At 30.6% G+C, this 44,603-nt stretch carries 38 protein-coding genes (1 of these 38 cut by a window edge); 9 read left to right on the forward strand and 29 right to left on the reverse strand.

The annotated features are described in order from the left end of the window. The 10 genes from ilvB to B3N22_RS20035 form a co-directional block, all read right to left on the reverse strand. A protein-coding gene (gene ilvB, locus B3N22_RS19990) for a biosynthetic-type acetolactate synthase large subunit (protein ID WP_238903443.1) crosses the window boundary here: on the reverse strand, nucleotides 1-196 show its start. The gene continues 1,475 nt to the left of window position 1, outside the view; 196 of the gene's 1,671 nt are visible here — the first part of the coding sequence; it begins with the start codon at nucleotides 194-196; its stop codon lies off the left edge, out of view. Nucleotides 197-215: 19 nt separating this feature from the next. Next, the gene (gene ilvD / locus B3N22_RS19995; RefSeq protein WP_286909902.1) at nucleotides 216-1,874 is read right to left on the reverse strand and encodes a dihydroxy-acid dehydratase; all 1,659 of its coding nucleotides are present in this window, start codon (nucleotides 1,872-1,874) and stop codon (nucleotides 216-218) included. 5 nt (nucleotides 1,875-1,879) lie between these two features. Beyond that, complete coding sequence (gene leuB / locus B3N22_RS20000; protein WP_238903448.1) at nucleotides 1,880-2,962, reverse strand: 3-isopropylmalate dehydrogenase; 1,083 nt, start codon at nucleotides 2,960-2,962, stop codon at nucleotides 1,880-1,882. Nucleotides 2,963-3,063: 101 nt separating this feature from the next. Continuing rightward, on the reverse strand, nucleotides 3,064-4,656 hold the full coding sequence (gene cimA, locus B3N22_RS20005; protein ID WP_181601593.1) for a citramalate synthase: 1,593 nt from the start codon (nucleotides 4,654-4,656) through the stop codon (nucleotides 3,064-3,066). Between the two features lie 35 nt (nucleotides 4,657-4,691). After that, entirely contained in the window at nucleotides 4,692-5,207 is a 516-nt protein-coding gene (ilvN, locus tag B3N22_RS20010) for an acetolactate synthase small subunit (RefSeq protein WP_073021422.1), read from the reverse strand. A gap of 700 nt (nucleotides 5,208-5,907) precedes the next feature. Then, complete coding sequence (gene glmM / locus B3N22_RS20015; RefSeq protein WP_286909912.1) at nucleotides 5,908-7,257, reverse strand: phosphoglucosamine mutase; 1,350 nt, start codon at nucleotides 7,255-7,257, stop codon at nucleotides 5,908-5,910. 148 nt (nucleotides 7,258-7,405) lie between these two features. Further along, nucleotides 7,406-8,239 (reverse strand): AIM24 family protein, encoded by an 834-nt coding sequence (locus tag B3N22_RS20020; RefSeq protein ID WP_073021418.1) that lies wholly within the window; start codon nucleotides 8,237-8,239, stop codon nucleotides 7,406-7,408. Between the two features lie 10 nt (nucleotides 8,240-8,249). After that, nucleotides 8,250-10,019 (reverse strand): M3 family oligoendopeptidase, encoded by a 1,770-nt coding sequence (locus B3N22_RS20025; protein ID WP_286909915.1) that lies wholly within the window; start codon nucleotides 10,017-10,019, stop codon nucleotides 8,250-8,252. An 85-nt stretch (nucleotides 10,020-10,104) separates the two neighbouring features. Beyond that, nucleotides 10,105-11,331: an ABC transporter permease subunit gene (locus B3N22_RS20030; RefSeq protein ID WP_286909919.1), complete on the reverse strand. Its 1,227-nt coding sequence runs from the start codon at nucleotides 11,329-11,331 to the stop codon at nucleotides 10,105-10,107. Next, nucleotides 11,331-12,242: an ABC transporter ATP-binding protein gene (locus B3N22_RS20035; RefSeq protein WP_073021411.1), complete on the reverse strand. Its 912-nt coding sequence runs from the start codon at nucleotides 12,240-12,242 to the stop codon at nucleotides 11,331-11,333. Before B3N22_RS20035 ends, B3N22_RS20030 begins: the two co-directional genes overlap by 1 nt. Before the next feature lie 314 nt (nucleotides 12,243-12,556). Here B3N22_RS20035 and B3N22_RS20040 point away from each other — a divergent pair, with 314 nt between their 5' ends. Beyond that, nucleotides 12,557-12,910 carry a YmaF family protein gene (locus tag B3N22_RS20040; protein WP_286909981.1) on the forward strand — a complete coding sequence of 118 codons (354 nt, stop codon included), beginning with the start codon at nucleotides 12,557-12,559 and terminating at the stop codon, nucleotides 12,908-12,910. Between the two features lie 51 nt (nucleotides 12,911-12,961). Here B3N22_RS20040 and buk read toward each other — a convergent pair whose 3' ends face one another. The 5 genes from buk to cdaA form a co-directional block, all read right to left on the reverse strand. Then, a complete protein-coding gene (gene buk, locus B3N22_RS20045; RefSeq protein ID WP_286909922.1) occupies nucleotides 12,962-14,032 on the reverse strand; it encodes a butyrate kinase in 1,071 nt (356 codons plus the stop codon). A gap of 19 nt (nucleotides 14,033-14,051) precedes the next feature. Beyond that, nucleotides 14,052-14,957 carry a phosphate butyryltransferase gene (gene ptb / locus B3N22_RS20050; protein ID WP_073021406.1) on the reverse strand — a complete coding sequence of 302 codons (906 nt, stop codon included), beginning with the start codon at nucleotides 14,955-14,957 and terminating at the stop codon, nucleotides 14,052-14,054. 228 nt (nucleotides 14,958-15,185) lie between these two features. Then, nucleotides 15,186-16,784: an NAD(P)/FAD-dependent oxidoreductase gene (locus B3N22_RS20055; RefSeq protein WP_286909926.1), complete on the reverse strand. Its 1,599-nt coding sequence runs from the start codon at nucleotides 16,782-16,784 to the stop codon at nucleotides 15,186-15,188. Between the two features lie 16 nt (nucleotides 16,785-16,800). Next, entirely contained in the window at nucleotides 16,801-18,018 is a 1,218-nt protein-coding gene (locus B3N22_RS20060) for a CdaR family protein (RefSeq protein WP_286909928.1), read from the reverse strand. Further along, nucleotides 17,985-18,842 carry a diadenylate cyclase CdaA gene (gene cdaA / locus B3N22_RS20065; RefSeq protein WP_021800212.1) on the reverse strand — a complete coding sequence of 286 codons (858 nt, stop codon included), beginning with the start codon at nucleotides 18,840-18,842 and terminating at the stop codon, nucleotides 17,985-17,987. Before cdaA ends, B3N22_RS20060 begins: the two co-directional genes overlap by 34 nt. A gap of 158 nt (nucleotides 18,843-19,000) precedes the next feature. Here cdaA and B3N22_RS20070 point away from each other — a divergent pair, with 158 nt between their 5' ends. After that, nucleotides 19,001-19,912, forward strand: a complete 912-nt coding sequence (locus B3N22_RS20070) for a hypothetical protein (RefSeq protein WP_286909931.1) — start codon at nucleotides 19,001-19,003, stop codon at nucleotides 19,910-19,912. A 71-nt stretch (nucleotides 19,913-19,983) separates the two neighbouring features. Beyond that, nucleotides 19,984-20,595, forward strand: a complete 612-nt coding sequence (locus B3N22_RS20075; protein ID WP_286909933.1) for a cell wall hydrolase — start codon at nucleotides 19,984-19,986, stop codon at nucleotides 20,593-20,595. A gap of 22 nt (nucleotides 20,596-20,617) precedes the next feature. On the opposite strand, the gene B3N22_RS20080 is transcribed toward B3N22_RS20075, so the two are convergent. The 6 genes from B3N22_RS20080 to ptsP all read right to left on the reverse strand — a co-directional run bounded on the left by B3N22_RS20080 (nucleotide 20,618) and on the right by ptsP (nucleotide 27,639). Further along, nucleotides 20,618-21,475 (reverse strand): NAD(P)/FAD-dependent oxidoreductase, encoded by an 858-nt coding sequence (locus tag B3N22_RS20080; protein ID WP_286909935.1) that lies wholly within the window; start codon nucleotides 21,473-21,475, stop codon nucleotides 20,618-20,620. Nucleotides 21,476-21,493: 18 nt separating this feature from the next. Continuing rightward, entirely contained in the window at nucleotides 21,494-21,805 is a 312-nt protein-coding gene (gene trxA / locus B3N22_RS20085; RefSeq protein ID WP_286909941.1) for a thioredoxin, read from the reverse strand. Between the two features lie 83 nt (nucleotides 21,806-21,888). Next, nucleotides 21,889-23,067 (reverse strand): beta-aspartyl-peptidase, encoded by a 1,179-nt coding sequence (iadA, locus tag B3N22_RS20090; RefSeq protein ID WP_286909943.1) that lies wholly within the window; start codon nucleotides 23,065-23,067, stop codon nucleotides 21,889-21,891. Between the two features lie 17 nt (nucleotides 23,068-23,084). Beyond that, nucleotides 23,085-24,308, reverse strand: a complete 1,224-nt coding sequence (locus B3N22_RS20095) for a tetratricopeptide repeat protein (protein ID WP_286909944.1) — start codon at nucleotides 24,306-24,308, stop codon at nucleotides 23,085-23,087. 165 nt (nucleotides 24,309-24,473) lie between these two features. Then, nucleotides 24,474-25,769: a homoserine dehydrogenase gene (locus B3N22_RS20100; protein WP_286909946.1), complete on the reverse strand. Its 1,296-nt coding sequence runs from the start codon at nucleotides 25,767-25,769 to the stop codon at nucleotides 24,474-24,476. A gap of 253 nt (nucleotides 25,770-26,022) precedes the next feature. Continuing rightward, nucleotides 26,023-27,639 (reverse strand): phosphoenolpyruvate--protein phosphotransferase, encoded by a 1,617-nt coding sequence (gene ptsP, locus B3N22_RS20105; protein ID WP_238903468.1) that lies wholly within the window; start codon nucleotides 27,637-27,639, stop codon nucleotides 26,023-26,025. Between the two features lie 368 nt (nucleotides 27,640-28,007). Here ptsP and B3N22_RS20110 point away from each other — a divergent pair, with 368 nt between their 5' ends. Further along, the gene (locus tag B3N22_RS20110; protein ID WP_286909949.1) at nucleotides 28,008-30,011 is read left to right on the forward strand and encodes a sigma 54-interacting transcriptional regulator; all 2,004 of its coding nucleotides are present in this window, start codon (nucleotides 28,008-28,010) and stop codon (nucleotides 30,009-30,011) included. 49 nt (nucleotides 30,012-30,060) lie between these two features. On the opposite strand, the gene B3N22_RS20115 is transcribed toward B3N22_RS20110, so the two are convergent. After that, nucleotides 30,061-30,645, reverse strand: coding sequence for a DUF1836 domain-containing protein (locus tag B3N22_RS20115; protein ID WP_073021380.1), 585 nt, complete (start codon nucleotides 30,643-30,645; stop codon nucleotides 30,061-30,063). A 218-nt stretch (nucleotides 30,646-30,863) separates the two neighbouring features. On the opposite strand from B3N22_RS20115, the gene trhA reads away from it, so the two are divergent. The 3 genes from trhA (at nucleotide 30,864) to B3N22_RS20130 (ending at nucleotide 34,174) form a co-directional block, all read left to right on the forward strand. After that, a complete protein-coding gene (gene trhA / locus B3N22_RS20120; protein WP_286909951.1) occupies nucleotides 30,864-31,511 on the forward strand; it encodes a PAQR family membrane homeostasis protein TrhA in 648 nt (215 codons plus the stop codon). A gap of 162 nt (nucleotides 31,512-31,673) precedes the next feature. Continuing rightward, entirely contained in the window at nucleotides 31,674-32,933 is a 1,260-nt protein-coding gene (locus B3N22_RS20125) for a hypothetical protein (protein WP_286909954.1), read from the forward strand. A gap of 29 nt (nucleotides 32,934-32,962) precedes the next feature. Continuing rightward, a complete protein-coding gene (locus B3N22_RS20130) occupies nucleotides 32,963-34,174 on the forward strand; it encodes an alanyl-tRNA editing protein (RefSeq protein ID WP_286909958.1) in 1,212 nt (403 codons plus the stop codon). Between the two features lie 19 nt (nucleotides 34,175-34,193). Here B3N22_RS20130 and B3N22_RS20135 read toward each other — a convergent pair whose 3' ends face one another. From B3N22_RS20135 to B3N22_RS20150, 4 genes are all read right to left on the reverse strand, one after another. Next, complete coding sequence (locus B3N22_RS20135; RefSeq protein WP_286909959.1) at nucleotides 34,194-35,234, reverse strand: ribonucleotide-diphosphate reductase subunit beta; 1,041 nt, start codon at nucleotides 35,232-35,234, stop codon at nucleotides 34,194-34,196. Nucleotides 35,235-35,243: 9 nt separating this feature from the next. Next, on the reverse strand, nucleotides 35,244-37,469 hold the full coding sequence (locus B3N22_RS20140; protein ID WP_286909960.1) for a ribonucleoside-diphosphate reductase subunit alpha: 2,226 nt from the start codon (nucleotides 37,467-37,469) through the stop codon (nucleotides 35,244-35,246). A 264-nt stretch (nucleotides 37,470-37,733) separates the two neighbouring features. After that, entirely contained in the window at nucleotides 37,734-39,590 is a 1,857-nt protein-coding gene (locus B3N22_RS20145) for a sensor histidine kinase (protein WP_286909962.1), read from the reverse strand. Next, complete coding sequence (locus tag B3N22_RS20150) at nucleotides 39,568-40,275, reverse strand: response regulator transcription factor (protein WP_286909965.1); 708 nt, start codon at nucleotides 40,273-40,275, stop codon at nucleotides 39,568-39,570. The genes B3N22_RS20145 and B3N22_RS20150 overlap by 23 nt, the downstream gene beginning before the upstream one ends. Before the next feature lie 229 nt (nucleotides 40,276-40,504). Between B3N22_RS20150 and B3N22_RS20155 the strand changes: the two genes are divergently transcribed. After that, complete coding sequence (locus tag B3N22_RS20155; protein ID WP_286909968.1) at nucleotides 40,505-41,362, forward strand: YitT family protein; 858 nt, start codon at nucleotides 40,505-40,507, stop codon at nucleotides 41,360-41,362. Between the two features lie 48 nt (nucleotides 41,363-41,410). On the opposite strand, the gene B3N22_RS20160 is transcribed toward B3N22_RS20155, so the two are convergent. Together B3N22_RS20160 and B3N22_RS20165 are read right to left on the reverse strand one after the other, a co-directional pair. Continuing rightward, nucleotides 41,411-41,968: a Fe-S-containing hydro-lyase gene (locus tag B3N22_RS20160; RefSeq protein WP_286909970.1), complete on the reverse strand. Its 558-nt coding sequence runs from the start codon at nucleotides 41,966-41,968 to the stop codon at nucleotides 41,411-41,413. Between the two features lie 13 nt (nucleotides 41,969-41,981). After that, entirely contained in the window at nucleotides 41,982-42,824 is an 843-nt protein-coding gene (locus B3N22_RS20165) for a fumarate hydratase (protein WP_286909972.1), read from the reverse strand. Nucleotides 42,825-42,929: 105 nt separating this feature from the next. On the opposite strand from B3N22_RS20165, the gene B3N22_RS20170 reads away from it, so the two are divergent. Beyond that, nucleotides 42,930-43,727, forward strand: coding sequence for a hypothetical protein (locus B3N22_RS20170; RefSeq protein WP_286909975.1), 798 nt, complete (start codon nucleotides 42,930-42,932; stop codon nucleotides 43,725-43,727). Between the two features lie 51 nt (nucleotides 43,728-43,778). Here the strand turns inward: B3N22_RS20170 and cwlD are convergent, their stop codons facing one another. Next, nucleotides 43,779-44,447, reverse strand: coding sequence for an N-acetylmuramoyl-L-alanine amidase CwlD (cwlD, locus tag B3N22_RS20175; protein ID WP_286909977.1), 669 nt, complete (start codon nucleotides 44,445-44,447; stop codon nucleotides 43,779-43,781). Nucleotides 44,448-44,603: the final 156 nt, after the last annotated feature.

Below are 44,603 nucleotides of genomic sequence, written 5' to 3' on the forward strand. Positions count from 1 at the left end.
CTGTACTTCTTGCATATCCATCTGCAGCGTGAGACGCACCTTGTTCATGGCAAGTCAACACGTGTCTTATATCATCCCTGTATTTATATAAAGCATCGTATATATTTAATACTGCTCCTCCAGGATAACCAAATATAGTATCTACTCCCTGCTCTATTAGACATTGTATTAGTATCTCTGAACCATTTAATAACATTTAGCCCCCTCCTTATAAATTATTTAAATACAGCTCCTTTGCTGGCAGAACTTACAAGTTTGGCGTATCTTCCAAGATATCCATCTGTCACTTTAGGTGGTGGGCATATCCACCTGCTTCTTCTCTCAGCTAATTCCTCTTCTGTAACATTAACCTCTAATTTACCTTCTTGTATATTTATAGAGATTATATCTCCTTCTTGAACTAAAGCTATTATTCCACCTTCAGCGGCTTCTGGCGATACGTGACCTATAGCTGCACCTCTAGTAGCACCTGAGAATCTTCCATCTGTAATCAGTGCAACAGAAGAGTCTAATCCCATACCTGCTATTGCTGAGGTTGGAGATAACATTTCTCTCATACCAGGGCCACCCTTAGGACCTTCGTATCTTATTATAATTACATCCCCACTTTTAATTTTACCTTTCCATATAGCTGCTATTGCATCTTCTTCTGAATCAAATACTCTAGCTGGGCCTTCATGAACCATCATCTCTGGAAGTACAGCTGACTTTTTAACAACAGCTCCTTCTAAAGCAAGATTTCCTTTTAACACCTGAATTCCACCAGTTTGGCTATATGGTTTATCAATAGGTTTAACAACATCATAATCTCTAACTACTACATTTTTAATATTTTCCCCAACTGTTTTCGTAGTAGCAGTAATTCCATCTAAATACAATAAATTCTTTTTGGATAATTCATTCATAACTGCTTGTATTCCACCTGCAAAATATAAATCTTCTATGTGATTATCTCCTGCTGGTGCAAGCTTACATAGATTAGGTGTTTTAGAACTTATCTCATTTATCATATCTAAATTAAGTTCTAATTTAGCCTCGTTAGCTATAGCTGTTAAATGAAGTACTGAATTGGTTGAACAACCTAGTGCCATATCTACAGTTAACGCATTTTTCAAAGTGTTATCTGTAACTATATCTCTTGGTTTTATATCTTTTTTCACTAAGTCAAGTATTGCCATTCCAGCATTTTTAGCTAATCTTATTCTATCTGAATAAACTGCTGGGATTGTTCCATTTCCAGGAAGACCTAATCCTAGAACTTCAGTTAAACAATTCATAGAGTTAGCTGTAAACATACCTGAACATGAACCACATGTAGGACATGCACTTGATTCCATATCACATAAGTCTTCTTCACTCATCTTGTTTGCATTATAAGCTCCAACTGCTTCAAACATAGTAGAAAGAGAAACTGCTTTTCCCTTAAACTTTCCTGCAAGCATTGGCCCACCTGATATAATAACCGATGGGATATTTAATCTAAGTGCTGCCATTATCATACCTGGAACTATCTTATCGCAGTTAGGTACTAAAACTAATCCATCAAATTGATGTGCTCTTGCCATACATTCTATTGAATCAGCTATAAGCTCTCTGGTGCATAATGAATATCTCATTCCTTCATGCCCCATAGCTATACCATCACATACTCCTATAGTTGGAAATACTACTGGGGTGCCTCCTGCAAGCAATACTCCACTTTTAGCACCATTTACTATTTTATCTAAGTTAACATGACCTGGAATAATATCGTTTTGTGAACTTACTATTCCTATCATAGGTCTTTTCATCTCTTCATCTGAAAATCCTGCTGCTCTTAAAAGTGATCTATGAGGAGCCTTATCAGCTCCAAGTTTTATCTTATCGCTTCTCATATTAATTACTTCCCTTCTTTTATATAATTAACTACAAGTTCCCCCATTTCCTTAGTACCTATAAGCTTCATCCCTTCACTCATTATATCTCCAGTTCTATAACCTTCTTCTAGAACCTTCTCTACAGCTTTTTCTATAAGTTCAGCTTCCTCTACTAAACCAAAAGTAAACTTTAGCATCATAGCTGAAGAAAGAATTGTTGCTAATGGATTTGCAACTCCTTTTCCTGCTATATCAGGAGCTGAACCATGAATAGGTTCATACATACCAAAAGAGTTTTCCCCTAAACTAGCTGATGGTAACATTCCTATTGAGCCTGTAATCATTGACGCTTCATCTGATAATATATCTCCAAATATATTTGAAGTTAAAATAACATCAAAACCTCTTGGATTTCTAACTAATTGCATTGAGGCATTATCCACATACATATGTTCTAAAGTTACTTCTGGATAGTCCTTATGAACTTCCTCAACTACTCTTCTCCATAATCTTGAACTTTCAAGTATGTTAGCCTTATCTACAGAAGTCACTTTCTTGTTTCTTTTCATAGCAGTTTCAAAAGCTATTTTTGCTATTCTCTTTACTTCAGAAGTTGAATACTTTTCAGTATCTGTTGCTATTTCCTCTTCCCCTTCTTTCCATAAAGCTCTTTCTCCAAAATAAATTCCTCCTGTAAGTTCTCTAATAACACAGATGTCTATTCCATCTCCTATTATTGAGTCTTTAAGCGGAGATGCATCTCTTAAGGATGAATAAAGCACTGCTGGTCTTAAGTTACAATAAAGATTTAATCCTCCTCTTAGTCCAAGTAAAGCTTGCTCTGGTCTTATTTTAGCTGTTGGATCATCCCATTTAGGACCTCCTACTGCGCCTAAAAGTACTGCATCACTATTCTTACACACTTCTAAAGTTTCCTCTGGAAGAGGTGTTCCTTTTTCATCAATAGCAATACCACCTGCTAATACATACTCATAGTTGAACTTATGAGAGTATTTACCACCTACTACATTTAAAACTTTTACTGTTTCTTCAATAACTTCTGGTCCTATTCCATCTCCTGGTATAACTGCAACTTTATATTCCATAATTAGCCCCCTAATATTTAAAAATATTTTTTATTTATTTAACTAAATTATTTATAATTTTTCCATAAACTCTAGGAATGATTCCCCTCAGCATCACTCCCTTAAAAATACATCCTTACTTTTCTTTCAATATCTTTTATTAACTTATATTCAATAGAATCTACAAGAGCTATCCAGCTTGCTTCAATAATATCTTTAGACACCCCAACAGTAGTCCAATGTTCTAACCCATCAGTAGATTCAATTAATACTCTAACAGATGCTTCTGTAGCTGACCCTGCATCTAAAACCCTAACCTTATAATCTATAAGCCTAACATCCTTAAGCTGTGGATAGAAAATTTCCAAGGCTTTTCTTAAGGCTTTATCTAGTGCGTTAACTGGTCCATCCCCTTCTGCTACAGTCATTTCTTGTTTTCCTTCTACATTTATATTGATTAATGCTGTAGATGTAAAATCTCCTTTTAAAGATGGATGTTCCCCAATTACTTTAAAATTGTTAAGTTTGAAGAAAGGCTTGTACTTTCCTATAACTTTTCTTATTACCAATTCTACAGTTCCTTCGGCTCCTTCAAATTGATATCCTTGATGTTCAAGTTCCTTAAGCTTATCTATGATAGTTTGTACTTCCTTACTGTCTTTAGACATATTAGGAAATATCTTTTGAACCTCTTTAAGAATTGTACTTTTTCCACTAACCTCAGAAACTAAAAATCTTCTTGAATTCCCTACAGCCTCTGGATTTATGTGTTCATAAGACTTAGACATTTTAATTACTGCATCTATATGCATGCCACCTTTATGAGCAAAAGCTGAGTTTCCTACGTAAGGTGCATAGTCTTTAAGTGTAATATTGGATATTTCTGAAATTATTAGTGCTGCAGTTTTAAGCTTATTAAGTGCCCCGTCCTCTAAAACCTTCATCCCCATTTTTAGTTCTAAAGTTGGTATTATAGCACTTAGATTTGCATTACCACATCTTTCACCTATTCCTATAAATGTGCCTTGTATATGATTTGCCCCAGCACTTGCACTCATTATAGAATTAGCTACTGCCATCCCCATATCATCATGACAGTGTATTCCAATACTTCCTCCAACAAGTTCTCTAACTTCTAAAGTTATCTTTTCAACCTCTGTTGGAAGGGTTCCTCCATTAGTATCACAAAGTACTATTACATCTGCCCCAGCTTCCTTTGCAACCTTTAAGGTTTCTAGTGAATATTGCTTATTGCTTTTATATCCGTCGAAAAAATGCTCCCCATCAAATATTACTTCTTTTCCATTCTTTTTTAAGAATTCTATAGACTCTTTTATAAGTTTTAGATTTTCTTCTAAACTTGTCTTTAATATATCTATAACATGAAAATCTGAACTTTTCCCAAATATAGTTACAGTTTCCGTATTAGCTTCTAAAAGATCTTTTAGATTTTTATCTTCCTCAACTTTAACCCCTAACCTTCTAGTACTACCAAAAGCTACTATCTTGGTGTTTTTAAGATTAAGTTCATTAACTCTCTTAAAAAACTCCATATCCTTAGGATTTGAACCTGGATTTCCAGCTTCAACATAATGTACTCCTAAATCATCTAATGCTTTAGCTATTTTTAACTTATCCTCTACTGAAAATGAAATTCCTTGCCCCTGTGCCCCATCTCTCAGGGTTGAATCTAGAATAAATACTTCATTGCTCATTGCTAAATCACTCCTAATAACAAACTTTCCCCAAATTAAGTTTCAAAATATTCAGAATGAGAGCTTATATCTTTTTCTCCTCTTTCTAGCGCTGTAAGACCAGTTCTAACTATTTCTTTTATACCATAGTCATCCATTAGTTTAATAAGTGCTGCTACTTTACTTTCATCCCCAGTTAGTTCAATAGTTAAAGTCTCCATGGAAATGTCTATAACCTTACATCTAAAAATCTTAACTATCTCATTTATAGCTGCTCTTTGATTAACATCTGCATTTACCTTTATGAGAACCAATTCTCTATAAACAGAAGAATCTGGATCTAATTCTATAACTTTTTTTACATCTTCAAGCTTAGCTAATTGATTTTTAACTTGCTCTACGATATCACTGTCCCCATTCATAGTTATAGTCATTCTAGATAACTCTGGATTTTCGGTTCTTCCTACGGTTAAACTATCAATGTTATATCCTCTTCTAGAAAATAGCCCCGCAACCCTACTAAGTACACCAGAATAATTCTTTACAACTACTGATAAAACATGTTTATCCATAGTAATCCCCCTTTTTTTGTGTAAATAAAACCCACCTTAATGATATAATCATTATAGGTGGGAATATAATCATTCTATATACCGCCTTTAGTATAATATCACTCGGTTCTAACAAACCCTTGCTTTTAACGGGGCTTACCGGAGATCGCTTACTCACTAATTAATGAAATTAGTTTTCTGGACTCTGCTCTGGAGTGATATCTGTCTAGTAAAAGTATCGGTTTTCACCAACCACCGACTCTCTGAAACTTTAAATTCCAAACAAAAGTCTCCTTCTTAGCATTTTTTTAACTACTAAATATTAAGTTAATAAATCCTTATTTTTAATTTATTGTACTCTCTGATACGAATTTAGTCAACACATTCTTTATTTTTTATTTGTTTAATAAAATTAACTCACTTTTCTTAATAAATCAATATCTAAAATGCACAATTTTCTTACTAATCTGACTAATTCCTTGTGAATTATTTGTCTAAACCTTTAATTTATGTTCGTAAAAACCTCTGTTTTTCGTGTCTATTTTTGTCGATTTTCTTTTGTTCTTATCGTTTTCTCTGTACTTATCTATTCTACCCTTAACCCCATGAGGTTATGATAATTCTAGTTATTATGTTATAATATATATGACTTGATTTCATGTTTCAAGTCCCCCAATGTTAAAAGGCTGAGTTAATTTCTTAACTCAGCCTTTTAACGTTTCTAACTATTAGCTTTTTGCTCTATTAGAGCTCCTAGTTCTTTAGCCATCTTATCTATCTCTTCTTGATTTTCTCCTTCTAACATAACTCTTACTAGAGGTTCTGTTCCTGAAGGTCTTATTAGAACTCTTCCACATCCATGAAGAGATTTTTCTATTTTTTCTATTTCATTTTTAATTTCAGTATCTTTTTCATGAATATCTTTTTTATCATTTGGAACCTTAGCATTAACTAATACTTGAGGTAACTCCTTCATTATCTTAGCTAATTCACTTAAGCTCTTTTTACTTCTTTTTATTGTTGAAGCTATTTGAAGTGCAGTTACTAATCCATCTCCAGTAGTATTGTAATCAAGGAATATTACATGTCCAGATTGTTCTCCACCCAATACATGGCCACTCTTAAGCATTTCTTCTAATACATATCTATCTCCAACCTTAGTTATAGAAGTTTTTATGCCTTCTTTTTCGCAAGCAATCATAAGTCCTAAGTTACTCATAACCGTTACAACTAAAGTGTCGTCTTTTAATCTTCCAAGTTCTTTAAGATGTTTTGCGCATATAGTCATTATGAAATCTCCATTAACAAGATTTCCTTTTTCATCTACAGCTAAACATCTATCTGCATCTCCGTCAAAAGCGAATCCAACATCACAGCCTTTCCTTACCACATAGTCCATAAGTTCTTCTGTATGAGTTGATCCACAGTTTTCATTTATATTAGTTCCATCTGGAGTATTATTTATAACATAAACATCTGCTCCTAATTCTCTAAAGCATTTTACAGCAGCTTCATAAGCAGCTCCGTTTGCACAGTCTAACGCTACCTTTAATCCTTTTAAATCTACAGATATTGTATCTTTTGCAAAATCTATATAATGTTCTAAAGCAGCAATTTCATGAATTTTTCTTCCTAGGTTTTCTCCTGTTGGTGATGGTACATCTTCAAAATTATTTTCTATAACTCTTTGAATTTCATCTTCCAATTCATCTGAAAGTTTTAATCCTTTATCATCAAAAAATTTAATTCCATTATATTCAACTGGATTATGGGAAGCAGATATCATTACACCAGCATCAGCCCCATATTTTCTTGTTAAATAGGCAACTGCTGGGGTAGGAATTACATCTAAACATACAGCTTCTGCACCTACCGAAAGTATTCCTGCAACTAATGCAGATTCTAACATATCTCCTGATATTCTAGTATCTTTTGCAACTAATATCTTAGGTTTATGAGTTCCTTCTGTTAATACATAAGCTCCCGCTCTTCCTAAGTTATAAGCTAAAGTTGCTGTAAGCTCAGTATTTGCTATTCCTCTAACACCATCTGTTCCAAACATTCTATCCATAAAAATTTACCTCACTCTTTCATTAAGTAATTCAATCCACTTATTATTATACAAAATAAAAGGGAATCGTCAATGCAAACACTTTTCTTTTTTAAGTTTTTAAGGACTTTAATGAAGTTCTTCGAACTTCTACAGGATATAGGTGCAACTATACTTCAGTATTGCTATTTCCCTGAGGATTGCTTTGATTTTGAAGTGGCTCCATTGCCAATTTATCATAAACAGATTTAGTGGGAATAAGCCATACTTGCCCAGTGCCTCTATATACGTTCAAAAACCCTTCACCAGATGTTACTGAACCTACTATAGATTTAGCTGCTTTTTCTACTGTAAAATCTATATTTCCGCTTCTAAGCATAACAAAATTACCATCAACCTTAAGTGTATCATCTATCAATGTACACTTAAAGACTTCTTTTTCTGGTACAGGAATCTCTAGTACTACAATTCCACTTCCTGAAAGTTTAGTTTGAAAATATCCTTCATTTCCAAGAGCCATTGAACTTAAACTCTTAACTCTAGAAACCCCTACTTCTACATTACTTTCACACGCAAAAAAAAGTCCATCATCAACTATTATCTCTTCATCTTCAAGCTCTAATAGTGCAAAATGTCCAAAGGAGGGCTCTAAAAACATTTCCCCTGTTCCTTTGTACATTGGCTTAAACATGGTTTCTCCTGTGACCTTACTAGCAAAAAATTTCTTACCAAGGCCTAATACTCCCCCTACATTAGAGTGTATTTCTATATCACCCTTCATATAGCTTAATACACCAGATTCAAGAGTTACTGCACTACTATCTAAAAGTATCCTTACTTGTTTAAGCTTAATCCCAGAATCTTTCATAAACTTAAATTTTATAGCATCTTCTATCCTATTTCCTCCTTCTAGAGCATCATACTCAAGAACTTGAAAAACAGAATCACCTGCCATATCACTAAGCATAGTAAGCTTGTTAGTAATATTTAATGAAGATCTCATAATACACCTCTTAACTTAATTTAATAAATTCCTCAATATCTTCTTCAATAGTTTTAAGGGAAGCTCTCCAAAAATCTACATTTCTTATATCAATGTTCATTACCTTAGTAACATCTGCTAACTTATTTTTTCCTGTAATTGATAAAAGTTCTTCATAAACTTTTGGGAAGTCTTTTCCACTTTTTAGATACTCTGCATAAAGACCTTTTGAGAATAATAATCCAAATGCATAAGGGAAATTATAAAAATTACTGTTTGCATAATAATAATGAGGTTTCCAAGTCCACATATAAGGATGTAAATATTCTGGATCTAATCCATCACCATATGCCTCTCTTTGAGCGTTCACCATAATTTCTTTTATTTCTTCAGCTGATAATGCTCCATTTTTTCTTCTCTCAAACAATTCACTTTCAAATAAAAATCTTGAATATATATCAACAATTACTTGTGTGCAACCACTTATTTCTGTTTCTAATATAGATAGAGCTTCTTCTTTGCTTCCAGCTTTTATACCAGCTTTCATCACTATTGTTTCACAAAAAGTTGAAGCTGTCTCCGCTATAGGCATAGGATAATCTGCATTAAGTACCGCTTCATTTTTAAGACATTCTCCATGAAAACCGTGACCTAATTCATGGGCCATTGTAACAACGTCATTAAAGGAGTTCCCATAATTTAATAAGAATCTGCTTTCTCCTAGAAAATGAAGATTTTCGCAAAAAGCTCCTCCAACCTTACCTTCTTTAGGCATAACATCTATCCAGTTCTTATCAAAAGCCATTTTAGCAAAATTAGCTAAATTATCACTAAATGTTCTAAAATTATCTTCAACAAACTTCTTTCCCTTTTCATAAGAAAACTCCATATCAGCATCTGAAATTGGTGCATAAAGTTCATAGAAAGGAAGTCCGTTTTTATATCCTAATAGTTCTGCTTTTTTTCTTAAATACTTTCTGAAAATAGGTAGAGACTCCTTCATAGCTCCAAGCATAGCATTTAAAGACTCTTCATCCATCCTTGAATTAATTAAAGACATTTCTAAAGGGGATTTATATCCTCTTAAATCACTTATAGTTAGAACTTCCCCCTTAATTGCATTTAAGGCCGCAGCTACCCCATCTTCTATCTTTTTATAAGCTTCAATCTCAGCTTCATAAGCTACTTTTCTAACTTCTTTATCTTTATCATGAGCCATGTTTAAAACGACTGTAAGTGGCACTTCCTTCTTTTCACCTTTAATATTTAACTCAACTTTGTGATTTGATATTAAAGAATCTTTAAGCTTTAACCAAGCATTAGAACCTGTATTTTGCATTTTCGCTATAACTTTCTCTTCTTTTTCACTTAAAATGTACTTATTTAGCTCAACTTTTTCTTTTAAGAAAAATTCATATTCTTTCAGGAAAGGAGATTTTTCTAGAAGCTCATCTATATTAGATATTCCTCCTATCCATTTCTCTATCTTTGCATCTGACTCTGCCATATTACTTACATTTTGATTAAGTATATCTGAAGCCTTTAGAGCCTCAGTGTTTTTAGTATTAACACTTAAAGAAAGCTCTATAAATGATCCTAACTTGAAAAAGAAATTTTTCAAAGAACTTGTTTTGTTTATATATTCATGCAGTTTATCTATTACATTATCATAACTTGTAGTTGTATTATTAACCCATGAGTTATAGTCTTCTATTAATGTATTTGTTTTTTGAAGATCACCTTTAAATTCATTACTTTCAAAAGATGAATATAGCTCTTCTAAACTCCAATTTAAACTCATATTTTATTCCTCCTAAATTTCTATAATTATAATTTTTATTATATCATAATTTTATCCAATTTATAGAGGAATAAAACCTTACTTATTATATTAATATATCTCTCTTTGTAAATGTTACGTGAGAAATGATGTAGAAAACAATCGTACTTATCAAAAGTAAACCTATACTAAAACCTATAGTTATATTAGGATTATTATATTGTAATGCAATACGCCCACTTAATATTTGACCAGCATCACCATAAGTAGTGAATAGGTAATGGGAAATCTTCTTCATAGGGGATAATATTTCTGTAAGTATTTGAATAAGTACAGTTATCGATGTTGTTACTGCCATTGATATCATACTAGTTTTAACTAAAGATGATACTAAAAACACAAATGCACAACATGCTATTATAAATAGTGCCTGCATAAGAAATGTTCTTATCGTAAAATTCCAAAGTGGTATTTGTTCACCTGTTCCAGCTACTTGAACTAAAGGATGCACGCCATCCTGAAGCTGACTCATATCAAATTCATATCTAGCCCCAAACATAGTTGGCACTCCTGAATATCCAAATCCTCTTAACAATCCAACTAGTAAAAAGGCAACAGTCTCAATAGATAGTATTAAAGTTACACAACTTATTACTACAGCTATAAACTTTGATAATAAAACTTTACCTCTAGATACTGGTTGAATAAGTAAAAACTTCATAGTTGCCGGAGTAAATTCTCCCGATACCATATCACTCATAAATAAAGCTATCCCTACAGCTAAAAATATCATCCCCAAAGCCGACATAACTGTATCCATAAAATTAAAGCCTGTTAGATCCCATGAGTTTATTGGTTTTAAATTGTTGTCCTTATAATAGTTAAGTTTATCTAAATCTGATTGTATGCTTGCTTTATATCTATTTGGAAGGGTTTCATCCTTTAGCTGATGTTTTAAATCATCTATCTGAATATTTAACTCATCTTTCCAGTTATCTTTAATTGTTCCATCATCTATTTGCTTCTTTAATGTATCAATAGTAGTTTTATTCTTTTCTATTTGCTCTTTCATTTGCAATTTCCTTGTTTCTGATGAAACATCTGAACTGGAATTTGAATCTAAATTCTTAAGATCTTCTTCCATCCACTTATTGTTTTCCTCTAGTTGACTCACTCTACCTTCTGGGGAATTTATTTGATTCATTCTTTTTTCATTAATATAGCTACCAACAAAAAGCATGGCTACAAAGGCTACAAATAGTATTGATATTACATATGTCTTTCCTCTACTGAATATTTTTTTTAATTCATTCCTTATTAACGTAAATAGCATTATCTTACTCCTCCTTCAACAAGTTCCATATATCTTTGTTCTAACCCTTTATGTCTCTTATAAACTTCTACTATCTCTATATCTTCCTTAACTAATTGTTGTACAAGTTTAGGAGAATATCCTTTTGGTATCGAAACTACAACTTGATCATCAAATACGTTAACACTATTTACAAATTTTAAATCTTTCATTAGATTCATAGCCTTATCATCTGCAGTTGTAACTACAACCAATGTTTCTTTTTCTGTTGCTAATCCATCTTCATTTATTTTTTCTACAGACTTTATCTCTCCTCCATTTATAAAAGCTACTCTATCACATAAGTGTTGTACCTCACTTAATATATGTGAAGAAACAAAAACAGACATACCTCTTTCTTTAGCCGCTTTTTTAACTATTTCTCTAAAATCTAATATTCCTGATGGGTCTAATCCATTGGTGGGTTCATCTAAGATCATAAGTTTAGGATTACCAAGCAAAGCAGCTCCAAGTCCTAATCTTTGTTTCATTCCTAAAGAATATTTCTTAACTTTATCTTCTATTCTAGTTCCCAAACCTATTAGGTCTATTATTTCTTCAACGTCTTTTTTAGGTATTTTTCTTATTCTAGCTATCTGCATTAAGTTTTCTCTTCCTGATAAATATCCATATAGCTCTGGATTTTCAACTACAGCTCCTAGGTTAGCTAAAGCCTTTTCTCTTTCTTTTTGTATATCATGTCCTGTTATCATTATATGCCCTTCATTTGGCGCTATAAGACCTACAAGCATTCTTATAGTAGTTGTTTTACCTGCTCCATTTGGTCCTAGAAACCCAAATATCTCTCCTTCTTCTACCTCAAAAGAAATATCTTTTATTATTTCTCTTTTTCCTAATCTTTTTTTAAGATTCTTTACTTCTAAAACTTTCATATTTTCCTCCCTGTATATAAAATCTAATAAAATTAATAGTTCATTAATAATGTTACCCTTAATTTCTTTCAATATAGTTATTAATATCTTAACTTTTTCTTATTTGCTTATTAATAAATACTTACAACATCTTTATTGCCTATATCTTTCAACATATTGTGACATGATTCATATAATATATTACTGAACAATGGAGGTGTGCCATGATTAATAATACAATTTCAGATTTTATGAATTCTTTAGACGATTTTTCTGATTTACAAGATAGTAATTGTGATTGCAGAAGAAAGAAATGTAAACCTAAGTGCTTTAAGATATGCGAATGTGATTGTGAAGATAAATGCGAAGATAAATGTGAGAGACAAAGACATGTTCATGAGTTTTTGGGAAGTACTAGACTAGCTACCTATGTTGGTGGTGTTCATAACCATCGCTTTGCAGGGGTTACTAGTCAAGCTATTCCTTATGGAAATTCACATGTTCATAAGATTTCTGTTAATACAGACTATTTTTCTGATCACTTTCATGGTATCTGTGTAGTTACCGGTCCAGCTATAGATGTAGGTGGAGGAAAACATGTACATCTAGTTCAAGGATTTACAACTGTATCAGAAGGCCATAAGCATAGTTTTATATTTACTACTCTAATAGAAAACCCTATACAATAAAAATTTAAAAGAGGTTTTCTGCATTTTTGCAGAAAACCTCCTCATTTTATATTATTTATATTCTTTTGCTTTTTCTTCGTTATCTAATACTCTTATAGTCCCTTGAGCTAAGGCTAAAAGTTCATCTTCTCCTGGATAAACTATTATTGGAGCTATCCAACCTGCTTTTTTAGTTACATCCCTAACTATATCCTTACTATACGCTATTCCTCCAGTTAGAATAATAGCATCCACTTTTCCATCAAGTACAACTGCATATTCACCTATTGCTTTACAAACTTGATATGCAAAAGCATTATATATAGCTGTAGATTTTTCGTCACCAGCTTTAACAGCATCCTCTACTACTCTAGCATCATTAGTATCTAGATATGCTACATACCCACCATTACCTACTATTTTCTTATAAAGTTCTGCTTGTGTATACTTTCCACTAAAGCATAGTTTTATTAAGTCTCCAGCTGGAGTAGACCCAGCTCTTTCTGGAGAGAATGGACCTTCTCCATCTAATGCATTATTTACATCTATAATTCTACCAGCTTTATGAGCACCTACAGATACTCCTCCGCCCATATGAACTACTACTAAGTTAACATCTTCGTAAGCTTTTCCTTGCTCTTTTGCATATCTTTTAGCTACAGCTTTTTGATTTAAAGCATGGAATATTGATTTTCTTGGCAGTTCTGGAACTCCTGAAAATCTTGCTACGTCCTCTAATTCATCAACGACAACTGGATCAACTATAAATGCTCTTACCCCAACTTCTTTTGCTATTTCATTAGCTAATATAGCTCCTAGGTTAGAAGCATGTTGTCCATATTTAGCTAGCTTTAAATCTTCAAGTAAAGTTTCATTTACTTCATAAGTACCACCTGGAATAGGTTTAAGCATTCCACCTCTACCTACTATAGCACTTAAAGTTTCTATATCAAAATTATTTTCTTTTAATGCTTCAAGTATTATTCCTTTTCTAAAATCTTTTTGAGCATATATAGATTCGTATTTACCTATTTCTTCTGCAGAATGTCTTAGTGTTTTCTCAAAAACTTCCTTTTCGTCTTCATAAACACCTATTTTAGTTGAAGTAGAACCAGGATTTATTATTAGTAATTTATAAGCCATGATAGCATCTCCCTTATAATTATTTACTTTCTGCTACTAATGCAGCTAAAGCTATTGAATTAACTTTAGTTTCAACAGAGTCTGCTCTAGAAGTTAATATAACTGGTGATGAAGTTCCTACTAAACAGCCCCCATTTCTTGAGTGAGATAGATATGTTAAGCATTTATACATAACATTTGCTGTTTCTATATCTGGAAGCAAGAATACATCTGCTTTTCCTGCTACTGGACTATTTATATTCTTATGCTGAGCCGCTTCCTCTGAAAGTGCATTATCAAGTGCTAAAGGACCATCAACTATACATCCCTTAATTTGTCCTCTTTCACTCATTTTTGATAACATAGCCGCATCAACAGTTGCTTTCATATCAGTATTAACTACTTCAACTGCACATATTGGTGCAACCTTAGGTACTTCTATGCCACATGCATGAGCCACCTTAACCGAATTGTTTATTATATCAACTTTTGCTTTTAAATCTGGGTAAGTATTAAATGCTGCATCTGTTAAAAATAAAAGTCTATCAAACTTATCTATATCAAAAACAGCTACATGAGACATCAATTTACCCGTTCTTAATCCAACCTCTTTATTTAAAACACTTCTTAAAAAAGTTGCTGTATCTACTAATCCTTTCATAAGCATATCTGCTCTACCTGTAGAAACTAACTGAACTGCAAATAAAGCTGCTTTTTTTGCATCTGCTTCGTGGATAATTTCAAATTTAGTTAAGTCCATATCTAACGTTTTAGCTATTTTCTCAATCTTTCCCTTATCTCCAACTAATATAGCATCTGCAATTCCTTGCTCTTTAGCAACTTTTATAGCTTCAAGTACTGGTTCATCTTGAGCTACAGCTACAGCTACTTTTTTTCTGCTTACACTTTGTAATTTTGATAATAATTCATCAAAGTTTTTGCTCATGTATTACACCTCTTTTATAAATTTATTAATATTTCAATGTTTAATTAGCATTTTTTAGAATATTATTAATTATAATCCATATTTATTGTTAATTTTATAACAATAAAGGGTAAAATTTTTTCCTATCTCTATTCTATCAGAAAAAAATACTAAAGCTCCTTTTTTCAGAATATTTAAATTAATCTTTTTTAACTAGGCAATTAATTTTTACTAATTGCCTAGTTAATATTAAATTGGCTTAAACTCTTTAATTATATTCTCAGCGGCTTTTATTCCATCTACAGCTGCTGATACTATTCCACCAGCAAAACCCGCACCTTCTCCTGTTGGATATAGTCCTTCTACAGATACACTTTCAAGTTTTTCATTTCTTTTCATCCTAACAGGTGCTGATGTTCTAGTTTCAATGCCTGTCATTACAGCATCTTTATCCCCAAAACCTTTTATCTTTCTATCAAAAGCCGTTAATCCTTCTTTCAATCCATCAATAACATACCTTGGTAGACATTTACTCATATCAGTTAACTCATAACCAGGCATATAACTCGGTTTAACATTTCCAATAAGTTTTGATCTTTCTCCTCTTAAGAAATCTCCCACTAATTGTACTGGCGCTATGTAATCCCCACCACCAGCTTCGTAAGCTAGTTGTTCATATTTTCTTTGAAATTCTATTCCTGATAAAGGCGATTTTGTCTCAAAGTCTTCAGGTCCTACTGTCACAACAATAGCCGAATTTGCATTTTCTTCACTTCTAGAATTATAACTCATACCATTAGTAACTAATCTATTTTCCTCAGAAGCTGTTGCAACAACTAACCCTCCTGGGCACATGCAGAAAGAATATATACCTCTCCCTGTTTTCTCACCCTTATGAGTTAGTCTGTATTCAGCTGCCTTTAACTTTGGATGTCCAGCATATTTACCATATTGATTCCTATCTATAAGCTCTTGAGGATGCTCAACTCTTACCCCTATTGCAAAAGGTTTTTGCTCCATGTCAACACCTATTTTATGAAGCATTTCGTAAGTATCTCTTGAGCTATGTCCTATTGCAAGTATCAATCTTTCACAAGGTATAATATCCTCATTTACTTTTATAGCTTTAACTTTTCCATTTTCTATTATTATATCTTTAAGTAATGAGTTAAAATGAACTTCTCCACCCAACTCTATAATTTCATTTCTTATTTTCTCAACAACCTTCTTTAATACATCTGTCCCTACATGAGGTTTAGCCTTATATAAAATTTCCTCTGAAGCTCCACCTTTAACCAAAGCTTGCAATACATAATCACATCTGTAGTCTTTTATTCTTGTAGTTAATTTTCCGTCTGAGAATGTTCCTGCTCCACCCTCTCCAAATTGAACATTAGATTCTTTGTTTAATATTCCCTTTTCCCAAAATAGTTCCACAGTTTTACTTCTCTTATTAACTTCTTCTCCACGTTCAAAAATAATAGGCTTATATCCATTTCTAGCTAATAAAAGTGCTCCAAACAAACCAGCTGGTCCCATTCCTATAACTACAGGTCTATTTTTTAGCTTTTTATCCCCAATACTCAAATTATCGCTATAGTCCATATCCTCTAGCTTTACATCTTTATCTTTAAGCTTGTTTACAATTGACATCTCATTTTCTATTTCTACATCTATACAATAATTAAATTTTATTAAATCTTTTTTTCTAGCATCAATTGATTCTTTTACTATTTTTATTTCTGGTACATCACTTAAAGGTATATTTAATTTTCTAGCCACCTTTTTTTTCAGTAATGAAGTATCCTCTTCTATATTTAAGCTTAAATTATTTATCCTAATTGACATATTTCCTCCTCTAAAACTACTGTTCTTTTTTTGTTATAGTAGCTTTAACTTTATCATTAGATGTTATAGTTATATTTTCTATTGAATTATCAAAAGTTATTTTAGGTGAAATATCATAACTTCCTTCTATTAAAGAAGTTAAATCAACCTCTCCTTTAAACATATTAACATTTACTTTATTTACACTGCTCTCATTACCTTTTACAGTTACCTTAACCTCTGTTTTACTTAAAGCCGAATTAAGATTATCTCCTAATCCTTTAGTAATTAGAGGAACCGAAAAATCCTTAGAAATTATTTTCTCTACTTCCACATTTACAGATATAGTATCATCTACACTCTGTATACCTTCTGGTAGACTTAGCTTTACGCTAATATCTGTTGTGGTAGTTATTTTAGATAAATCTATGGCTTCAGTATATACTTCAGATATTTTATCAGTTATGTCTTTATCTCCTTTTAACTCTATATATGTTTTAGAAGGAGTTATAGCTTTTATTGCCAAGTCACTTCTTAGTTGCCCAGAAGTTTTAACACTTACTTTAGCTGGCTTTAACTGTCTTACTGGAACAGTTATATCAACTGTGGATGGTTGAATAGTTACATTTTCGACTACTTTATTCTCATCATCTACAGCTTTTAGCTGTACCGTAGAGAGTAAATCAGAATCTAAACTTTTAAACTCTCCTTTAGCTACAACATTTTGAACTGAATTAACATATTCCGCTGGTCCAGATATATTTACCTTGTTATAAGACAAGGTGGTCTCCCCTAAATAATATCCATTTTTCGCTGTTAATGTTAACTCCTGCTTTATTGATACACTTCTAGTCTGAAGCTCATCAATCACTATATTTACTTTTAAATTACTACTTTTTTTAATATTTATATTATCTGGATAATCTACTATCTCTACAGGCACGCTATTTTCACCCTTTTTAAGTACATAATCTCCTAAATCGACGGTTACTTTAAACTGATCTCTCTTTATAGAATAAAGCTCAGATCTAGGGCCCTCCAGCTTCAAGTCTACATAAACGTTTTGATTTGGCGATAAAGTTAAACCTGAATTATTAAGTGCCGTTTCATTTATCAGTTCAACAGGTACCTTATCTAAACTATAGGTGGTAACAGGATTTTCTACATTCGATATGTAAAGCCATAATCCGAAGGAAAGTACTAAACAAATTAGTTGTATTATTATTTGTCGTTTTTTACTACTTTTCTGATCCATACTTTCACCCTTTCTCCTGCTGTTTTAACTCGCTTACTCTGTTTATTTTCTATAACCTTAACTAAAATAGTTCTTAATTTTTCTTTATCATAATTTCTAGTTAATCTTCCATTAATAGCTAAGGATATGGTACCAGTCTCTTCCGATACTATTATTATTATTGCATCACAAATTTCAGATAATCCTATTGCTGCTCTATGTCTTGTTCCTAATTTCTTATTGATATCATTATTTGAGGTTAGCGGTAAAACACATCCAGATGCAACTATCCTACTATTTTTAATAATTGTAGCACCATCATGTAGAGGCGTGTTAACTACAAAGATATTCTCAAGCATAGCTGATGAAACCAATCCATCTATTCTAGTTCCACTGGCCATAAAATCTCCTAAGCCTGTACTTTGTTCAATTACAATCAAAGCTCCTGTTTTAGTTTTTGCTAATGCATCTACTGCAATAACTACTTCATTTATAGTTTTATTTATTTCTTCTTTATCTTGTACTGTATGAATATCATCAAAAGCACTTCTTCCCAAATGCTCTAAAGCTCTTCTTATTTCAGGTTGAAATATTATTACTATTGTTAATACTCCAATAGTAATAGTTTTATTCAAAATAACATATAACATATTCAATCTAAGTACATAGCTAATAGGAATAAGCACAACTATAAATAGTATTCCTTTTAAAAGCTGTTCTGCTCTAGTATCTTTAATAAGCATATAAGATTTATAGAATATATACGCTACTACTAGAATATCTAAAACGGACCAAACTGATATATTTTTAATTGTATTAATAGTTAAATTTATGAACTCGTTCAAACTCTTCACCTCCAGCTAACCCTTATGTATATCTTAAATTATACACCAATTTTTACATTCTTAGTATCATTCCTGTCACAAATTTGTATAAAGTAATCATTAAATCAATAGGATTAACATAATATTAAATATACTTATTATAGAAATGGGGGATTTAAATGAAAATTAAAAATAATCTTCATTATATTATTCTTATAATTGTTTTGTTTATGCTTGTAACTTATATAGGATTTGATTATTTTTCTAAATCTAAAAACACTACATTGATACCATCTACAATTTCATCAATTAACAACTCCTATAATGATTTAGATGGAGTTAATTATGACTTTGATAATATCGTTGAAATATGTAAAGAAAACTTAAATGCGATTAGTTCTTTAAAAGCTAAGGATAGCGACTATTCAGAACTACTTAACAATTATAATTATTACTTTACTAGTTTTATGTCACTAAAAGATAACAAAAATCCTACTTCTAATTATATTATCGTACTAAATTCATTATTAGAAACCCTTGAAGACATTAAAAGTTATTACTCAAACGATGATACTTCTTCTACTATAAAAAACTTTCAATCTTTTTATAAATACAATAGAACTTTTTTACTTAAAGAGCTTGATGCTGCTAAAAAATCTCTTAATGCTGAGATTACTAATTCTATAACAACCGATTACTCTAATTCCATGAATAAATTTTATTCAACCTTATCAGCAATATGTCAGAACTTAACACCAGCTCTCCAAAGATGTTATGATAACAAATCAACTGTAGATAATATACTTAATGATGTTTATATAAAACAGGCTGATATCAAAACATTAAAGGAAGAAATAACAAAAGTATCTATACCTCCAGAACATTATTCAAGTTTTGAAGGGCTACAAGAGTTAGTAAAATTATGTGACATATATTTAGAATCCATGAGAGAGGTATTGGTTGAAGAATCTTCTTCTCCTTCTTATGATAAAGAGCTTAAAGCCATATATGAAAATCCATTTTCAAAATATGATGACTTGACTATAAGACTTTCCGAATACAGAGAAAGTAATTCTCCTATAATCAAATAAATTTTATGTATTAATATCTTTTTTTGGGTTAAACTACCTTAGAACAGGGTTTATCCAAAAGGAGGAGAAATATGAAGAAATTCTATTTATTTTTATTCTTCTTTTTAACCTTTTTCTTTTTTTTAGGTGGTTACAGGGCATATTCTGTAGAGAAAATAGTCCCTAAGGATTTGACCAACAATATAAGTCTTATGGATATTGACAGCATAAATGGGGAGAGAAGATTATTAACCATTAATAAAAATGAGACTAAAGATTTATACAAGGAAAAAGAAGAAGTTGTTGAAGTTTTTTCTTACAACAACAAAACTCTGTATATTACAGAAGACGACTTAAATTTAATGGCTAAAATTGTTCATGCGGAATCAAAAGGGGAACCTCAGCAGGGTAAAATTGCAGTTGCATCTGTAATTTTAAACAGGGTAACTGACCCTAAATTTCCGGACACTATAAGAGAAGTCATAATGCAAAAAAATGCATTCTCTTGTGTTATAAATGGAGAGATTAATGTAACTCCTAATGAGGCATCATACGCTGCTGTTTACGATGCTATTAAAGGAGTGGATCCAACAAACGAAGCCTTGTTCTTCTACAATCCATCCATAGCTACTTGTAGTTGGATGAAGAATGTAGAAAAGAAAAAAGTAACTAATATCGGACATCATGTTTTCTTCTGTACTTAAAAAGGTCGCTTATAGCGACCTTTTACAATTTACTTACATATGAAACTGCATTGAGTGCAGCTATCAAACCTTCTCCAGCTGCTTTTATATACTGGTGTGGTCTTCCTACACAGTCACCTGCTGCAAAACATCCCTTTAAGTTTGTAGCCATATTCCTATCAACTTTAATATGTCCTTCTTCAACTTCTAATCCAGGAACTAATTGATCTGGAGATATAGCATCTCTTAAAAAGAATATTCCATCGGTTATAATTTCTCTATTTTTAAGTTTAAGTTTCTCTACTTTACCTTCGCCTACAACCTGCTCAGGAGTATCAAATACAACTTCTACTTTTTCACTTAATGCATAAACTCCTTTATACATAGGTATATAATAAACTTTTGAAGCCAGCTCACTTACATAATTAGCTTCTTCTTCACTTTCAGTATTATACCCAACTATGGTAACAACTTTTCCTTTATACAAAGGAGCATCACAGGTCGCACAATATCCAACACCCTTGCCTAATAGATTTTCTTCTCCTTCAATGGGCTTCGTATATTCCACACCTGTAGCTAAAATTACAGAACTAGCTTCATAAATCTTATCATTAACCATTAGTGCATAATAATCTCCCATAGCATATATGTTATTGACTCTTTCATAATTAATACTTATGTGCATTTCTTTAATATGCTTTTCAAAAGAATCCTTAAGTTCTGTACCTTTTATGCCTGGAAGTCCTAAATAGTTATTTATTTTAGGAGCTTTAGTAAGCTTTGTACTAAACTCCTTATTCCCAAATATTATAAAATTTTTATTTCTAATTTTGGCATTTATAGCAGCTGAAAGCCCTGCAGGACCAGTTCCAACAATAGCTATATCATATCTCTCACTCATAATATATCTCCCAACATATTAAATGTGTTTTTTAAGTTCGGCTGCAAGAACCTCTTTAGGTTTAAAACCAGTTATAGAGTTAACTAATTCTCCACTTTTAAATACCTTTAGAGTTGGTATTGTTGATACTCCATACTCGTTAGCTAAAGCCGGATTCTTATCAACATCTAGTTTCACGAACTTTACAGCATCCATATCTTGAGAAAGAGAGTCTAATACAGGAGCTAGCATCTTACATGGACCACACCAAGTCGCCCAAAAATCAACTACCACAACTCCATCGTGTTCTTTAACCTCTTCATTAAAATTATTTACATCTACTTGTAACATATTTATACCTCCTCATACCCCCTTAGGGTATTATATGGTATTAATTATAGATTTAGTTTTTCTATTTGTCAACAAAATATATGTCAGCTCTTTTCAAAGGTTCCTTTGATTAATACCTCTTTATTTTTCATTAATATCTTTCCTTTGGCTATAACAGTATCTATGTCTAAATTATCTTTATCTAAAAGAAGAATATCTGCATCCTTACCTTTTTCTATAAGCCCTTTATTCTCCAACTTTAAAATATGTGCTACATTAGAAGTAACTACTTGAAGCACATCCTCTAGCGGTAGTTTTTCTATTAATACAGCATCTTTAAATTCCCTATATAATGATTCTGGTAAACATATACCTACACCTATTATTTGATTTTTTTCATCAAATACTGGTAAACTACCATTACCATCAGAAGAGAAACTTATTTGTTTTAAAGGAACTCCCTCACTTAACATTCTTTTAAGTCCATTACTTGCCTTTACCTCATCTTGTTCTAGGTGTTCAGGATCAGAGGCTGTAGTTAAATCTACATATCCACCATCCTTAGCATATTTTATAGCATCTATAAAAAGTTTCTCATTTCTATTAACATGAGTTGGAAGTAATTGCTCTAAAGGTATTTCACCCTCTTCTTTTACTCTGAAAAGATAGTTCATCTTATTATTTCCATTACCCAAGTGTATATTTACAATTCCTGCTTTACCAGATAAAAGTCCGCCTACTCTAGTATCTGCAACTACCCTTATAAATTCACTATACGTAGCTTGAGAACTTCTACTATCACTTATAGCAACTTCTCCAACTCCTATAACCTTTTGAAGAAGAATTATATCATTCTTAATACTATCTGTAGCTGTAATAACAGGTATATCATAAGATCCTGTATAACAATATGTTGTTATACCTTCTTCCTCTAAAGCATAAGCCTTAGCTAGAAGTGCTTTTAAGTTTCTAGTGATTCCATCCGTTCCTATACATCCAACTACAGTGGTGGTTCCAGCTTTTATAAATTCACTTAAAGATATTTCTGGAGTTCTGCTTTTAAATCCATCTTCCCCACCAGCTCCCATTATATGTACATGAGAGTCAATAAATCCTGGAACAGCTATAAATCCCTCTCCATCTATAACATCAATTTCTAAAAAATCCTTTGGAATTTTAATGCTATCATAAATCCCTTCAATTTTGTCATTGGCAAGTACTATAACTTTCCTACCTTCATATTTTGGTGCATATAGCTCTACATTCTTTATGATTTTTATCATTGATGTACCTCCTAAAACTATTGTCCTAATATTTCCTTAATATTAGAGTTATTATACATGGAGTTACTGTATGTATCTTTAATAATTTGAGCATATTTTTTACTTTCTTCCTTATTTATATCTTTGTTTATCATCGCTAATTTATACGTTACCTCAGCCCTATACTCACCATCTGCAAATTCATTTAAGTAATACTTATATTGCTCTATTGCTTTATCATACTCCTCCATCTTTTCATAACAAGAAGCTATCATATAAGCAACATGGGGTCTTAAATAATTTCCCTCACTTATACTGTACGCTTTCTCATATTCTTTTATAGCATTCCCAAAATCTTTAGATTTAAATAATGTATTTCCCTTATCATAAAAATGTTTTACTCCCTCTAAATCTAACAATTCTTTAGATTGACTATATAACTTCTTTTGATTTGTATCTAAGGTGTTCTTATCTACATCTTTGATAAATTCACCAATTTTTTCGTAATCCTTGCTAGATATATAACTCTTTAAATCATCCCAATTCTTAACAGTCAATTCCTTTTTAACTAATTCATCAATTTTTGCATCATTTTCTTTTTGTTCAGCACTTTCATTAATAGTTATATCACTGCTTGTATTATCTTTTCCTTTAATCATTGAACTTATAGGCTTTATTAATACGACTATCGCTAATACAACTACTAACGAAGCTCCTATAACTATTTTTTGCTTTTGAGTAACCTTTGGTTTTTCTTCTGGGAAATCAGCTATTTGCTTTTTTAATTCTTTTAGCTCTTCATTATTTCTATCTTTTTCTGCTACTTTTATTAAATGAAATTTAGCTTTATTTTGTTCACCTAGTTTAAGGTAACATTTAGCTATTAATATGTTTACATTTATAAAATTAAAGTCACTTTCTCTACATTCTTCTAAAATCTCTAAAGCTTCTTTGATTTTTGTTTTATTAAATAAGGAATTTGCTTGAACATACATCTCTAATTTATTAGAATCTTCCTCTAAAGAAATTAAATATTTTTTAGCAGTTTCATCGTCATTAAAATCCTTACATATCTTCCATGTAGCTTTAGCACCTTCATAATCACCTTCTATATATAACAATAAGCCTTTTAAATTAATTAATGCAGCATTTGAAAGCCCTAATGACATCCCTATTTCGCATACATCTAAAGCCTTTTCTAAGTTACCATTTGAATAATGTTTCATTGCTCTATTATAAAGTTTACTTCCTTCATTTTTCATTATTAACATCACCTCAACATATTTCTACATAAAATTATATCATATATAAAAAACTAGATGGTTAACAAAATGAAAAACATTGTAGGAAATTTAAGGATTATATAATAAAACATCACAAAAAAGAGCTTTATATCTATATTATTGATACAAAGCTCTTTAAATATATTATTTACTATTAAAACTTTCTATTCTAAGTATATTATCCACACTTTCCAAGGAGTCTAATTCCTTTATTCTATCTACAGAATTCATTAAATCTCCTTCTTTAGTATGGTGAGTTATTATAACTAATGAAGCACTATCTGCTTCTCTCTCTCTTTGAATAATTGATCTCATACTCACATTATTTTTACCAAAGATAGTAGTTATATCTCCTAATACTCCTGGTTTATCTTTTACTGTTATTCTTAAATAATATCTTCTATTAACCTCTGACATAGGTTTAAGATTTCTTTCCCATAAATTATTCTTTATAGCAGAATAATTTTCTAGATTGCTTTCATTTCTCAATACAGAAAGTATATCCCCAACCACAGCTGAACCGGTCGGTAAATCTCCTGCTCCTCTTCCATAAAGCATTAAATCTCCTACTGCATTTCCTTTAATGAATATAGCATTAAAAGAATCATAAACATTTGCTAGTGGATGAGTTTTAGGTATAAGTGTTGGATGTACTCTTAGTTCTAATTCTCCATTTACATCTTTAGCAATAGCTAAAAGCTTTATTACAAAACCTAATTCCTTAGCATATTTTATATCCATAGAATTTATTTTAGTAATTCCTTCTCTATAGATATCTTCATATCTTATTTTTGTTCCAAAGGCTAAAGATGATATTATAGCTAATTTATAAGTTGCATCATATGCTTCTATGTCCGATGTTGGGTCTGCTTCTGCATAGCCCTTTTCTTGAGCTTCTTTTAAAGCATCATCAAAATCCATATCTTCCAGTTCCATTTTAGATAATATATAGTTAGTTGTTCCATTTACTATTCCATAAATTTGTTCAATTTTATTTGCAGCTAAACTTTCATTAACACCTTGAATTATAGGAATTCCGCCTGCTACAGAAGCTTCATAATAGAACATAACGCCTTCTCTATCTGCTGCCTCAAAAAGCTCTTCTCCTTCAGTTGCTAAAACCATTTTGTTAGCTGTAACTACATGTTTTTTCTTACTCATCGCCTCAAGCATATATTCTTTGGCAGGATTTACTCCTCCCATAAGCTCTACAACTATTTTTATTTCTTTATCTTCTACTATATCAGAGTAATTTGTTGTAAGTATTTCTTCTGGAACCTCTACCCCTCTAGCCTTATCTTTATCTCTAACTAGAATCTTAGAAATTTCCACATCATAACCAGAACGCTTTCTTATCTCTTCTCCGTTCTCGTTAATTATATTCCAAACTCCTCTTCCTACATTACCTAAACCTAATAAGGCAATCTTTATCTTTTTCATTACGCTCCCCCTTTTTATTTAATAAAACACCCCAATGAAATAAATAAAAAGTCAAATATAAATTATATTATATCTATATTTTAAATAAAATTCCACATAAATATTCCTATAAAAAAATATACGTTGCCTTCTATAGCAATTTTCATCTTTAAATGTCCGAACATTNNAATGTTCGGACATTTAAAGATAAAAAAAGAAGAAGTGATTTCTCACTTCTCCAATACGCATTTTGATTAAAGAGCTATCTATATATCTATTGCTCCATTATTAATTTTTTAGCATTTAGCATTGATGAAGCACTCATTGAGAACTCATCTAAGCCATATTCTACTAGTGTAGGTATAGCTGTTTCATCACCAGCCATTTCTCCACACATTCCTACCCACTTACCATGTTTGTGTGCACCATCTATTGTCATCTTTATTAATCTTAATACTGCTGGGTGCATTGGGTTATATAAGTATGATACTTTTTCACTCATTCTATCAGCAGCAAGTGTGTACTGAATTAAATCATTTGTTCCTATTGAGAAGAAGTCAACATGTTTTGCTAGTTCATCAGCATAAACAGCTGCAGCTGGAATTTCAACCATGATACCCCATTGAATTTTATCTGAGTATTCTTTTCCTTCAGCTTTTAACTCAACTTTACATTCTTCTACAACTTCTCTTGCAGCTTCGAATTCTTCTAAGCCAGAAATCATTGGGAACATTACTGCAAGATTTCCATAGATAGAAGCTCTTAATAAAGCTCTTAATTGAACTTTAAATATTTCTTTTCTATCTAAACAAAGTCTTATTGCTCTATATCCTAAGAATGGATTCATTTCTTGTGGTAATGGTAGGTATGGAAGAGTTTTATCTCCACCGATATCTAAAGTTCTTATTACAACTTGCTTTCCTTCCATTTTCTCAAGAACATATTTATATGATTCATATTGTTCATCTTCAGTTGGAGCACTATCTCTATCCATATATAAGAACTCAGTTCTGAATAGACCTACTCCATCTCCACCGTTTGCTAATACCTGAAGAACATCTTCTGGCTTACCGATATTTCCACACACTTCAACTCTTTTACCAGCTTTAGTAACTGTTTTAACATCTACTAATTTTCTTAACTCTTCTTGTTCTTTTAAGAAGTTTTCTCTTTTAGCTTTATATTCTTCTATTGTAGCATTATCTGGATTTATGATAACATCTCCATTTATACCATCAACTATGATTGTATCTCCAGCTTTAACAGAAGTAGTTATATCACCTAATCCAACAACAGCAGGAATTTCTAAAGTTCTAGCCATTATCGCAGAGTGAGATGTTCTTCCTCCTATATTAGTTAAGAAAGCTATTACCTTACTTCTATCTAATTGAGCAGTATCTGAAGGTGTTAAGTCGTGTGCAACAACTATTGTATCTTCTTCAGTTATAGAGAATGCATCCCCGCCTTTTCCTGCAAGGTTAGCTATTATTCTGCTAGATACGTCTTTTATATCAGCTGCTCTTTCTCTCATGTATTCATCATCCATAGATTCGAATATCATTACAAATGTGTTAGTAACACCTTCTACAGCCTTCATAGCATTTAAGCTATTGTTTTCTATTTCCGCTTCCATTTGTCCACTGAATTCTGGATCGTCAAGAAGTGTTATATGAGCTTCAAATACAGCTGCTTTTTCTTCACCCATTTCTTTAGCAGCTTTTTCTTTTATTTTCTCTAATTGAGCTTTTGATGCGTCTAATGCTATATGTAATTTTTCTTTTTCACCTGCTATATCACTTACTTTTTCATCAGTTATAATTATTTCTTCATGTTCTTGTATATATGCTTTTCCTATAGAATAACCTTTAGAAGCTGCAATTCCTTTTTTCATACTAGAATTCCTCCTTATAAAAATAGCTATTAGCTTATATATTTCTCAATAAATCACCATATAAATAACAAGCAATTATAATGCCAAATATATTCTTTTCAACACAAACAATAATATTATAACACACTTTTTTAAATTTATATGAAATGTAAATGTTTTTATAGTAAATGTATATTCACACTTTTAACTTTATTTTACAATTACTTAATATTTTGTTGAAAAATTTATCTTAAATTCAAATTTGCCTGATACTTTTTATCAAGAAAATACAAAACCCTTGCTATATTAAGGGTTTATGTTAAAATTATATTGTTGATATTTTTTATCAACCCTATTATTTTTGATAAATTTTATCAGGGAGTGGTCTTATGTATACAAAATCTATATCAATTTTAGACCCCAACGGACTTCATACTAGAATTGCAGCCATGATAGTTAATAAAGTAGATAAGCTAAAATCTAAATATAATGTTAATCTTTATATTCAAAAGCCACCTAAAACTGACTGGCTTGGAGTTTCTATGCTTGCTCTACTTTCTTTAAAGGTTCATTATAAAGAATCTATAAATATAGGGGTAAAAGAACATACCGAAGCTGCTACAGCTGCGCTAGATGAGCTTTATTCATATATACTAACTAAGGTTAATCTTAATTCCTCTATGATGGAACAAATTGATGTATTCATAGAAGAGAGTAAAATAGCTAACGAACAAATTTTAGACTCTATTCCAATAGGAATCGTTGTAATTGACTTAAACTCAAATATAACTTACATAAATGATTATGCTCTTAAGGTATTTGAAAAGGAACATGTTAAATCCATAGGTAAATCTATTGAAAAGATAGTACATAATACTAAACTGCCTAATATAATAGCTAATCCTCAAAAGCAATTTGGGCAGATTCAGCATATAAACGGAAAGATTATCACAGTAAATCGCAGTCCTATTTTTAACAACTCCAAACTTATTGGTGCCTGTGGAGTTTTTCAAGATGTATCTGACATAGTCGGCATGAAAGAATTAAATGAAAAATTCAAAAAAATCCTTGAAAGTTCCCATGACCTAATTTGCTTTGTTGATGAGAATGGTTTTATTAATTATACTAATCCTGCTTATGTGAATTATTTAGGGGATAGTTCCAACTATTTAGGCAAAAGCATTTTTGATATATCCCAAGATGGATTGAGAGTTAAAGTTTTTAATACTAAAGAAAGAGTTGAAAATGTTGTCCATACAAAAAATAATATAGATATTATTTCTACAGTCACTCCTTTATTTATAGATGGAGAATTCAAAGGAGTTTTATCTACCTCCAAGGTAATTTCTGAGATGAAGGACTTAGTTAATAAACTAGAGTTATCTGAAGAACAACTTAAGTATTATAAAGAAGAGCTTTTAAAACACACTCTTAACTCAAAAGCTTTCAGCGGAATAATTGGAATAAGTTCCTCTTTAAAAGATATTTTATATATTTCTCAAAAAGCTTCTGAAAGTACTTCTACAGTTTTAATACGAGGTGATAGTGGAACAGGAAAAGAGCTTATAGCTAGTGCTATCCATCAAAATTCAAATAGAAACAATAAACCTTTTATAAAAGTGAATTGTGCTGCTATACCTGATAACTTGTTAGAAAGTGAATTGTTTGGTTTCGAGAAAGGTTCCTTTACAGGTGCAATTAAATCAAAACCTGGTAAGTTTACTATAGCTGACGGCGGAACTATTTTCTTAGATGAAATAGGCGATATGCCACTATCTATGCAGGTGAAGTTACTTAGAGTTCTTCAAGAAAGAGAAGTTGAAAGCATAGGTGGAATTGCACCACAAAAGATAGATGTTAGAGTAATTGCTGCAACTCACAGAAACTTAGAAGAAATGATTAAAAACGGAGAATTTAGAGAGGATTTATATTATAGGCTTAATGTTCTATGCATTCAACTTCCTCCACTAAAAGATAGAAAAGAAGATATTCCTGATTTAGTAGAGTTTTTTATACACAAAATGAACTCTAGATTAAATAAAAATATAAAAGGAATAACTAAAGAAGCTTTAAATCATCTTATAAATTACTCTTGGCCTGGTAATATACGTGAGTTAGAAAATATAATTGAAAGAGCTATTAACCTATCTTCAAGAGACATAATAACTCCAAGAGATCTCCCCTACTATTTTAGAGAAGATGGAAAACATAAAGAAAGTCTCTTACCGCTTGATCAAGATGAACTTCTAACTTTCGAAGAGTACGAAAAGATAATTATAGAAAAGGCCATGAAAGTTTATGGTAGTTATAATAAGGCTGGTAAAGCCTTAGGTTTAACTCATAGAACCATATCTTTGAAGTGTAAAAAATACGGAATTGAAGTTAATAAATAGGGTACAGGAGGCTACATAAGCGAGTTTTAACTGCAAATGTAACCTCCTTTTATTTATCTGAACTATTTATATCATCAACTACCTTCTCTGCAAGCCTTCTATAAAAGTTACTCATATTAACTAGTGAGCTTAATAAAATTAATTTTCTATTAAATCCATCTAATATACCCTTTTCAATTTTAAGTTTATCTTCTATGTATTTTAACCTATCTGCGGCACTCTCTTTAAAAAGATTTACATCTTCTCCATATACTTCAGTATAATCTCTATATAAACTTCTTATGTCATACTCTTCATTATTATTTAAAGTTGAAACTATTGGAGTTAAAACTTTTTTTATATCGCTTATAGATAAAGAACCCTTTAATTCATATATAAGAGATATAAGTATCAGATGTTCTTTAGAATATTTTTTGTTTTTTATGGGCATAAATATTTTATCTTTTGCATAGTTGTTAATCATAGTTTTGGTTAAAACTTTATCTTCTTCAGTCCTTAAAGTTTTATTGTATTTATTTTCGAATAACTGAATTACTTGATCCATATATAAATCTAGCTCTGGTATTTCATCTAATTCAATAATTTCATCTAAATACAAATTATCTATCAATTTATCTAATTCATTTTTATCCATGTAACCCTCCAAGGTGTAGTTTTATTTACTACATTCTATTATATTTATATCATATACTTTATAAATTATCGACATTAATTGTAATTTAATATTACCGTAAGAAAATTTTTTAATAAATATGGTAATATATTATTGACATATGGATATAATACCATCATAATATAATCAATATATAACATAGTTATTGTAACTACATGTTGTCACTAGGAGGTTTTATCATGAATAAATATATTAGAGAACCTATAAATGGATTAACTCATTTATTTGGTGCTATTGCTTCACTTGTTGGATTAATTGCTATGATCGTTAAAATAGCGTTTTCCGCGGCCACACCTTTAAATATCGCTGCAGTAATAATATTTGGTATTAGCATGATACTGCTTTACTCTGCTTCTGCTACTTATCACATGGTTATTGCTTCTGACAAGGTAATAAGCTTTTTAAGAAAACTTGATCATTCAATGATTTTTGTACTTATTGCTGGTTCATATACCCCCATCTGCTTAATTGCTTTAAACGGCGTTACAGGTTGGGTATTATTTGCAATAATAATGACAATAGCTGTTCTTGGAATATCCTTTAAAATGATTTGGTTCAATTGTCCTAGATGGCTTTCAACCTTAATATATATACTTATGGGATGGATAGCTGTATTTGCTATAGTTCCTTTATATTCTGCCATATCTCTTAATGGGGTTTTGCTTTTAGTATTAGGTGGAATTTTATACACAGTTGGTGGTGTGATTTATGCAGTTAAACCAAAATTCCTAACTTTTAAACACTTAGGTTTTCATGAGATATTCCACATCTTCATATTATTAGGTACATTATCTCATTATTTTTGTATATTTAAATATGTTTTATAGTAAGCTTTTATATCTGGAGGTAGAGATTCATTCCTACTCCAGATTTTTTTATTTCAGAAAAATTTAAGATATCCTTATGAAAAGTTTTATATACTAACGGTCTTAATATGCCTTCCATTATGATAAAATAGTATTAATTACTTTGGAGGATATTTGAACTTTATGACTTATTTTATTAATATAGCTTTTTTAAATTCTCTTTATAGAGAACTTTGGTGGAATTCTAGTACTGAGTTAAACTTTAATTTAACTTCTACTGATTACTGGAATAAGATACAAAACGAAAAACTTTTCAACTCACAAATTGATATCTTTTTAAAACATATCAATCAATTTCCAGAAGATGTAAATAGACGATTGGAGTGGAAAGAAGATTTTTATAAACTTATTGATTCTACAATTTATAAAAATGAAATGTTCAGTCTAGGTACTCTAGATAAAACAATGAAAGAAGAGTTTATAATCAGCACTAAATTATTTATCAAAAAGTGCAAAAATTTAGATTCTTCCTTATCTTTTGAGGATATAGGGCAAGCTTTACGAAACGTATGGATAGTTAACATTTTTCAAAAAATTTTAAATCTCCCAATGAAATTAACTGATGCTATTTCAGGCTACAGCCTTCTTTATCCCTACACCGATAATTTTTTAGATGATACTACTGTTGATTTAACCACAAAAAAAACTTTCAACTTGAATTTTTCTAAAAGGTTAAAAGGAGAACCTGTAATTTCAAAAAATCCCAATGAAGATATTATTTTTGACTTAGTTTCGCATATAGAATCGGTATTTAATCGCGAGTCTTATCCACTTGTATATGAGAGTCTTCTACTAATTCACAATGCACAAGAAAGAAGTCTGCTTCAACAAGATGCAATTACCCTTCCATATGAAAGTGATATACTTGGTATATCCATTGAAAAAGGAGGCACTTCTGTTTTAGCAGATGCTTATCTAATAGATGGTTCACTTACTAAAGAAGAGGAAATCTTCTCCTATGGCTATGGCTTTTTCCTTCAACTCTGTGATGATCTTCAAGATATAAAAAAAGATTTAGAGAATAATCATATGACGATAATGTCTCAACTAGCCGGTAAATACCCTTTAGACTCAATTACTAATAAACTGATTAATTTAGTATACTATGTAGTTGATACAGCTGATTGTTTTAAGTATTCTAAATCTAATGAGTTAAAAAAACTCATTAAGGATAATTGCATTCAAATGATATTGTTTGCTATTGTTGATAACAGAGAATATTATTCTAAAGAATATATAAATACTATCGAAAAATACTTACCTTTTAGACTTTCTTATATTAAGAATATAAAGAGTAAACTAAGTAAAAAATTTAAAACCCTTAGTTCCTCTTACTATGGTCTGTCTTTAGAAGAAGTGTTTTTGTTTCTACTAGAGGATTAATTCTTACTCAAATTAAAAGGAGATACTAAATGGAAAAACTTTATTACCATAATCAATACGAAAAAACTTTTACTGCAGAAGTACTTGAAGTAATAGAAAAAAATAATGAATTTCATATAAAACTTGATAAGACCTACTTTTATCCTGAAGGAGGAGGCGCACCTTCTGATACTGGTACTATAGAGGCCTCACCCATAAATTATGTATATGAGGAAAACGGCGATGTTTATCATGTGAGTTCAGTTAAACCTATTAAAATCCACAGAGTTAAGTGCTCTATAGATTGGAAAAGAAGATTTGATATTATGCAGCAGCATCTAGGCCAGCATATTCTTTCTGCTTCTTTTTCTAAGCTTTTTAATGCTTCTACTATTGGTTTTCATTTAGGAGAATCTATCTGCACTATTGATATTGATAAGTTTTTTACTAAAGATCAAATTGATGAAGCTGAAAATTTATCTAATAGCCTGATATTAGATAATATAACTGTAGAATTTCTCTATCCTACTAAATCAGAGCTTAAAAAAATGCCTATAAAGAAAATTTCACCTAAGATAAACGAACAGATACGTGTAGTTAAAATTGGAGACATTGATTTTAATCCTTGCTGTGGATTACATCCTAAATCCACTATAGAAGTACAATTGATTAAAATCCTCAAATGGGAAAAATATAAGAATTCCACTAGAATACACTTTTTATGTGGAGAGAGAGCAATAAAAGAAAGTCTTCAAAAATACATATTTTCTACTGAAATATGCTCTTTGCTAAAATGTAGTGAAGCCGAAGCCATAGATCAAATTCAAAAACAAAGAGACGAGTTAAACAAAATACTAGCAGAAAATAGACTTCTTAAAGATAAGATATCTAATTACGAAATTAAAGATATTTTAGAAGAAAGTGAAAAAATATCTGGTATCACTGTGGTTAAGAAAACTTATTCCAGCGAAAGTTTGAAATATATTAACACCTTAGCTACCAAATTAACTGCTTTTAATGATATAATTACTCTTTTTGCTGTGAAAGATCAAGAGAAGGCTAATCTTATATTCTCTTGCTCTAAAAATATTAACTTTATAAGTATGAATTTGCTTCTTAAAGATGCTATTAGCCTTATTGATGGAAAAGGTGGCGGAAGCACTTTTTCCGCTCAAGGTGGGGGTAAAAATACAAATAATCTCGATTCTACCTTAGATTATGCATTCATGAAAATTAAAAATACTCTTAATGAAAATAAGTAGGATTTCTCCTACTTATTTTTTATAAATCATCTATTAATGCTCCAGCTTTTGCATAAGCTGTTGATTTCGCTTCAAAGAAATCTGTTTTAACTTGATTAGCATCTGCATAAAAATCAACCCATTGAGCTGGATTATCTTCATATCCCTCATATAGCGGTTCAAAGCCTAATGACCATGCTCTTAAGTTTCCTAGATACTTTATATAGTCTTCTATCATTTGCTTGTTTATACCTGCTATATTATCTCCTATAACATAGTGCCCCCAAGCTATTTCATTTTCAACACCTGTTTTAATCATTCCTCTAAGCTCTTCCACTATTTCAGGAGTGAACATTTGAGGTTGCTCTTGTTGAAGCTCTTTTATTATGCTTCTAAATAGCCATAAATGTGTATTTTCATCTCTATTTATATATCTTATCTCTTGAGCCGAACCTGGCATCTTACCATTTCTCTCTAGATTATAGAAGAACATAAATCCTGAATAGAAGTAGACACCCTCTAATATATAGTTAGCCATTATTGCTCTTATAAAGTTCCTTTCAGTAGGAGATTCTACAAAATCGTTATATAAATTTCCTATGAATTTATTTCTTTCTAAAAGAATCTTATCATCTTTCCATTGGTATAATATTTCATTTCTTTTCTCTGGAGAGCATATGGAATCTAACATATATGAATAACTTTGAGAATGGACAGCTTCTTGGAATGCTTGAATAGTTAAGCATAAATTTACTTCTGAAGCAGTTATAAAGTTGTTTATATTCCCTAAATTAGCTGTTTGTATTGAATCTAAGAATATTAAGAAAGATAATATCTTATCATAAGCTACTCTTTCTTTCTCTGTAAGAACTTTATAGTCCTTTAAATCTTGAGATAAATTTATCTCTTCTGGTATCCAGAAGTTATTCATAGCCTGCCTATACCAGTCTGAGGCCCAATTATATTTCATATTATTAAAGTCATTTAAATTTGTAGTATTTCCATTTATCATTTGTTTTTTAGATGTGTCTATATCACCATTTTCATTAAATAATGGCTTTTTATTAATTAAATTACTCATTTTACCCTCCTAAGCTGAACAACTTTCACAATCTTCAACTGTTAATGATTTTGATCTTACATAGTAGATACTTTTTACTCCATACTTACATGCATCTATATACAAATTCATTATTTGTCTCATAGTGTAGTTTGTAGTTATATATAAATTAAATGATTGACCTTGATCTATATGTCTTTGTCTCACACCATTCATTTTTACGCTCCAAGCCTGATCTATATTATAAGCAGATATATAATACCAATAATTATCCATAGAAAGATTCGGTGCTGTTTTAGGAGTTATACTTCCCTTCTTTTCTTCTAACCAGAATCTAGCCATAACAGGATCAACCCCCTCTGAAGTTCCAGCTATAGTCGCTGTAGATCCGTTTGGTGCTACTGCAATTAAATATCCATTTCTCATACCTTGAAGTTTTACTTCCTCTTTTAGCTCTTCCCATCTTGGTGAGTTATAATCTCTCAATTTAAAATAATTTCCATTATCCCAATCTGAACCTTTAAAATACTCGTAGTAACCTTTTTCTTTAGCTATGTTCATACTTGCTTTTATAGAGAAGTAGTTGATATTTTCATAAACTTTACCTGCAAAAGTTTCATGTTCATCTGATGTCCATCCAATTTTATTGTTTGCTAACATGTGGTGGTAACCAGATGTTCCAAGTCCTATAGCTCTATATCTTTTATTAGTTACTTCTGCAAAAGGCACGGAATAATAATTTAAATCTATAACATTATCCATAGCTCTTATCTGAGTTTCTACTACATATTCAAGTTCCTCCTCATTTAGTACTTCTATATTACCTAATACAAGAGATGATAGATTACATACAACAAAATCTCCTGACTTTGTTTTCTCTATTATTATTTTATCACCATTCTCATCTACTATTTCTTCTTTATATATTTCCATTGGGCTCATATTTTGCATTATTTCCGTGCATAAATTAGATGAATAAATCATTCCCTTATGTTTATTAGGGTTCATTTTATTTACGGTATCTCTATAAAAGGCAAAAGGTGTTCCTGTTTCTGCTGCTGACTTTATTATGAGTCTTACTATATCTTTAACAATCATCGCTCTTTTTTCTATTCTTTCATCTTCTACACACTCATAATACTTCTTTTCCCACTCTTCACCAAAGAAATCTTCAAGCGAGTATCCCTTAATACTTCTAATTTCATGAGGACACATCATATACCAATTTGCATCTATATTAGTTTCTGCAAGTTTCCAAAATAAATCTGGATAACAAATTCCAGGGAATACATCATGAGCTTTTTTTCGATCATCTCCATTGTTAGTTCTTATTTGAAGAAATTCCGGCATATCTTTATGCCACGCATCTAACCAAATAGCTACACTACCATTTCTTACACCTAATTGGTCCACAGCCACAGCTGTATCGTTAAATAGCTTTACCCATGGAATAACTCCTCCTGAAGCTCCTTTAAAGCCTCTTATAGGTGATCCTAGTGCTCTTATCTTTCCTATATATATACCCATTCCACCGCCAAACTTTGAAACTTTAGCAAAGTTATCTATTGACTTATAAATTCCATTCAATGAATCATCTACTGTGTCTATAAAACAGGAGCTTAATTGATAGAAAGGCTTTCTAGCATTAGACATTGTAGGTGTTGCCATAGTAGCTTTTAGTGAACTTAAAACATCATATATTCTTTTAGCCCAGTATAATCTATTTTCCTTTTTTTCTGGTATAGCTAAATGCATTGCTATTCCCATAAACATCTGCTGTGGTAACTCTAGAGTTTTTCTATTAAAGTCTTGAATTAGATATCTTTTATCTAAAAGGTTTATTCCGCTATAAGTAAATATAAAATCTCTCTCAGGTTTTATCTCTTTTTCTAATTCTTGCACTTCATCCTTTGTATAGTTATCTAATATGTATTTTCCATAAAGACCTTTATCTGTTAATATTTCAATAAACCCATATAAATCTTCATAAGGGTTTTCTTCTTCTAATCCTCTATTTTCCTTTACTTTATTATATAATAAATGTATATATAATCTAGCAGCACCCACTTGCCACTGGGGCTCTTCCCCTGAAGTTAATTCAAGCAGTATTTGCATCACACTTTTTGTTAATTCAGTCTCCTTCATATCTGGGGTTATTATTCTATTTAAAGAGTTTTTTAATTTCTCCTCATTATATACTTCTTTTTCACTCCCTATTGCCTCTAATGCCATTTCACATAAAGCTTTCAAATCCATAACACTCTTCCCCTCTTCACTATATATTGTGGTCATTCATTGCATACTTTTTATTTATGCACAATATATTGACTTGTTAATTATAATGGTAATTTGTAGATTTGTAAATTTCAATAATTCTGGTTTGTATTTAAATTTCTATAGTTATCTCTTATTTTCTTATTATTTCCTTGTAATTGATATTTTTTATCTTTTAAAACAAAAACTTAGATAATATGATTTGTCGACAAAAAAGCAGGAAAATATCCAATCCCTGCTTTAAGTTTATTTTTTTAACATAACATAAGTTTTAAACATATCTCCTTCAACTTCTAATTTTAAGTCGCCATCATGCATCTCCACTATACTCCTAGCTATAGCTAGCCCTAGTCCAGAACCCTCAACATTAGAGTTTCTTGATCTATCCCCTCTTACAAACCTCTCCATCATATCTTCAGGCTTAAAGTTCATCTCATAAGATGAGATATTTTTAGTGCTTATTGTTACCCAATTACCATCATCAAAAATATCTATATAAATTCTTGTGTTTGCTAAAGAATATTTTATAGCATTTACAATTAGGTTATCAAAAACTCTAACCATTTTATCTGGATCAATCTGTATAAAAACACTTTCGCTATAAGATATTACTCTAGTTGTTAATCCTTTTTCTTTAAGTTTATCTTCCTGTTCACCTATTACCATATGAACTAATTGAACTATATCTACTTCATATTTATCTAAATTAATCTTTCCTGAATTAAATTTAGACATCTCAAATAAATCTTCTATTAATCCCTGTAATCTTTGAGACTTAGTTCCAAGTATCTTTAAATATTGTTTTCTTTCCTCATATGTTATGTCATCTCTATCTAGTATATTTACGTAATTTATTATCGAAGTGAGCGGGGTTTTTAAATCATGAGAAACATTAGATATAAGTTCTGTTTTTAATTGTTCATTCTTTATTCTTTCTTCGGCAATTATTTTATACTCTTCCTGAATATATTTAATTCCATCTACTATTTCATTCATCTCTCTTTTATCTGTATACGTTAATTTTATATTCATGTTCCCATTTTTAAATTCTCTAACTATATCAAGTAATTCATACACGAATATATAATTTCTAAGAATACAGAATATAAAATATCCTATGTAGAAAAGAATCGATGAGAAATTAATAATGTCCACAAGTTTATTAGTCATAATTAAACTATTTATATATCTATTAGTAAATAAGTTTATAACACTATCTATAAAAGTGAAAAATTTAGATGCTTCTAATATCCCAATTGCTATGTTAAATATAATAAGAAAAATTGTAAATTTAACTATTCGTTTATTTATATTTCTTAAAAATCTTTTTGGAGTTTCCTTTAAATAATACATAGTTTCTCCAAATTTGCTTTTATAAATCCCTTCAATTATAAATCTATTCCCCTTGCGTTTTATCAACTCTTCATACTTAATGATTATTAATATTACTAAAGACAGGTTTAAAATATAGGTTATAAATAACATCCGGCTTTTTATTATGAAATTTTCATAGTAATCTGCTTTAATAAAATAATATTCAGTTATATTCTCTATGTTTCTTTTAACCTCAGGAGTTAACATATTTTGATCCATGCTATTAACTTCATTGAAGTTTTTTTTATTATCTACGCTATACCATATTACGCCTTGAGACTGATGCAAATTTTCAAAAAGTGTATTGATATCTGCTCCTCCATCAATTTGCTCAGCTAACCAGCTCCTATTTGTTATATAATAGTACTTTCCATTCTCATCTTTTTTATCTTTTATTATGTATAAATATCCTATAAAAAATCCTTCTCCTATAATATTGCTATTACTAAGATTTCTATTATCTTTTATAAATTTTTCTCCCATATTCATAATATTTGACTGGTTTTGAATATTATGAATTAAAACCTTACTTTCTTTTTTCAGTCTATTCTTTCTATAGTTATCTGGACTAATAATTGCGTCCATAGCAAATACACCTTTAGATGCCTGTTCTACAAATATTCCCAAAGCATTGAAAGTTAATATTACTATAAATATACATATAATAAAATCTATTATATAGACGTTATCTTTCCACCTAATATATCTATTTTTGAATTTTGTACCCAATACCCCACACCACCTTTAGATACTCAGGCTCTTTTGGATTTATCTCAATCTTTTCTCTTATTCTTCTCACGTGCACGGTAACTGTATTTTCACTATTATAAAAAGGCTCATCCCAAACTCTTTCGTATATCTCCTGTATAGAAAAAATTCTACCTGGATTAGAAGCTAATAATAACAGAATTTTGTACTCCGTAGCAGTAACTTTTATTTCCTTGCCTCTTACCGTGATACTTTTTATCTCTTTATTAATAACAAGATCCCTTATAACTAAAATTTCACCTTCTATTTCTTTTTCTCTTTGTTTAGCTATAATCGGATTATCATATCTTCTTAATTGGGACTTAACTCTAGCTACTAGCTCTAAATGATTAAATGGTTTAGTTACATAATCATCTGCTCCCAAGTTAAGACCAAGTACCTTATCGGAATCTTCTCCTTTAGCAGATAGCATTATTATAGGTACATTACTTTTCTCTCTTATTTTTAAACATGTTCTCATTCCATCTAACTTAGGCATCATTATGTCTAGGATAACTAAATGAGGTTTCTCTACATTAAATACTTCTAATGCTTCTATCCCATCTTCTGCTTTTAATATGATATGATTTTCTCCTCTTAAATATATCTCAACTGCATCTCTAATTTCTTTTTCGTCATCAACTACTAATATTTTATATTTTTCCATTACTCTCATCCCCCTATCTTATATATTAATAAAAATTTCATAAATATTTTGCAAATTTTTATTAAAAATTTCTTAAAATATGCAAGTAAAGTTTTATAGATAATCTGCGCATAATTTAATTATATCAAATTATTTGGATATAACGGTACTTTTCATCACAAATCGTATTTGTTTATTTTATGTTTTATTACTATAATAAATCTGAATATTTCACTTACAGGAGAATCTTATGGACTTTTTAAATGATAGAAAAACTCTTTTCTTAGACATTATACTTATTTTTATAGGTTGCATTATTGCATCCATAGGCATTAATATGTTTTTAGCCCAAGCTAAGCTTTTAAGTGGGGGAGCTACAGGTCTAGCTTTAATCCTTCAATATCTAACTGGTTTTAAAGCTGGTTACTCAGTATTTCTGATTAACTTTCCACTTTTTATCATTAGTTATATTAAGTTAAGTCGTCAATTTACATTTTACTCAGCAATAGGAATGCTTTCATTATCTATCGCTTTATTATTAACTGAAAAACTTCCTATATACGTTAACGTTGATGATATTTTAGTTTATTGTATATATGGCGGAGTGTTATGTGGACTTGGATATAGTATTGTATTTGCTAGAAATGGATCAACAGGTGGTATGGATATAATTACTATGCTTGTTAGAAAAAACTTTAACAATTTTGATATAGGTAAACTTGGTTTTTCTCTAAATATGATAATAGTTGTTATTGGAGCTATATTCTTTGGCCTCCCAAGAGCCCTATATACTGTTATATCCATTTACATACAAAGTTTAATATTAGACAAGGTCCTTAAAGGTTTTGGATCTAAAAAGCTTTTAATGATTCTAACTGAAAAGGAAGAGGATATAATTAAATTTATTATTAAGGATGTTCATAGAGGTGTAACTTCCCTTCCAGCTGAAGGTGAATATACTCATAGTAAGAAGAAAATGATTTACTGTATAGTTACACTTTCACAATTAATCTACCTTAAAAATAGTATAATGCTTATGGACCCTAAAGCATTTATAACTATAATAGATGTTTCTGAAGTTAGGGGAAAAGGATTTAATAATATATAGTTTAATGAGGATGTCACTATAATTATAGTAACATCCTCATTTTATATTTTACTTAATGGTTTCTAAATATTCTTTTTGTCCTATTTGGTATAAATTATTTCCATGAGAATCTATCACTACTACTAAAGGCATATCCTCAACCCAAAGTTTTCTAATAGCTTCTGCACCTAAATCTTCATAGGCTATCAACTCTGACTTCTTGATACACTTAGCCATTAATGCAGCTGCACCACCAATAGCTCCAAAATATATGCATCTATTTTTAATCATCGAGTCTATTACTTCTTTTCCTCTTAATCCTTTACCAATCATTCCCTTTAGTCCTAGATCTAAAAGCTTCGGTGTATAAGAATCCATTCTATAACTGGTAGTAGGCCCTGCTGATCCAATTACTTCTCCAGGTTTAGGAGGAGTTGGACCAACATAGTATATTATTGCATCTTGTAGTTCTAACGGAAGCTTTTCATTTTTATCAACAAGTTCAACTAATCTTTTATGTGCGGCATCTCTTGCAGTAAATATTTCTCCTGATAGTAACACAATATCTCCTGCATTTAAATCTCTTACTTTATCTATTGTTAATGGTGTTTCTATTTTCTTATTCATCTCAGTTATCTCCCTATAGAATTATCTCTGCATGCCTAGTAGCATGACAACTTATATTAACTGCTACTGGAAGTCCTGCTATATGAGTAGGATAAGTCTCTATATTCACTCCCAAAGCAGTTGTTTTACCCCCAAATCCTTGAGGACCTATTCCTAGCTTATTTATTTTGCTAATTAATTCATCCTCTAAATCACTATAATAGGTATCCTTATTTCTCTCTTCAATGCTTCTTAAAAGAGCTTTTTTAGATAATTCTGCTGCTTTTTCAAAAGTCCCGCCTATTCCTACACCTACAATTATAGGAGGACATGGATTTGGACCTGCAATTTTAACTGTTTCTAACACAAATTCCTTTACTCCTTCAACACCATCTGACGGTTTTAACATTTTTATTCTACTCATATTTTCTGATCCAAACCCCTTAGGTGCTATTGTTATCTTTAATTCTTCTCCCTCTACTACATCTATATGTATAACAGCTGGAGTATTATCCCCAGTATTTACTCTTGTTAATGGATCTTTCACTACAGATTTTCTTAAATATCCTTCACTATAGCCTTGGCGGACTCCTTCATTGATTGCCTCCTTCAACCCCCCACCAACTATATGAATATCTTGACCTAATTCAACAAATATTACTGCCATTCCCGTGTCCTGACACATTGGCATGTTTTCTTTACTCGCTATATCCGAATTAATTATAATTTTATCCAACATTTGTTTTGCTATAGGAAACGTTTCTTCTTCCCTGCTTTTTTTTAGTTTTTTTGATATGTCTTTACTTAAATAATAATTAGATTCTATACATATTTTTTTTACTCCATTAATTATTTCATTTGTATTTATTTCTTTCATTTTTTCCTCCCCAAATAGATTTTATCTAAATTTAATTTATATTATGGAATATTACTTAATAATGTTAATTATAATTTAAAGAAAGATATTTCGAAAGGATTAAGTATGAAAAAAAATGATAGTGATAAACTTTTTGCTTTTATTGTTTATATATTAATAGGTTTTCTCCTAATTTTTGTAAGCTATAATTCATATATAAATCTATTAAAAAAAGATGTAAAAGATCAAACTACTCAACCACCTAATTCTATAAATGTTTCTCCCATAACAGGTGAAGTTATTCAAGATGTTAATACATCGTATAATTTATTAAAAGTTTGCTATAATAGTTCAAATATAACAGAGCTATACGGAATTAATAAAGCAGATATTGTTATAGAAACATATAACGATGTATCTAATACTTTAAGTTATGACGGTATATTCTATAATAAACATATACCTATTCAGGAATCTATTGAGAATATTTCTACTATATCTCTAGATACTTTACCTTATATTGATTTTATTGATCCTCCTGATTTAGATTCACATGAATTTAATGAAAATATTGATACAATTTTTATACCCTTTAGTGATTCTATAAGTACAAGTTTTATTTTTCAACAAGGTCAATATTATCATTTTTCTAAAAATGTAAAAGACGTTCATAAAACTTCTAACACACCGTTAGCTTTTACCAATATACTTATAGAATTTACTTCCTCATCTAATGACAGTATTAATCAAGGATTACTTTTTTCTGGTGGAAAACTACAACGTCTTAATATAGAAGGAAATAATATAAAAATGATAAATAATTCTAAAGAAATTAATCTCTCTCTATTAAGAGGTAATACTATATGGATAAAATGTTCTGATAAGATAAAAATAATCACCGCTAATGCTAATATTGAAAGCTAAAAAAAGACCTAGTTCTACATAGGTCTTTTAAATTTCCCAGGAAATTATTATTTACTCTTTATAATATGATTTTATTCCTTTAACTAATGCACTAACTATTTTGTCCTGATATTTTTCATCTTTTAATAACTCTGATTCTGTCGGATTTGATAAAAATCCACATTCAACTATTACACTTGCTCCCTCAAATCCATCTCTTAAGATTCTATAATCATCTTTAGAATCTTTAGCTACTCTATTATTGTTTTGTTCTAATATTTCTTTTAGCGAAGCTTGTAGTAATTCTGCTAATCTTTTACTCTTTTCATTTGAAGCGTACCAAACTTGTGCTCCATTTATTGCACTCTGTACATACATGTTTTGATGTATACTTATAAAAATATCACAATTGGTTTCTTTTTTCATTTCACATCTATTTTTTAAATCTTGAACTTTTTTTTGTTTTACCTTTAAGTTCTCATCATATAATCCTTTGTCTTCTTCTCTAGTACTAAACACTTTAAATCCTTCATCCTCTAGAGCCTTTTTTAATTTAAGGCTTATAGCTAAATTAATCTCTTTTTCTAAAGTACCATCTTTTGCATGACCTCCACCATCTATACCTCCATGACCAGGATCTATAAGTATTATCCTTTCCTTAGCCTCCTCCGCTTTAGCTATTGTTGGATTTAATATTAAACTTGCTACTAGCAAAAAAGATGCAACATATCTTTTAAACATTTTATAATCCTCCATCTTTAATAATCTACTATGTAGCTTTCTCATTTTTATATAATATATACTATTTTTATATATTATATAAAATCTTCAATTATATTTTTGTATAAAAGTATTTTCCAATTAGGTTTTTTGCCCAAGTCAAGTACCACCGGCTCA

The sequence above is a fragment of the Clostridium sp. UBA1652 genome (assembly GCF_002320975.1).
Classification (GTDB): Bacteria; Bacillota; Clostridia; order Clostridiales; family Clostridiaceae; genus Clostridium_T; species Clostridium_T intestinale.

Coding starts and splice junctions, on each gene's coding strand:
- B3N22_RS20075 (WP_286909933.1), top strand. CDS start 19,984: ATGAAGAAATTCTATTTATTTTTATTCTTCTTTTTAACCTTTTTCTTT.
- B3N22_RS20035 (WP_073021411.1), bottom strand. CDS start 12,242: ATGAAAGTTTTAGAAGTAAAGAATCTTAAAAAAAGATTAGGAAAAAGA.
- B3N22_RS20170 (WP_286909975.1), top strand. CDS start 42,930: ATGAAAAAAAATGATAGTGATAAACTTTTTGCTTTTATTGTTTATATA.
- leuB (WP_238903448.1), bottom strand. CDS start 2,962: ATGGAATATAAAGTTGCAGTTATACCAGGAGATGGAATAGGACCAGAA.
- B3N22_RS20160 (WP_286909970.1), bottom strand. CDS start 41,968: ATGAATAAGAAAATAGAAACACCATTAACAATAGATAAAGTAAGAGAT.
- B3N22_RS20140 (WP_286909960.1), bottom strand. CDS start 37,469: ATGGATTTGAAAGCTTTATGTGAAATGGCATTAGAGGCAATAGGGAGT.
- B3N22_RS20125 (WP_286909954.1), top strand. CDS start 31,674: ATGACTTATTTTATTAATATAGCTTTTTTAAATTCTCTTTATAGAGAA.
- B3N22_RS20115 (WP_073021380.1), bottom strand. CDS start 30,645: ATGGATAAAAATGAATTAGATAAATTGATAGATAATTTGTATTTAGAT.
- glmM (WP_286909912.1), bottom strand. CDS start 7,257: ATGGATAGAATGTTTGGAACAGATGGTGTTAGAGGAATAGCAAATACT.
- B3N22_RS20155 (WP_286909968.1), top strand. CDS start 40,505: ATGGACTTTTTAAATGATAGAAAAACTCTTTTCTTAGACATTATACTT.
- B3N22_RS20070 (WP_286909931.1), top strand. CDS start 19,001: ATGAAAATTAAAAATAATCTTCATTATATTATTCTTATAATTGTTTTG.
- B3N22_RS20080 (WP_286909935.1), bottom strand. CDS start 21,475: ATGAGTGAGAGATATGATATAGCTATTGTTGGAACTGGTCCTGCAGGG.
- trxA (WP_286909941.1), bottom strand. CDS start 21,805: ATGTTACAAGTAGATGTAAATAATTTTAATGAAGAGGTTAAAGAACAC.
- B3N22_RS20025 (WP_286909915.1), bottom strand. CDS start 10,019: ATGAGTTTAAATTGGAGTTTAGAAGAGCTATATTCATCTTTTGAAAGT.
- B3N22_RS20055 (WP_286909926.1), bottom strand. CDS start 16,784: ATGTCAATTAGGATAAATAATTTAAGCTTAAATATAGAAGAGGATACT.
- B3N22_RS20150 (WP_286909965.1), bottom strand. CDS start 40,275: ATGGAAAAATATAAAATATTAGTAGTTGATGACGAAAAAGAAATTAGA.
- ptb (WP_073021406.1), bottom strand. CDS start 14,957: ATGAGCAAAAACTTTGATGAATTATTATCAAAATTACAAAGTGTAAGC.
- B3N22_RS20100 (WP_286909946.1), bottom strand. CDS start 25,769: ATGAAAAAGATAAAGATTGCCTTATTAGGTTTAGGTAATGTAGGAAGA.
- cwlD (WP_286909977.1), bottom strand. CDS start 44,447: ATGTTTAAAAGATATGTTGCATCTTTTTTGCTAGTAGCAAGTTTAATA.
- B3N22_RS20030 (WP_286909919.1), bottom strand. CDS start 11,331: ATGCTATTTACGTTAATAAGGAATGAATTAAAAAAAATATTCAGTAGA.
- B3N22_RS20135 (WP_286909959.1), bottom strand. CDS start 35,234: ATGAGTAATTTAATTAATAAAAAGCCATTATTTAATGAAAATGGTGAT.
- B3N22_RS20130 (WP_286909958.1), top strand. CDS start 32,963: ATGGAAAAACTTTATTACCATAATCAATACGAAAAAACTTTTACTGCA.
- trhA (WP_286909951.1), top strand. CDS start 30,864: ATGAATAAATATATTAGAGAACCTATAAATGGATTAACTCATTTATTT.
- B3N22_RS20060 (WP_286909928.1), bottom strand. CDS start 18,018: ATGGATCAGAAAAGTAGTAAAAAACGACAAATAATAATACAACTAATT.
- cimA (WP_181601593.1), bottom strand. CDS start 4,656: ATGAGCAATGAAGTATTTATTCTAGATTCAACCCTGAGAGATGGGGCA.
- ilvD (WP_286909902.1), bottom strand. CDS start 1,874: ATGAGAAGCGATAAGATAAAACTTGGAGCTGATAAGGCTCCTCATAGA.
- B3N22_RS20110 (WP_286909949.1), top strand. CDS start 28,008: ATGTATACAAAATCTATATCAATTTTAGACCCCAACGGACTTCATACT.
- B3N22_RS20095 (WP_286909944.1), bottom strand. CDS start 24,308: ATGAAAAATGAAGGAAGTAAACTTTATAATAGAGCAATGAAACATTAT.
- buk (WP_286909922.1), bottom strand. CDS start 14,032: ATGGCTTATAAATTACTAATAATAAATCCTGGTTCTACTTCAACTAAA.
- ptsP (WP_238903468.1), bottom strand. CDS start 27,639: ATGAAAAAAGGAATTGCAGCTTCTAAAGGTTATTCTATAGGAAAAGCA.
- ilvN (WP_073021422.1), bottom strand. CDS start 5,207: ATGGATAAACATGTTTTATCAGTAGTTGTAAAGAATTATTCTGGTGTA.
- B3N22_RS20165 (WP_286909972.1), bottom strand. CDS start 42,824: ATGAAAGAAATAAATACAAATGAAATAATTAATGGAGTAAAAAAAATA.
- B3N22_RS20020 (WP_073021418.1), bottom strand. CDS start 8,239: ATGAGATCTTCATTAAATATTACTAACAAGCTTACTATGCTTAGTGAT.
- iadA (WP_286909943.1), bottom strand. CDS start 23,067: ATGATAAAAATCATAAAGAATGTAGAGCTATATGCACCAAAATATGAA.